This is a genomic window from Microcoleus pseudofavosus SVA1_A4, assembly GCF_036700565.1.
Lineage (GTDB): Bacteria > Cyanobacteriota > Cyanobacteriia > Cyanobacteriales > Microcoleaceae > Microcoleus.
Map to the genome: position 1 here is coordinate 1 of NZ_JAUBPE010000056.1, position 53,120 is coordinate 53,120.

General features: G+C 46.5%; 33 protein-coding genes and 1 pseudogene. 24 read left to right on the forward strand and 10 right to left on the reverse strand.

The features are described 5' to 3' along the window. Nucleotides 1-44 precede the first annotated feature (44 nt). Nucleotides 45-431, forward strand: a complete 387-nt coding sequence (locus tag QUA02_RS21960; protein WP_510182597.1) for a DUF8810 domain-containing protein — start codon at nt 45-47, stop codon at nt 429-431. Nucleotides 432-467: 36 nt separating this feature from the next. On the opposite strand, the gene QUA02_RS21965 is transcribed toward QUA02_RS21960, so the two are convergent. The 3 genes from QUA02_RS21965 to QUA02_RS21975 all read right to left on the reverse strand — a co-directional run bounded on the left by QUA02_RS21965 (nt 468) and on the right by QUA02_RS21975 (nt 6,023). Continuing rightward, entirely contained in the window at nt 468-746 is a 279-nt protein-coding gene (locus QUA02_RS21965; RefSeq protein WP_333030635.1) for a type II toxin-antitoxin system RelE family toxin, read from the reverse strand. Beyond that, nucleotides 733-1,002, reverse strand: a complete 270-nt coding sequence (locus QUA02_RS21970) for a type II toxin-antitoxin system Phd/YefM family antitoxin (protein ID WP_006631613.1) — start codon at nt 1,000-1,002, stop codon at nt 733-735. The genes QUA02_RS21965 and QUA02_RS21970 overlap by 14 nt, the downstream gene beginning before the upstream one ends. Nucleotides 1,003-1,244: 242 nt before the next feature. Further along, complete coding sequence (locus QUA02_RS21975; protein ID WP_333030637.1) at nt 1,245-6,023, reverse strand: glutamate synthase-related protein; 4,779 nt, start codon at nt 6,021-6,023, stop codon at nt 1,245-1,247. A 1,116-nt stretch (nt 6,024-7,139) separates the two neighbouring features. Between QUA02_RS21975 and QUA02_RS21980 the strand changes: the two genes are divergently transcribed. The 7 genes and pseudogenes from QUA02_RS21980 to QUA02_RS22010 all read left to right on the forward strand — a co-directional run bounded on the left by QUA02_RS21980 (nt 7,140) and on the right by QUA02_RS22010 (nt 22,599). Next, entirely contained in the window at nt 7,140-7,544 is a 405-nt protein-coding gene (locus QUA02_RS21980) for a serine/threonine-protein kinase (RefSeq protein WP_333030638.1), read from the forward strand. Continuing rightward, nucleotides 7,531-7,919: pseudogene (locus tag QUA02_RS21985) on the forward strand (sensor histidine kinase); the annotation flags it as partial. The gene QUA02_RS21980 and the pseudogene QUA02_RS21985, both read left to right, overlap by 14 nt. A gap of 87 nt (nt 7,920-8,006) precedes the next feature. Next, entirely contained in the window at nt 8,007-13,445 is a 5,439-nt protein-coding gene (locus QUA02_RS21990) for a trifunctional serine/threonine-protein kinase/ATP-binding protein/sensor histidine kinase (RefSeq protein WP_333030640.1), read from the forward strand. 326 nt (nt 13,446-13,771) lie between these two features. Next, nucleotides 13,772-19,252, forward strand: coding sequence for a trifunctional serine/threonine-protein kinase/ATP-binding protein/sensor histidine kinase (locus QUA02_RS21995; protein ID WP_333030641.1), 5,481 nt, complete (start codon nt 13,772-13,774; stop codon nt 19,250-19,252). Between the two features lie 147 nt (nt 19,253-19,399). Beyond that, on the forward strand, nt 19,400-21,655 hold the full coding sequence (locus QUA02_RS22000; protein ID WP_333030643.1) for a phosphodiester glycosidase family protein: 2,256 nt from the start codon (nt 19,400-19,402) through the stop codon (nt 21,653-21,655). A gap of 104 nt (nt 21,656-21,759) precedes the next feature. Further along, nucleotides 21,760-22,161 (forward strand): endonuclease domain-containing protein, encoded by a 402-nt coding sequence (locus tag QUA02_RS22005; RefSeq protein ID WP_333030644.1) that lies wholly within the window; start codon nt 21,760-21,762, stop codon nt 22,159-22,161. Nucleotides 22,162-22,389: 228 nt separating this feature from the next. Then, nucleotides 22,390-22,599, forward strand: a complete 210-nt coding sequence (locus tag QUA02_RS22010; protein ID WP_445305196.1) for a hypothetical protein — start codon at nt 22,390-22,392, stop codon at nt 22,597-22,599. Between the two features lie 69 nt (nt 22,600-22,668). Here the strand turns inward: QUA02_RS22010 and QUA02_RS22015 are convergent, their stop codons facing one another. After that, nucleotides 22,669-23,823, reverse strand: a complete 1,155-nt coding sequence (locus QUA02_RS22015; RefSeq protein ID WP_333030649.1) for a succinylglutamate desuccinylase/aspartoacylase family protein — start codon at nt 23,821-23,823, stop codon at nt 22,669-22,671. Here QUA02_RS22015 and QUA02_RS22020 point away from each other — a divergent pair. Further along, on the forward strand, nt 23,801-23,932 hold the full coding sequence (locus QUA02_RS22020) for a hypothetical protein (RefSeq protein ID WP_333030650.1): 132 nt from the start codon (nt 23,801-23,803) through the stop codon (nt 23,930-23,932). The genes QUA02_RS22015 and QUA02_RS22020 overlap by 23 nt on opposite strands. On the opposite strand, the gene QUA02_RS22025 is transcribed toward QUA02_RS22020, so the two are convergent. Next, complete coding sequence (locus QUA02_RS22025; protein WP_333030652.1) at nt 23,933-24,070, reverse strand: hypothetical protein; 138 nt, start codon at nt 24,068-24,070, stop codon at nt 23,933-23,935. A gap of 10 nt (nt 24,071-24,080) precedes the next feature. Here QUA02_RS22025 and QUA02_RS22030 point away from each other — a divergent pair, with 10 nt between their 5' ends. Next, complete coding sequence (locus tag QUA02_RS22030) at nt 24,081-26,819, forward strand: DEAD/DEAH box helicase (protein ID WP_333030654.1); 2,739 nt, start codon at nt 24,081-24,083, stop codon at nt 26,817-26,819. Here QUA02_RS22030 and QUA02_RS22035 read toward each other — a convergent pair. Then, nucleotides 26,816-26,971 (reverse strand): hypothetical protein, encoded by a 156-nt coding sequence (locus QUA02_RS22035; protein ID WP_333030657.1) that lies wholly within the window; start codon nt 26,969-26,971, stop codon nt 26,816-26,818. The genes QUA02_RS22030 and QUA02_RS22035 overlap by 4 nt on opposite strands. 254 nt (nt 26,972-27,225) lie before the next feature. On the opposite strand from QUA02_RS22035, the gene QUA02_RS22040 reads away from it, so the two are divergent. The 12 genes from QUA02_RS22040 to QUA02_RS22095 all read left to right on the forward strand — a co-directional run bounded on the left by QUA02_RS22040 (nt 27,226) and on the right by QUA02_RS22095 (nt 45,690). Further along, nucleotides 27,226-29,973: a glycoside hydrolase family 10-like protein gene (locus QUA02_RS22040; protein WP_333030659.1), complete on the forward strand. Its 2,748-nt coding sequence runs from the start codon at nt 27,226-27,228 to the stop codon at nt 29,971-29,973. A gap of 692 nt (nt 29,974-30,665) precedes the next feature. Next, nucleotides 30,666-34,610 carry a PAS domain S-box protein gene (locus QUA02_RS22045; RefSeq protein ID WP_333112157.1) on the forward strand — a complete coding sequence of 1,315 codons (3,945 nt, stop codon included), beginning with the start codon at nt 30,666-30,668 and terminating at the stop codon, nt 34,608-34,610. 7 nt (nt 34,611-34,617) lie between these two features. Continuing rightward, nucleotides 34,618-36,039, forward strand: coding sequence for a hybrid sensor histidine kinase/response regulator (locus tag QUA02_RS22050; protein WP_333030663.1), 1,422 nt, complete (start codon nt 34,618-34,620; stop codon nt 36,037-36,039). A 303-nt stretch (nt 36,040-36,342) separates the two neighbouring features. Next, the gene (locus QUA02_RS22055; RefSeq protein WP_333030665.1) at nt 36,343-36,735 is read left to right on the forward strand and encodes a response regulator; all 393 of its coding nucleotides are present in this window, start codon (nt 36,343-36,345) and stop codon (nt 36,733-36,735) included. Further along, complete coding sequence (locus QUA02_RS22060; RefSeq protein ID WP_333030666.1) at nt 36,732-39,302, forward strand: response regulator; 2,571 nt, start codon at nt 36,732-36,734, stop codon at nt 39,300-39,302. Before QUA02_RS22055 ends, QUA02_RS22060 begins: the two co-directional genes overlap by 4 nt. Continuing rightward, entirely contained in the window at nt 39,277-40,935 is a 1,659-nt protein-coding gene (locus QUA02_RS22065; protein WP_333030669.1) for an adenylate/guanylate cyclase domain-containing protein, read from the forward strand. Before QUA02_RS22060 ends, QUA02_RS22065 begins: the two co-directional genes overlap by 26 nt. A 68-nt stretch (nt 40,936-41,003) precedes the next feature. After that, nucleotides 41,004-41,525, forward strand: coding sequence for a DUF1499 domain-containing protein (locus tag QUA02_RS22070; RefSeq protein ID WP_333030671.1), 522 nt, complete (start codon nt 41,004-41,006; stop codon nt 41,523-41,525). Between the two features lie 454 nt (nt 41,526-41,979). Next, on the forward strand, nt 41,980-42,846 hold the full coding sequence (locus QUA02_RS22075; RefSeq protein WP_333030673.1) for a DUF2382 domain-containing protein: 867 nt from the start codon (nt 41,980-41,982) through the stop codon (nt 42,844-42,846). A gap of 202 nt (nt 42,847-43,048) precedes the next feature. After that, on the forward strand, nt 43,049-43,930 hold the full coding sequence (locus QUA02_RS22080) for a YsnF/AvaK domain-containing protein (protein WP_333030674.1): 882 nt from the start codon (nt 43,049-43,051) through the stop codon (nt 43,928-43,930). Beyond that, nucleotides 43,912-44,124, forward strand: a complete 213-nt coding sequence (locus QUA02_RS22085; protein WP_333030675.1) for a hypothetical protein — start codon at nt 43,912-43,914, stop codon at nt 44,122-44,124. The genes QUA02_RS22080 and QUA02_RS22085 overlap by 19 nt, the downstream gene beginning before the upstream one ends. Before the next feature lie 2 nt (nt 44,125-44,126). Next, on the forward strand, nt 44,127-44,612 hold the full coding sequence (locus QUA02_RS22090; RefSeq protein WP_333030676.1) for a glutathione peroxidase: 486 nt from the start codon (nt 44,127-44,129) through the stop codon (nt 44,610-44,612). A gap of 616 nt (nt 44,613-45,228) precedes the next feature. After that, the gene (locus QUA02_RS22095; protein ID WP_333030677.1) at nt 45,229-45,690 is read left to right on the forward strand and encodes a VOC family protein; all 462 of its coding nucleotides are present in this window, start codon (nt 45,229-45,231) and stop codon (nt 45,688-45,690) included. A gap of 53 nt (nt 45,691-45,743) precedes the next feature. On the opposite strand, the gene QUA02_RS22100 is transcribed toward QUA02_RS22095, so the two are convergent. Together QUA02_RS22100 and QUA02_RS22105 are read right to left on the reverse strand one after the other, a co-directional pair. Beyond that, complete coding sequence (locus QUA02_RS22100) at nt 45,744-48,329, reverse strand: PAS domain S-box protein (RefSeq protein WP_333030678.1); 2,586 nt, start codon at nt 48,327-48,329, stop codon at nt 45,744-45,746. 126 nt (nt 48,330-48,455) lie between these two features. After that, nucleotides 48,456-48,779 carry a hypothetical protein gene (locus QUA02_RS22105; RefSeq protein ID WP_333030679.1) on the reverse strand — a complete coding sequence of 108 codons (324 nt, stop codon included), beginning with the start codon at nt 48,777-48,779 and terminating at the stop codon, nt 48,456-48,458. Between the two features lie 212 nt (nt 48,780-48,991). Here QUA02_RS22105 and QUA02_RS22110 point away from each other — a divergent pair, with 212 nt between their 5' ends. After that, complete coding sequence (locus QUA02_RS22110) at nt 48,992-49,162, forward strand: hypothetical protein (protein WP_333030680.1); 171 nt, start codon at nt 48,992-48,994, stop codon at nt 49,160-49,162. Nucleotides 49,163-49,244: 82 nt separating this feature from the next. Here the strand turns inward: QUA02_RS22110 and QUA02_RS22115 are convergent, their stop codons facing one another. Both QUA02_RS22115 and QUA02_RS22120 read right to left on the reverse strand, forming a co-directional pair. Beyond that, nucleotides 49,245-51,383 (reverse strand): PAS domain-containing sensor histidine kinase, encoded by a 2,139-nt coding sequence (locus tag QUA02_RS22115; protein WP_333030682.1) that lies wholly within the window; start codon nt 51,381-51,383, stop codon nt 49,245-49,247. A gap of 150 nt (nt 51,384-51,533) precedes the next feature. After that, nucleotides 51,534-51,878, reverse strand: a complete 345-nt coding sequence (locus tag QUA02_RS22120) for a slr1659 superfamily regulator (protein ID WP_332985001.1) — start codon at nt 51,876-51,878, stop codon at nt 51,534-51,536. Nucleotides 51,879-52,540: 662 nt separating this feature from the next. Between QUA02_RS22120 and cynS the strand changes: the two genes are divergently transcribed. After that, on the forward strand, nt 52,541-52,984 hold the full coding sequence (cynS, locus tag QUA02_RS22125; RefSeq protein ID WP_333030684.1) for a cyanase: 444 nt from the start codon (nt 52,541-52,543) through the stop codon (nt 52,982-52,984). Nucleotides 52,985-53,120: the final 136 nt, after the last annotated feature.

Here is a 53,120-nt window from a genome sequence, read left to right on the forward strand (position 1 = left end):
GTTGAGCAACAGCTTGCCTGAGCTTCAAAGGTGGCTACTTTTAGCTGCGCTCATTTTTTAGTCTAAACTACAGTAATCAAGAAACTCACCGAGATGTCTTGCAATGGCTGGAAATAACTTATATAATTGATAAACTCGGACAAAAACTCGAAGATTTTTCTGCCCTTTCCTTTGCAGAGTTCGTAGCAGAAATCAGAAAGCGAATGCCAAAAACTAAATCCTCCGATCCTCTCGGCGTTGCTGGACTAAAAGCAGTCCGCGAAACTTATAATGAATATGCACCGGCCATTCAATCTCGCAAAGCTGAGGCGTTGAGACTCGAACACCGTTTATCCGATTTAGTTAATCAAGCTTACGGATTGACACCGGAAGAAATAGATTTGATGTGGAAAACAGCACCTCCGCGAATGCCGATCGCCCGACAGATTTGATAGAATGTTAGAGCAGTATCACTGAGAATGAGTTTCTTATAAAAGGCGCTCTAATTTTTTGTATACTTCATCATCGTTACGCTTGCCAACTAGAATAACTTCTACCAAATCTTCATCTGGATTAAAGTTGTAAACAATCCGATACTCGCCACTATCTACCCGATAATAACCCGGATATCCTATTAATTGCTTGCTATCATTAGGTAAAGGATCGACATTCAGCGCTAACACTTTTTTAGCAATTTGAGCCGCTATTTTAGGTTGCAAACCCTTGAGAAAGTCGAGAACTGTTTGTAAACCATCAAGTTTCGCCATTTGCCAGTTGTTTTAATGTTTCTACAAAGGTTTGGGTACCCACCATTTGAGACTGACTCAGGGCCGATTTTGCTGCTTTGCCTAAAAGCATATCTTCTAATTCCATCAGTCTCTCTATCAATCGCTGATAGGCATCAGCCGACATAATTACGTGACTGGGCTGTGATTTATCAGTGAGTAAAACTGGCTCAACAGCAGCTTGGTTAAAGACTGTCCCCTGTGGATTGCAGGCTTCTGCGAGGGTGTAACTTTGCATGACAGATGTTATGAGTGTGGGTTATGTCTATTTTAGGCAAAATCGGCAGGGATTGGGAGGTCGATCGATCGCCAATGTGACGTTTAGCCAACAGCAAATTCGGTGGAGATTAAAAAAAGGAGCAACTCGCGTTGCTCCTCATCTATTAGATATCTCCAAAAAACGTAGTCTTGAACAGGCAAGATGCCTGTTCCACAGTAATTATTGGAGATGTCTATTTAACCAACCAACCAACTGCAAAATTACGCTTCCACAGCAATCTTTTGTTCCGAAGCCTCCGGCGAATTCGCTTCACTTGGCGGCACAACTTGCCAGAACTTAGGCAAATATTCAGCCCAATTTGCTAAAATCTTCTCAGCTTTCTTGCTACCAGTTCGATCGCGCTGAGCCTCAATCAACTCCTTCAATTGCGCCTCACCAGCCGCCGTACAAACCCGCTGCATCTTCACAATCTCCCCGTTGACGTGAGCCGGGAAACTGCCATCTTCATCGAGGAAATAAGCCAAGCCGCCAGTCATTCCAGCGCCGACGTTGCGACCGACTTTTCCCAACACGACGATCGCGCCGCCAGTCATGTACTCGCAGCAGTGATCGCCCGCACCCTCGATCACAGCTTTCGCCATCGAGTTACGCACCGCAAACCGTTCGCCAGCTTTACCCGCAGCCAACAGAGTTCCCCCCGTCGCACCGTACAAACAAGTGTTACCGACGATCGCATTTTCGGAAGCATCGTAAGTCGCACCAGCCGGCGGTGCGATCGCGATTTCGCCGCCGTGCATTCCTTTACCAACGTAGTCATTGGCTTGGCCTGACAGTACCAGCGTCATCCCCGGCAGATTGAACGCGCCGAAGCTTTGGCCCGCGCTACCAGTGCAATTGAGGGTGATTTGACCGCTAAAGCCCGTGTTGCCGTGTTGCTGTGCGATCGCACCACTGATTCTTGCTCCCACAGTGCGATCGGTATTCACCAATTTTACACTCTTGCTAACAGTGCCGTGATTGGCGATCGCACTTTGAATCTCCGCATCCGCCAGCAAATCGTCATCCAAAACCGGGCCGTTGCTGTGGACGGGTTCGTGTACCAAGAAAGATCGATCGCTCTTAGTATCCGGTAACTTGGTCAAACAATCCAAATTAATCGCTTGAGTTTTAGTTAGTTTCACCCCATCGCGCATTTTCAACAAATCCGCGCGGCCGATGATATCTGCGATCGACTTATAACCCAATTTCGCCAGCAAACTCCGCACTTCTTGTGCTACGAAATAGAAGAAATTAACCACGTGTTCCGGCGTTCCGGGGAACCGTTTCCGCAAGTGTTCTTGCTGAGTTGTCACGCCCACCGGACAACTATTCATGTGGCAAACGCGAGCCATAATGCAGCCTTCTGCAATCATTGCCACCGTGCCGAAACCGTACTCTTCGCCGCCCATCAAAGCGCCTACAATCACGTCCCAGCCGCTTTTAAAGCCACCGTCAACGCGCAGTAAAACTCGATCGCGCAATTTATTTTCCATCAGCACCCGGTGAACTTCAGTCAATCCGAGTTCCCACGGAGAACCTGCGTGCTTGATCGAACTCAAAGGAGAAGCACCGGTGCCGCCATCGTGACCGGAAATTTGAATCACATCAGCATTTGCCTTGGCTACACCAGCGGCTACAGTCCCGATGCCGACTTCCGACACCAACTTCACCGAAACTCCTGCTTTCGGATTGATTTGGTGCAAGTCAAAAATCAACTGCGCCAAATCCTCGATCGAATAAATATCGTGGTGAGGAGGAGGCGAAATCAGCGTAACACCCGGTTTCGATCGGCGCAAATAAGCAATATACTCGCTCACTTTCGCCCCTGGCAATTGACCGCCTTCACCCGGTTTCGCACCTTGTGCGATTTTAATTTCGATTTGTTGGGCGTTCATCAGGTACTCAGGAGTCACGCCGAAACGTCCCGAAGCTACCTGTTTGATGGATGAAGAAGCTGTATCGCCGTTCTGCAAACCTTTCAAGTGAGGTAGCGTTTGTGAGAAACCGGCCGCGCTCACATCGTTTAGCACTTTGTAGCGCACCGGGTCTTCGCCGCCTTCGCCGGAGTTGGATTTGCCGCCGATGCGGTTCATCGCAATCGCGAGAGTTTCGTGGGCTTCTGGGGACAAAGCGCCGAGGGACATTCCACCTGTGGCGAAACGTTTGACAACATCTGCTACAGATTCAACTTCTTCGATGGGGATGGCAGGGCGATCGCTCACAAAATCCAGCAAATCCCGCAAAGCCGTTACCGGGCGATTTTCGAGCAGTTGCTTGTAAACCTCGTAGTGATCGTAAGCACTTTCAGAATTTTTGAGACCCATGGGTCTCATTTTTGGTTCGGCGGCACTTTCAGAATTTTTGAGACCCATGGGTCTCATTTTTGGTTCGGCCCCATTGCCATTACCGTTAGTTTGAGCCTTAAAAGTAGTCACAGCCTTGTGCAAAGCCTTCGCCATTTCCGGGCTGTTCATGTGATATTCACCGCCCCGGCGGTACTGCACAAAGCCGTAATTTTCCAGCTTTTTGAGGTGCAATTCTGGGAAAGCCTGACTGTGGAAAGACATTACCTCGTTAGCCAGTTCCGCCACACTCAAACCGCCGATGCGAGAAACAGTGCCTTTGAAGCCCAAATCGAGCAAATCGCCGCCAATGCCGATCGCCTCAAAGATTTGCCCTCCTTGATAGCTAGACAACAGCGAAATCCCCATTTTCGACATAATCTTCAGCAAGCCGTTTTCCACCGCTGTGCGGTATCTAGCTTGAGCTTGTGTGACGGTAATATTGGGCACTTTGCCGTGCTGCATCAAGTTTTGAGTTTTCGGATCGAACCACCACCCGCGCACGCTTTCCAAGGCTAGGTAAGGGCAAACAGATATCGCACCGTAACCGATCAAACAAGCAAAGTGGTGAGTGCTCCAACATTGGGCGGTATCGACAACTAGGGAAGTTTGCATCCGCAGCCCGACGCTAATTAAGTGGTGGTGAACCGCACCAACTGCCAGGAAGGGCGGAATGTAAGTACATTCTGCACTCAATCCAACAGCAGAAGATTGGCCTTCTTTCTTCAAAAGTCGATCGCTCAAAATCAGAATTCTCGAACCCTCGCGCACCGCTATCGCCGCCTCTTGACAAAGTTGCTCGACTGCGGTTTTCAAACCAGAAGGCCCGGCTGCAATTTTGTAAAGCGTTGACAATTCGGTAGCTGGGAAAGACTTTTGCTCTTTCAAGAAAGACAGTTCAGCGTCATTGAGTACGGGGGAATCAATTTTTAGCAGCTTGGCATTTTCCGGCACTGCTTGCAGTAAATTGCCCCGCAGCCCCATATTCATCGTCAGCGACATCACCATCCCCTCGCGCAGGGGGTCGATCGGCGGATTTGTCACTTGAGCGAACCGCTGTTTGAAATAGTTGTACAGCAACTGAGGCTTTTCTGACAACACAGCTAAGGGAACGTCATCGCCCATGCAGAAAGTCGGTTCTTTCCCAGAACTCGCCATCTCGACGATCACCATGTCCAAATCTTCTGCTGTGTAGCCGAAAGCAGTTTGGGTTGCCAACAGGGTTTGCGAGTCGAGGGTTGCTGTTTCGGCAAAAGGCTGCGGCTGCAAGATTTCGCGGTTTTGTTTCAGCCATTCGCCGTAGGGATGCCGCTTAGCAATTCGCTGTTTGAGTTGCCAATTTTTGAGAATTTCCTTGGTTTGCAGGTCAACTGCAATCATTTGTCCGGGCCCCAAACGGCCTTTTTCGACAATATCTGCTTCGGGAATATCGACAACTCCGGCTTCGGAAGCCACAATTACCAAACCGTCTTTAGTAATGCAGTAGCGGGCCGGGCGCAAACCGTTGCGATCGAGCGTAGCACCTACTTGTTTCCCGTCGCTGAACACCAGCAGTGCAGGACCGTCCCAAGGTTCTTGAATGCCGCTGTAATATTCGTAAAAATCGACAATTTCTGGATAGGGAGCTAAATCCGGCTGATTTTTGTAGGCTTCGGGCACCATAATTGTCAGGGATTCTAGGGGGGTGCGGCCCGAGTGCACCAACAACTCCATCACGTTGTCCAAGTTTGCCGAATCGCTGCTTTCGGATTTGACAATTGGGTTGAACGTGTCGATGTCCGCTTGACTCCAATTCGGGTGAGATAAATTGGCTTGCCGCGCCTTCATCCAGGTAATATTGCCCAACAGCGTGTTAATTTCGCCGTTGTGTCCCAGCAAGCGCATGGGCTGGGCTAAGTGCCAGCGGGGCATGGTGTTGGTGCTGAAGCGCCGGTGATAGACGGCAAAGGAGCTTTTATAAGCGGGATTTTTCAGGTCTTGGTAAAATTCTGCCAGTACGGCCGATCGCACCATGCCTTTATAGACGATCGTGCGGCAAGAGAAAGAGCAAGTATAAAATTCTCGGCGGGTGAAGTTGGGGCGATTTGACAGGGCGTGTCCGATCGTGCGGCGGGCCAGAAATAGCTGTCTTTCGAGTTCGTCTCCGGCTAATTGCGGTGAACTGACAATTACTTGTTCGATTTGAGGTTGATGTTCTAGCGCTTGCTCGCCCAAAACGGACGGTACAATGGGAACTTTGCGCCATCCCAAAAGTTTCAGCCCGCGATCGGCCAGAACTTGCTCAACCACCTGCCGCGCTATAGTCGCTTGAAATTTATCTTGAGACAGGAACAGCATTCCCACGCCGCAGTTTTCCCGCGCGGGAGGCACAATTCCCTGTTCGGCAAACCAAGCATCCAGCAATTCCCAAGGAATCGCGGTCATCAAACCCGCACCGTCGCCGGAATCTCGATCGGCGCTGCAACCGCCGCGATGTTCCAGACAAGTTAAAGCTGGCAGCGCTTTCTCAATAATCGAGTGCGTAGCTTCGCCGCTTTGGTTGGCAATAAACCCCACACCGCAGGCATCTCTTTCTTCCACTAACCAGCTTTGGCCGGCATAGGGAGTTCCTCGCTCAGTCTGATGCACGTTTCTGTTTGGATCGATCGTGTTACCCATGTTGATTGAATGTTATTTCCGTGATTGTGTGGTTGATGCGTTTTTATAGCTCGGAGAGAGAAAACTGCCGAGCGGTGGGAGCCTAGTAAACTTTAAAACAGCACATTGGAAGCTGATTTGATAAAAATTTACGTCGATGCTGCCTGTACTTAGCACTGAAACCCTGTTTGCAGATTTTAAATTATCTCGCTCGCATCGCTTCGGAGATGTCTCCTAGAATACCCTGCTGTTAAAAAGCAGTGATTCTTTGGGAAATCGCCGCCCTGCAAATGGATACTTTGCTGGCGATTCCCTACGGGATAGCTGCGCCGCGCGGGCTTTTTGTGTGTGTTTTTCCTGAGTCCGCAAGGGTAGCCTTGCAGCGAACACAGGTAGATAGTAAATCTAGCTTTATTTTGTTGGCTGCGCTGTTGAGTTGGTTTCGTCAGCGCCCGCAGACACAAAGCCCACCTGCCCGCTCAGTCGGTAGGTGCAATGTAGCAGCGCGGTTCACAACTCGTGAAACCTGTCTTATTGTGCAGTCAACTCTCGGGCCGCGAACATTAAGTGTATCAAGAAATTGATAAAATTTGACCGATTACAGTCAGAGTTTGCGCGCAAGTCTTGTAAGCGATCGTCCAGAACCCAGGCTAAGATGGCTTGCCGCAACAGGTTGACAGTTGTCCACAACCCTAATTTGTGTTTTTTGACCCACAAACGTTTGTAACTCATCAATGAAGGCTATTTCAAGGATTTACGACACATTGTGGAGTATCTGGTAGAGCCAGCGCAGCCTTTTTGAATCAATAATCTCAGTCCATTTAGGGCCGAGAGTGTCAAAAATCACCCCATAATTAGGCCACGCCTATTAATTAGGTTCTTAAGTTCCTCTTCCCTGAACTGCTGTCGTTCAATCGGCTAAAGCTGAGTCATTTTCTACTCAGTCTCAACTGCCGTATCAACAGCTCTTACATAAAATATTAAGTCTTGTTTTTCAAATAGCTCTTTCATAGTTTGACCTCCCAAATATGTTAAGAAAAATGTAATTCACTGAAGAACACGGCAGATAGAGCGACAATATTAGATACTAACTCTAAGAAGCTTCGGGCTTGACAAAAGTAGTAGGAATACGTAGGTATGACTGACATCACAAATCTTTTTCTAGGATATCACATTAACGAGCAAGTATACGCAGGCAATCGAACTCTAGTAGATCGCGGACTTCGGTGTTCAAATGGGCAGCCCGTCGCGATCGAACTGCTGCGAAATGACTTTCCCCGCTTCAACGAACTCGTTCACTTCCGCAACCAGTACATCATTGCTAAAAACTTAGAGATCCCTGGCAGTGTTAAGGCATACAGCCTGGAGACGTACCACAACCACTATGCTCTGGTGATGGAAGACTTTGGGGGAATTTCCTTAAGTAGCTACCTCGCTCGTTTAGCATCCGCTAGCAAGGAACCCCTAGAAGGCTTGCCCGTTAACGAGTTTCTGCCCGTGGCGATTCAAATTGCCAACGCCCTTGACCTTGCCAGCAGTTGAGTGCTTCCCCGGGCAGCTCAATCAAGTGTTCGTGAATATCTTGGCAAACGCGATCGATGCGTTAGAATCATCGAACCAGGGACGCAGTTTTGCTGAGATTAAAGCCAATCCGAATCGCATCACAATTAGCACACAAAAAAAGAATCAGGAGTGGGTGACAATTGGCGTTGCTGACAATGGCCTCGGTATGACTCAAGAGGTAAAACAGCGCATCTTTAACCACTTATTTACCACCAAGATAGTCGGTAAAGGAACGGGATTGGGATTGGCGATCGCCCGCCAGATTGTAGTAGAAAAATATACGGGGAGAGCGAGGTCAACTCTGTACTCCATCAAGGAACTGAATTTGTAATCTTGTTGCCGGTGAAAGGGTGAGGTCGAAGTGCTATCACCGTTCAACCTCGCAAATCCAAGTCCAGATTAACTGTTAAAAATCAATATTGAAGATTAGGATAGTCCATAATGAATGCCACCGTAGGTTTAATCAATACCATTCCCGGCTACCGTCTGACGGAGCAACTCTACAGCGGTTCCAGAACCCTAGTTTATCGAGCCATCCGAGAAATAGACCAGTATCCAGTTGTCATCAAACTGCTCAAGCGAGACTATCCCAACTTCAGCGAACTGCTGCAATTTTGCAACCAATATGCCATTGCCAAAAATCTATGTTTGTCAGGAGTTGTTGAAGCCTACACTCTAGAATCCTACCGCAACAGCTATGCCCTAGTGATGGAGGATTTTGGTGGCATTTCTCTGCGACAGTACGCCCAAGAGCGATCGCTTTCGCTAGTAGAAATATTGGCGATGGCCATTCAAATAACTGACATTCTCAACGGACTCTACCGAAACCGAGTCATTCACAAAGACCTCAAACCTGCCAATATCCTGATTAATTCCAAAACCAAAAAAGTCAAGCTGATTGATTTCAGCATTTCGTCTTTGCTTCCTCGCGAAACCCATACCACTCAAAACCCAAACGGACTAGAAGGCACCCTAGCTTATCTCTCCCCAGAACAAACCGGGCGCATGAACCGGGGAATTGACTATCGCAGCGATTTCTATTCGCTCGGTGTCACCTTCTTTGAATTGCTCACCGGCCAACTACCCTTTCCATCCCACGATCTAATGGAATTGGTGCACTGTCATGTTGCCAAGCAACCGCCTACCGCCCACAGCGTGAATCCAAAGATCCCTTTGGTACTCTCAAATATCGTCAGCAAGTTAATGGCAAAGAATGCGGAAGACCGCTATCAAAATGTTCTTGGAATCAAACACGATCTAGAGCGATGTTGGCAACAATTACAAGACGGACAAATCGAACTATTTGAGTTGGGAATGCGGGATGTTTGCGATCGCTTTCTCATCTCAGAAAAGCTCTACGGCCGGCAAACGGAAGTAGAAATCCTGCTCAATGCTTTCAATCGCGTCAGTGAAGGAAGCAGCGAAATAATGCTCGTTGCCGGGTTTTCCGGGATTGGAAAAACGGCTGTAGTCAACGAAGTGCACAAACCTATTGTCCGGCAGCGCGGCTATTTCATCAAAGGAAAATTTGACCAGTTCAACCGCAACATTCCCTTCGCTGCCTTTGTCCAAGCATTTCGCGACTTAATGGGACAACTGTTGAGCGAGACAGACGAACACTTGGAGCGATGGAAAGCCCAAATTCTCTCAGCACTGGGAGGAAACGGACAAGTCATTATTCAAGTCATCCCCGAACTCGAACGGATTATCGGTCAACAGCCACCTGTTTCGGAACAGGTTGGGAATGCCAGTCAAAATCGCTTCAACTTGTGGTTCCCGAAGTTTATTCAGGTATTTACCACCCAAGACCATCCGCTAGTAATTTTTCTCGATGACTTGCAGTGGGCAGATTCGGCATCGCTCAAGTTGATGCACCTGTTAATGAGCGACACTCACGCTGGCTACCTCCTGTTAATTGGCGCTTACCGGGATAACGAGGTTTCTCCTGCTCATCCACTAATGCTGACGCTAGATGAAGTTCGCAGCAGCGGTGCCCTAGTCAACACCATTACTCTAAAACCCCTGCTCCAAAATGACCTCAACCACCTGGTTGCAGACACCCTGAGTTGTTCGCAAGAGATTGCTGCACCTCTGACAGAATTGGTGTACCAAAAAACTCAAGGTAATCCCTTCTTTGCCACCCAATTTCTCAAAGCGCTACATGAAGAGGGAGGGATTACATTCAACACTGAGATTGGTTACTGGCAGTGTGACATTGCTCAAATTCGCTCGCTGGCGTTAACGGATGATGTGGTTGAGTTTATGGCACTTCAGTTGCAGAAGTTGCCTGCACCGGCTCGCGAGGTACTGAAACTTGCCGCCTGCATTGGCAACGAGTTTGACTTAGCAACCCTGGCGATCGTTCGCGAAAAATCTCAGGTCGAGACTGCTTCAGAGCTATGGAAAGCATTACAAGAGGGATTGGTTTTACCCACAAGTGAGGTTTATAAGTTTTTTCAGGAAGAGTCTCAATTGAGGGAAGAAAATCCCTCTAGCTCGGAACTTCTGGAGTCTGACTCGTGTTCTTACAAATTCTTGCACGATCGCGTCCAACAAGCTGCTTATTCCCTGATTCCAGACGAGCAAAAACAAATCGCTCACTTAAAAATTGGGCAACTGTTACTAACTCATACATCGGTTGCCGAAAAAGAAGAAAAACTGTTTGAGATAGTTAACCAACTAAATATCGGCAAATCCCTGATCGTCCATCCATCGGAGCAAATAGAACTCGCCCAACTCAATCTAAAAGCCGGACAAAAAGCTAGAGCCGCAACTGCCTATACAGCCGCATTTGAGTATTGCACGACAGGCATCGCCTTGTTAGCTGAAGATAGCTGGCAAACCCAGTACGAAATAACCCTAGCCCTCTACGAAGCTGCCACTGAAGCGGCTTACCTGAGCGGCAACTTCGAGCAGATGAAACAATTGGCGGCAATCATTGCAGAACACTCTAGAACTCTGTTGGATACGATTAAGGTCTATGAAATTCAAATTCAAGCTGCTCAAGCCCAACATCAATTTATAGAGGCAGTGCAGATTGCCGTGAAGATTGTGGAGCGTCTAGGAACCAGTCTTCCAGAGCAACCCAGTCAATTAGATATTGTAAAGGCATTCGAGGCGACTAAATCCATCTTGGCTGGAAGAAAACCTCTGGACTTAATGACTCTGCCACAGATGAGAGATCCTAACAAGTTAGCAGTTGTACGGATTCTTGCCGCTGTTTCTGCTGCTGCCTTTGTTGCCACTCCAGCGCTGTTACCGTTTATTGTGCTCGAACAGGTCAATTTATCTGTTCAATATGGCAATACTTCATTTTCTGCAATTGGTTATGCCTACTATGGACTGATACTTTGTGGCATGACAGGAGAGATTGATTTTGGCTATCAGTGTGCAAAACTAGCACTGAAGTTGCTCGAACATTTCAATGCCAAAGAACTGAAATCCCGAGTCTATGTCGGAATTTACTGTAGCGTGTGGCATTGGAAAGAGCCGCTCAAGAACAGCTTAGCGTTTCTCCGGGAAGGCTATGAAGTTGGATTGGAAACTGGAGATTTAGAATCGGCTGCCATTTGCGGATTTATTTACATCTCATACTGTTGGTTTATCGGTCGAGAACTAAGCGATCTCAGCCAAGAGAGCGCTGCTTTCCGAGAGCAACTCAGACTCCTCAACCAAGAAGGGCTTACCAGTCATTTGACGGTTTTTCAGCAAGCAATTTTGAATCTGGTAGGCGGTTCTGCCGAACCTTGGCAACTGACTGGAGATGCCTTCGATCGCGAGGAAATCGTGCCAGCCTTGAAGCGATCGGGCGATCTAACTGCGCTGTACTATTTCTATGCCAGCCAACTGAATCTGTGTTACCTGTTTGGCAAGTTTGAGTTGGCGGTGGAAGCAGCAATTGCCGCCGAAAATTATATAGGTGGGGCTACAGGCTTATTCATCGTTCCGCTCTGCTACACTTATGATTCTCTAGCCCATCTAGCAATTTATGTTCGGGTTTCCAAGACACAACAGCAATGCATTCTCGATCGGGTGGCTAAAAACCAAGAAAAAATCAAAAATTGGGCTGACCACGATCCAGCCAATTACCTGCACAAATTTTATTTAGTTGAAGCCGAACGATACCGAGTTTTAGGTCACAAATCAGAGGCGATAGAATTTTACGATCGCGCGATCGCGGGAGCGACAGAAAACGAATATCTCCAAGAAGTTGCCCTAGCAAATGAATTAGCAGCCAAATTCTGTTTAGAGTGGGGAAAACCCCGCATTGCTAGAGACTACATGCACGATGCTTACTATAGCTACGCCCACTGGGGAGCCGCAGCTAAGGTGAGGGAGCTAGAGCAATCCTATCCTGAACTCTTAGCATTAATTTTGCAATCGGATGAATTACAGCTCGCATCAGAAATAATGCTCCATGAAAGGAATACCTTTACATCTCATACGATTAACAGATCGTCCACTTCTAGCAGCCGTAACATATCTGCTGTATTAGATATAGAAACTGTTCTCAAAGCTTCCCAAACCCTCTCTAGCGAAATTCATCTAGAGCGATTACTCTCGACGCTGCTGCAAGTGGTAATTGAAAATGCCGGCGCTGACAAATCTGCCTTGTTATTGCTCAAAGGGAACAGATTAATCGTTGAAGCAACTAGCACAGTCGTTTGCTGCTCAACTGTGCTGCTATCAATTCCGCTTGAGGAAAGTCAGGAGCTTCCCATTACGCTAATCCAGAGGGTTAAACGCACCTTACAACCGTTAGTGATTAGTCATGCAATAACTCATTCTTCGCTGATGGCAGATCCTTACATCATCCGCCAGCACCCCAAAAGCCTGCTGTGTGCGCCGATTCTCCATCAGGGAAAACTGCTAGGCGTACTGTATCTGGAGAACAACCTTGCTATCGGCGCTTTTACAAGCGATCGCGTTGAAATCCTCAATCTCCTCTGTACCCAAGCAGCAATTTCCTTACAGAACGCCCGACTGTATCAACAATCCCAGGAATATGCCCAAAAACTAGAGCTTTATCTTCACGATCTCAAACAGATGCAGTTGCAATTGGTGCAGGGTGAGAAGATGTCTGCTCTCGGCAATCTGGTGGCAGGGGTAGCCCATGAAATTAACAATCCCGTAGGCTTTATCGCCGGCAATTTGCAGCCGGCTCAAGACTACGTGGGGGATTTATTCCACTTGATTGACCTGTATCAAGAAAAATTTCCCGATCCGGGAGTAGAAATAGAAGCAGAAATTGAGGATATAGACTTGGAGTATTTGCGAGAAGATTTACCGAAATTGATTGGCTCAATGAACGAGGGAGTCGATCGCATCCGCAATATCAGTACGAGTTTGAGAACGTTTTCCAGGGCAGATAGCGATCGACCAGTTTCTTTTAATATTCACGACGGACTCGAAAGCACTCTGCTGATTCTCAAGCACCGTTTAAAAGCCAGCGAGTTTCGCCCTGCCATTGAAGTTGTGAAAGAGTATGGTAACTTGCCCCTAGTAAAATGCTTTCCCGGACAGTTGAACCAAGTATTTATGAACGTACTGGCCAATGCCATTGACGCTTTGGAGGAGTCAAATCAGGGGCGCAGTTTTAGTGAAATTAAAGCCTTACCCAACCAAATCACGGTTCAAACTGCTCTGAGCGAATCCAACAATCAGGTTGTGATTCGCATAAAGGATAATGGAGTGGGGATGTCGAACGAAGTCAAGGAAAACATCTTTAACCACTTATTCACAACTAAGTCTGTGGGTCAAGGAACCGGATTGGGATTGTCTATAGCCCGCCAAATTGTGGTGGAAAAACATGGAGGTACGTTACTCGTGAATTCCTGCCTGGGGCAGGGTTCGGAGTTTGTGATTTCTATTCCGGGGTGAGCAGTTGGTAGTATATCTTTAGGGCAATTAGCGCAATTAGCGCCACCTCGCAACTACAAGATTAGCTGACAGCAGTTCCTCTGCCATGAACTGCTGTCGTTCAATCAGGGTTCCCGGAGTCATTTTCTACTTAGTTTCAACTGAAGTATCAACATCTCTTACCTAAAATATTAAGTCGGGTTTTTAAGATCGCTCTTTCATAGTTTGAGATTCAAAATATGTTAAGAAAAATGTAATTAATTAATAGCACGGCAGATAGAGCGACAATATTAGATATTAACTCTCAGAAGCTTTAGGCTTGACAGAAGCAGTAGGAATACGTAGATATGATTAAGATCGCAAATTTTTTCCTAGGATATCACATTAACGAGCAAATATACGCAGGCAATCGAACTCTAGTTTATCGCGGCATTCGCACGGAAAATGGGCAGCCCGTCGCGATCAAACTGCTGCGAAATGACTTTCCCAGCTTCAACGAACTCGTTCATTTCCGCAACCAGTACGTTATTGCTAAAAACTTAGATATCCCCGGCAATGTTAAGGCCTACAGCCTGGAGAGGTACCAGAACCGCTATGCTCTGGTGATGGAAGACTTTGGCGGAATTTCCTTAAGTAGCTACCTCTCAAGTATTGCATCCGCTAGCAACGAACCCCTAGAAGGCTTGCCCGTTAACGAATTTCTGCCCGTGGCGATTCAAATTGCCAACGCCCTTGACGGACTTCATCGCCACCGAGTCATCCATAAAGACCTCAAGCCCGCCAACATTCTGATTAACCCGGTCAGCAAAGAAGTCAAGCTGATTGATTTGAGCATCGCTTCCATGCTGCCTCGCGAAACCCAAGAAATTCAAAATCCCAACGTCCTCGAAGGCACTTTACCCTACATATCTCCAGAACAAACTGGGCGAATGAACCGAGGCATTGATTACCGCACAGATTTCTACTCGCTAGGAGTAACATTCTACGAATTACTAACAGGAAAGTTACCGTTTCAAACAGACGATCCAATGGATTTGGTACACTGCCACCTTGCCAAACAGCCACTGGCAGCCTCAATTGTCAACCACAGCGTTCCATTGGTGCTGTCTCTTATTGTCAGCAAACTGATGGCGAAGAATGCTGAAGACCGCTATCAAAGTGCCCTAGGACTCAAGTTTGATTTGGAAACTTGTTTGCACCAGTGGCAAGAGACAGGGGCGCTGACTAACTTTACAATAGGGGAGCGAGATTTGTGCGATCGCTTCATCATCCCCGAAAAATTATACGGTAGAGAAAGCGAAGTATTCTCTCTGCTATCCGCCTTCGAGCGCGTTAGTGCAGGAAGCGCCGAAATGATTCTGGTGGCTGGTTTCTCCGGCATTGGCAAAACCGCTGTCGTCAACGAAGTTCACAAACCAATTGTCAGACAGCGAGGCTACTTTATTAAAGGCAAATTCGACCAATTCCAGCGCAACCTACCCTTTAGTGCATTTGTCCAAGCTTTTCGCGATTTAATGGGACAATTGCTATCGGAAACCGATGCCAAAGTTGAACAATGCAGGTTAGAAATTTTGGCAGCTTTGGGCGATAGCGCTGGGGTAATCGTTGAAGTCATTCCCGAACTGGAACGTATTATCGGACAGCAACCGCCAGTTCCAGAACTTTCGGGCAGTGCCGCTCAAAATCGATTTAATTTGTTGTTGGAAAAATTCATTCAAGTCTTCACAACAAAAGAACATCCTTTAGTGATTTTCTTGGACGACTTGCAATGGGCAGACTCAGCATCATTGAAGTTGATGCAACTGCTGATGAGTGCTACCGATAACTGCTATCTCTTATTAATAGGAGCTTATCGGGATAACGAAGTATTTCCAGCGCATCCATTGATGCTGACCTTAGCAGAGATTCAAAAAACCGCAGCCAAGGTGAATACTATTACCTTAGCTCCCCTCGATCGAGCCGACGTAAATAGTTTAGTGGCCGATACTCTAGCTTGTTCTACAGCGTTGGCTCTGCCTTTGACAGAACTCGTTTATCAGAAAACGCAAGGCAATCCATTTTTTAGCACACAATTCCTCAAATCTTTGCATGAAGATGGGCTAATTGAATTTAATTTTGTAGCTCGGTATTGGCAGTGCGATATTTCTAGAGTGCGAAGCTTGGCACTAACGGATGATGTAGTAGAATTCATGGCACTTCAGTTGCGAAAGTTGCCAACCAGGACACAGGAAATTTTAAAGTTAGCTGCTTGTATTGGCAATCAGTTCGATTTGGGGACGTTAGCAATTGTTGATGAAAATTCGCCAGTAGAAACCGCAACAGCTCTATGGAAGGCACTACAAGAAGGGCTAATTTTACCCATTAGTGAAATTTACAAGTTTTATCAAGCAGAAGGGAATAGCGAATTAGTAATTGGGAACGGTCAGGAATTTGACCAATTATCAATTACCCACGACCAATTACCCAAATACAAGTTTTTACACGATCGCGTCCAACAAGCTGCCTATTCCCTGATTCCTGATGACCAAAAACAGGCGACTCATTACCAAATCGGACAACTGCTGCTGCAACAGATTTCCACACAAGCAAGAGAAGACCGTATTTTTGAAATCGTCAATCAATTAAATCACGGAACTGTTTTAATTACCCAACCAACAGAACGAGAAGAATTAGCTCAACTCAATTTAATTGCCTGTCGCAAAGCTAAAACTTCAACCGCCTATCAAGCAGCGCGTGAATATGCGACAGTGGGATTGTCATTTTTGGAAGAAAATACTTGGCAGCAGCAGTATGAAATGACCCTCGCCTTATATGAATTAGCTGCGGAAGTGGCACTGCTAAACGGTAACTTTGAGGCGATGGAACAGTTCATTGATATTGTCATTCAACAGGCACACTCCTTACCTGAAAAAGTCAATGTTTACTGCATCAGAATTCAATCTCATATTTCCCAAAGTAAACTGACATCAGCGATCGCGATCGGCCAACAAGTCTTACAACAGCTTGGTATAACCTTTCCTGAAACACCGACACCATCAGATATTCAACAGGAAATCCAACAGATTGAGGAACTCATTGGAGATCGGGAAATCGCTGATTTGGTTAACTTGCCTGAGATGAGGGATGTGAAAAAACTCAGTGCTATTAAGATTGCCAATATCATCAGCCCAGCAGCTTACCTCACTGGCTCTGCGCTGTTCCCATTGCTGAATACTTTGTCGGTTAAACTTTCCATTCAGTACGGTAACACATCGATTTCTGCTTTCGGCTATGCGAACTATGGCAATATTCTCTGCAATTTCTTCCAAGTCGTGGATACAGGAACACAGTTTGGTTCCCTGGCACTCCAGATTATTTCAAAACTCGATGCCAAAGCAAGTAAAACAGATGTTTTGATGCTCTTGGGGTTATTTGTTGTACACCGCAACTCTCACATTCAAGAAACACTGCCCCTCTTGCAAGAAGGTTACACCAGTGCCATAGAATTTGGGAACTTGGTACTTGCTGGGTACAATGGCCACAGTTTTTGTCTCAATTCTTTTTGGAGCAGTCAACCCCTAGCTACCTTGGAGCAGGATATTTGCGCTTACTGCCATAGTTTGACCCAATTAAATCAATTAACAACCGCAAATTATTGCCGGATCTATTGGCAACCTGTTTTAAATCTGCTAGGTGTTGCAGAACATACTACCCTTTTGTCTGGGAAAGCGCTTGAAGAAACAGAATTTCTCCAGCAGCTACAGTCTGCCAAAGATGGATATGGATTGTATATTTTTCATTTGTATAAACTAATGCTTTGTTTCTTGTTTGGAGAAATTGAGCCAGCGAAAAATCATGCTATTGAAGTCAGGCGCTATTTTATGGCTGGTGCGGGATTAGTCACCGAACCAGTATTTTATCTTTATGATTCTCTGCTAACTTTGGCACAATTAAATCCACAGTTAGATGAAACATCAGAAGCATTGCAGGGTGTAACAGAAAACAAAACCAAGTTACACCAATGGGCGGATCATGCACCAATGAATTATCAACATAAGGTTGATTTGGTAGCGGCAGAAAAATGTCGAGTGTTAGGACAAAAAGTAGAAGCCAGTGAGTTTTATGACAAGGCTATTTCTCTTGCCAAAGCCAACGAATATATCCAAGAAGAAGCCTTAGCCAACGAACTCGCAGCTAAATTCTACCTCGACTGGGGCAGACAGCGCATTGCTGGGGATTACATGATTGAAGCTTACTATGGCTATGCTCGTTGGGGTGCAAAAGCCAAAGTCGCTGACTTAGAAGCTCGCTATCCTCAACTACTTACACCTATATTAGACCAAACCCGTTCTCCTTTTTCCACTCACGAAACTCTGTTCACATTGGGTAGTGTCACCTCCACCAGTTCGGCCATATCCAGTAGTAATGTTTCTGTGGCTTTAGATTTAGCTACTATTCTCAAAGCTTCTCATACTATTTCCGCTGAAATCGAACTGGAAAATCTACTTTCATCGTTGATGAAGATCGTCATCGAAAATGCGGGGGCTGATAAATGCGTGTTAATGCTCTTGCGAGACTCGCGCCTGTTAATCAAAGGGTCAATTACCACAGGTTCAAAGCCAGTTGTCTTGCAGCGTATTCCCATTGAAGATAGCCAGGACATTCCCCACAGACTGATTTACAAAGTCAAGCATGACAAGCAAACTGCTGTAATAGTTGATGCAAGTGCCGATGCGAGCTTAGCCAATGACCCCTATATCATCCGTCAGCAGCCCAAAAGTATCTTGTGTAGCCCGATTTTGCATCAAGGGAAGTTGATGGGCATTTTATATCTAGAAAATAATCTAGCAACGGGAGTATTTACGAGCGATCGCGTCGCCCTCCTCAACATCCTCTGCTCCCAAGCTGCCATCTCGCTGGAAAACGCCCGCTTGTATCAGCAATCTCAACAGCTTTATCAACAATCTCAGGATTATGCCCAAAAACTAGAGTCCTCTATCCACAATCTCCAACAGATGCAACTGCAATTGGTGCAGGGTGAGAAGATGTCTGCTCTGGGAAATTTAGTCGCAGGGGTAGCCCATGAAATTAACAATCCCGTAGGCTTTATCGCCGGCAATTTGCAGCCGGCTCAAGACTACGTGGGGGATTTATTCCACTTGATTGACCTGTATCAAGAAAAATTTCCCGATCCGGGAGTAGAAATAGAAGCAGAAATTGAGGATATAGACTTGGAGTATTTGCGAGAAGATTTACCGAAATTGATTGGCTCAATGAACGAGGGAGTCGATCGCATCCGCAATATCAGTACGAGTTTGAGAACGTTTTCCAGGGCAGATAGCGATCGACCAGTTTCTTTTAATATTCACGACGGACTCGAAAGCACTCTGCTGATTCTCAAGCACCGTTTAAAAGCCAGCGAGTTTCGCCCTGCCATTGAAGTTGTGAAAGAGTATGGTAACTTGCCCCTAGTAAAATGCTTTCCCGGACAGTTGAACCAAGTATTTATGAACGTACTGGCCAATGCCATTGACGCTTTGGAGGAGTCAAATCAGGGGCGCAGTTTTAGTGAAATTAAAGCCTTACCCAACCAAATCACGGTTCAAACTGCTATGAGCGAATCCAACAATCAGGTTTTGATTCGCATTAAGGATAATGGAGTGGGGATGTCGAACGAAGTCAAGGAAAACATCTTTAACCACTTATTCACAACCAAGCCTGTGGGTCAAGGAACCGGATTAGGATTGTCAATTGCTAACCAAATTGTGGTGGAAAAACATGGAGGTACGTTACTCGTGAATTCCTGCCTGGGGCAGGGTTCGGAATTTGTGATTTCTATTCCGGGGTGAGCAGTTCGTGCTAGGCTTTAGCGCAATTAGCGCCGTTTAGTAAGTAGGAACATACGGATATTCCGGGTTTCTAGATACCCATGCGTTTAGGAATGAAATTGTGAGTTGTAAGCTGTGAAATGTAATTTGTCCTGTTGGCGTTCAATATTGTCAGTCTCGATTTCGCCCGTACTGGCGATCGCCCTTTCCTCAGTCTGGAATTCAGCCGTTGGAGCCCAATCGGGGGAGAGGGCTGGGCTGATTCATGCTTCCACAGCCCGCCAGGGAATGAATTCCCTGGCTGATAGCGAAAGTCGGTTAAAACTCACATCTTGCACCATTCTCAAGAACGGGCAAGATGCCCGTTCCACAAAGAGTAGATTTTCTTGTGGAACAGGCATCTTGCCTGTTCCTAAAAGGCTAATTGAGAATGGTGCAAGATATAAGTTAAAACCGACTCCAATGCCAACCCACAGTCCTCTTCAGAGGACTTCGGCTATGAGACAGGGGTTTCAACCCCTGTCGGACTATAGGTTTTTGGCTCAATCTGTACCGCCATCTTCGAGAATTAGACAAGGCCGCCAAGTGTCTCTAAACGGCCGCATTCTCCCCCTAGCTTGGACTCAGCAGCCGGCAAGCAGCACTTCTGCGAACATCCGAACCTGGATTGCCGACGTTGGCTTAATGCAATCTGCCGGAGTGGATTTGCTCAACACTGCCGACAGTACCAAACAGCCCGTACAGTGGTTTGACCTATCTCTAACCGAGACTCAAAGTATAGCAGCGCGATCGACAGGCCTGTATCGTTACTTAGATGTCACAGATTTTGCCAGACTTGCGGGTTGGCAGATATCTACCGAGGGAAATACTTTGAGAATCACATCTCCCGCGGCAAGTGTTACCGGAATTCGGCAAGCCGAGAGAGAATGGGGCGATCGCATCGTCGTGGATCTCGATCGCAGCGCCCCGTGGCAAGTTAACTTTGTCGATACACCGAGCCCGTCTCCCACACCCGCACCGAGAGACACCCCCGACGACCCCACAAAGCCCGCTATTCCCCAAGCTACAACTCCCACGCCCGGAAACGAAAAAACACCAGACGACCCCACCAAACCCAGCCTACCGCTACCGTTAGCGCCCTCCGCAGCAATAAGCGGTCAAGAATGGTCGATCGTCCTCGATGCCAAAGTGGCTCCCGCCTTACTTCAGCGCACTTTTGCAACCAGCAAACAATTGCTATCACTAAAAGTCGAACCTGCTGGCGCTCAAACCAAAGTCAAAGTGACGATTCCTTTAGGTTGGCGGCCGCAAGTTTTCAGCCTCGGCAATCCCAATCGATTAGTAATCGACATTCGACCCGATTCCTTAGTAGAAAAAAACATTATTTGGGCACAGGGAGTAAGGTGGCGACAACAGTATCAAAATTTAGGAACTGCGCGTTTTCCAGTAGTTTGGTTAGAAGTTAATCCTCGTCAATCCGGTGTGAAAATTCGACCAATTCTCAGCAATCCGCCGACAGAGAAAGGCACTGCACCTCTATTGCAAACAGCGGAACTTTCGGGAGCGGCTGCGGCGATTAATGCGGGTTTTTTCAATCGAATTAATCGGTTAGCTTTAGGGGCGATTCGGCGGGACAATAAATGGCTTTCAGGGCCGATATTGAACCGGGGCGCGATCGGCTGGAACGATCGGGGCGAATTTGCGATCGCCCGTTTGACTTTGCAAGAAACTGTGATTACTCCGACGGGGAAACGTTTGCCTATTTCCCATCTCAATAGTGCCTACGTGCAATCGGGAATCGGCCGTTACAATTCCGATTGGGGAACAACTTATGTTCCGTTGTCTGACAATGAAATAGTTGTGACAGTTGCGGGCGATTCCCTACGGGATAGCTTCGCTTCACGAGTTGTCAGCCAATCCCCCGGAGGTGCGGCGGAAAAAACAGCTTTTCCCATTCCAGCTAACGGTTATATTTTGGCTTTGCGTTCCGATTTGTCGATCGCCCCTCAACTGAGATCGGGAACTTTATTGCGCGTAGAAACTAACACTATTCCTGCGGATTTCAACCGTTTTCCATACATTTTAGGCGGCGGGCCGGTGTTAGTTCAAAACAGTCGAGTTGTGCTGGATGCGAAGGCGGAAGGGTTTAGCGATGCTTACGTTAGACAGACAGCAATTAGAAGTGCGATCGGGCGAAATGCTGCGGGGAATTTGCTGATTGTAGCGGTGCACAATCGCGCGGGAGGGGCGGGGCCAAATTTCGCAGAACTGGCGCAGATATTGCAGCAAATGGGTGCTGTGGAGGCTTTAAATTTGGACGGGGGAAGTTCGACGAGTTTGTATTTGGGAGGTAGTTTGCTCGATCGACCTCCGTCAACTGCTGCGAGAGTTCATAATGCGATCGGTATTTTCATTCAACCATAAACTGTACCACCGAACAAACTCAAAAAACTCTTAGCCCCCCCTTAGCAAGGGGGGGTTGGGGGGGTTAAATAACCAAACCACCACCAAAAAAATCCTATATAACAATGACAAAGCTCTACAACAGAACCTCACAAAAATTCAAGCGACAGAAGCTTCGCACAGAAATGACAGAAGCTGAAAAGCGACTATGGCAACACATTAGAAACAGACAGCTTGAGAATTGTAAATTTCGCAGACAATATAGTGTAGCAGCATTTGTGCTAGATTTCTACTCGCCCGAAATCAAGTTAGCACTAGAAGTGGATGGTGACAGCCATTTTTTGGAGGGCGCTGTAGAATATGATGCAGAAAGGCAGGTCTTTATTGAGTCAGCAAGGATTAATTTTTTGAGGTTTACTAATGAGGATGTTTATCATAATTTGGATGGGGTTTTAGAGGTTATTGTAGAGGGGATTAAATCGTTGAGAACATCGGGTATTTTACCCCCCCCCAGCCCCCCTTGCTAAGGGGGGGAGTAAGAGTTAGAAAGGTAGATTAGATTCAATCGTTGAGAACATCGGGTATTTTACCCCCCCCCAGCCCCCCCTTGCTAAGGGGGGGAGTAAGAGTTAGCCCCTTGCTAAGGGGGGGAGTAAGAGTTAGCCCCTTGCTAAGGGGGGGAGTAAGAGTTAGCCCCTTGCTAAGGGGGAGTAAGAGTTTCTATAATCACAAATAGAGCGGCTTGTTTGTATGTGATGATAACGGGATATTCGCCGCGCAATTTGCAGGGTCAAGACCCGTTTTTGGCGGTGTTGCAAAATGATGCTGTGCCTGTGGGCGATCGCACTTCTGCGATTCCTCAACCGCTAGCCACAGTTATCGATCGCGCTTTAATTGACAATCCTGAAATTTATTATAAAAGTGCAGCGGAATTTAAACAAGCCCTATTAAATAGCATATCGTAAATTATGCTTCGACTACCAATAGGTTTTCAGAAACCTGGTTTCTTCAATAAACCGGGTTTCTTGGTATTCTCAATCTGCCATCACAGACAACACATACTCTCCTTGATTTACTGACTGATTTGTCGAAACATCAAAAATGAAACCATCCGACTCAGCACAAACATCAACCAAACTGGGGAATTCCCCGTTTTTATTAAAGCTGAGAATTTGATAAAGCCGTAGCTTGCGGGGCGGGACGCCATCGCCCTTTTTGACATAACTCCCCAATTGCACTCGATTTTGAATCATCCCGCCCGCCGGTGCGTAGTATTTTATCACCGAATTCTTGGGGGTGAAAATAACTTGATGGTTCGCAGTTTCCGGGAGAGGAAATCCATCTAGTTTCAATAAACCCTTACTTGCTAAGTAATTTTTGATGCCCCGCAAGCCATTCGCCACCGACTCGGGATTCATTTCCATCCCCGAACCTAATTCTAAAGTCCAAGCTTCCACGTCAAATTTGAGCGCACTTCCCAACTCTGCTAAAACCTTCTCCAAAGCCAGCCAAGGCTTGATAAACGCCTCGTCAAAAGCATCGCCGTCGTACTCGTTAAACAAGATTACGCGATCGAGCAAAAAAGCTTTTGCACTCTCCTCGCGGGAATTAAAACAGTAAAGGTAATCTAAACTTTGATTCGTAGAACTGTGCAAATCCAGCACGTAGTCAGCATCCAAACACAAAGATTGTAGCTGATATCGGTAAAGTTCGCTGTAGGGGCGGCAGCTAGGAGCGTTAATTTTTGCCAACTCTTTGGCAAAACTCAAAGCAATCGCTTTTCTGTAATTAACTTTGACAGTATCGGCATCGAGATGGAGCTGAGACTTAGCAAAACCCAGAATATCTTCACCTTGCTTTTCAAAATCCCAGAAAATTCGGTTCCAATTTACCCCATCATAAAGATTGTACCGACCAGGGGAAAAATGGTGCGATCGCTGACTGACACCCACAGGATTGCAAACAGGAACTAGCCAAATTTCGCCGCTTAACTGGCTGCTGTCCAAAGACCTTAAAAACTCAATTAATTGGTAAATCACCGCATTACCGCTAATCTCAGCACCGTGGAGGTTAGATTGGAGATAAGCTTTTTTGCCGGGAATCGCACCTTGGAACTGATAGACTTGCAGTGAAAGCCGATCGCCCGAAGCAAGCTGCACAACAGGAATGGTCGAAATAACAGGAATCATAGAGAAGGAAGAAGGAAGAAGGAAGAAGGAAGAAGGAAGAGGGAAGAGGGAAGAGGGAAAAAGGAAGAGAGAAGAAGGAAGAGGGAAGAAGGCAAAAATTTTTTCTTGATTATGCCAACTGCCAACTGCCAACTGCCAACAGACTTATTCCTTCATAGCCGATTTGGTAACGAAGGTCTAAAATCAGTACAGTCCTCTGCTGACTTGCTTTCAGCAATATTTCAGCATAATTACCCTGAAACCTCATAATAATCCTTGTGTCAGACACTGCCCAGAACCGCCCAGAGCTGGATCTGAAGACTATATTTCCATTCGAGCTAGATAACTTTCAGAGAGAGGCGATCGCCGCCCTCGATGCAGGCAAATCCGTTGTGGTGTGCGCTCCCACAGGCTCCGGGAAAACGTTAATCGGCGAATACGCCATCCATCAAGCACTCTCCAGGGGGCGGCGCGTCTTCTACACCACTCCCCTCAAAGCTCTCTCCAACCAAAAGCTGCGCGACTTCCGCAGTCAATTTGGAGACGACAACGTAGGTTTGCTGACGGGTGACATCTCCTTCAATCGAGATGCCCCGATTTTGGTGATGACTACCGAAATATTTCGGAATATGCTCTACGGTACGCCGATCGGAGCAGTCGGTACTTCCCTCACCGGAGTCGAAACCGTGGTTCTCGACGAGTGTCACTACATGAACGATCGCCAGCGCGGTACCGTCTGGGAAGAATCGATCATCTACTGTTCCGGGGAAATTCAACTGCTCGCCCTCTCAGCAACCGTTGCCAATAGCGGGCAACTCACAGACTGGATTAACAAAGTCCACGGGCCCACAGAGCTCGTCTACTCAGACTTTCGGCCAGTGCCGCTGCAATTTCACTTCGCCAATCAAAAAGGGATATTTCCCCTGCTAGACGAGACTGGCAAAAGAGCTAATTTGCGGTTAATCCCCAAAAAGAAGGGGCAAAAAGTAGAAAGAGGCAGCATCCCCACTCCGAGTTTGACCGAAGTTTTGTCCCGGTTGGACGATCGAGATATGCTACCAGCAATTTACTTCATCTTCAGCCGCCGCGGGTGCGACCAAGCAGTCGCAGAAGTCGGCAATTTCTCCCTGGTTAACCAAGCCGAAACAGCCGAACTCAAACGCATCATTGACGATTTTTTACAGCGAAACCCCGAAGCAGAACGCTTCGGTCAAAAAGAAGCACTTTTAAAAGGCATCGCAGCCCACCACGCAGGCATTTTGCCCGCTTGGAAAGGTTTGGTAGAAGAACTCTTCGGCAGAGGTTTGATAAAAGTCGTATTTGCCACCGAAACCCTAGCAGCCGGGATTAATATGCCCGCCCGCACCACAGTCATTTCTACCTTGTCCAAGCGCACCGACAAGGGACACCGACTGCTAAACGCTTCAGAATTCCTGCAAATGGCCGGTCGGGCTGGTCGGCGGGGCATGGACGAGCTGGGGCACGTGGTCGCAGTTCAGACGCGCTTTGAAGGCGCAAAAGAAGCCTCCTATTTGGCAACAGCCAAAGCCGACCCCCTCGCCAGTCAGTTTACGCCCAGCTACGGCATGGTGCTGAATTTGCTGCAAACTCACACTCTCGACGAAGCTCAAGAGTTGGTAGAGCGCAGTTTCGGTCAATACCTGTCTACCTTGTACTTGCAGCCGCAGCAATCAGAATTAGACCGATTGCAAACAGAATTAGCGGTGCTGGAAGAGTCCCTGGCGGCCGGAGGTAATGTCTCTACCCTGGAAAAAGAGCTCGCCCATTACGAAAAATTGCAGGGAAGACTCAAAGAAGACAAACGTTTGCTGAAAACTCTATTGCAGCAAGCTGAAGAAGCGCGATTTAAGGAAATGTCCGTAGCTGTGGCTTTTGCAGTGCTCGGCACGGTTCTGAGTCTCAAAGGCAAGCACGTTCCGACAGCTAAACGATCGCACACAACTCCTGTACCCGCCGTACTGGTTGCCAAAATCGCAGGTTCCGGCCAAGCTCCAAATTTGGTGTGCTTGGGCAAAGATAACCGCTGGTATGTCGTCGCCATTAGCGATGTCGCTACCCTGCACGCCGAATTACCCCGCTTGAGCGTTGCAGATACCTTGAACCCGCCGTCGGAAATGTCCCTGAGACTCGGCCAGTGCCGCTTGGCAAATGAAGAAACTGCTTCAATTGCTGCATCGATCCCAGAATTGCCCGCACCGGAACCGAGCTCAGAGGCGATCGAGCAACAGCAGAAAATCGCCGCCCTAGAAGCTAAACTAGAAATTCACCCGGTTCTAGAATGGGGCAACCCCGCTACCTTGCTCAAACGCCAGCGCCGCCGGGAAGAATTGAAAAAAGAAATCCGCAAAAGCGAACAAGACTTAGAAAAGCAGCGAGCTCGCTACTGGGAGCAATTTCTCAATTTAATTGACATCTTGCTGAATTTCGGCTGTTTGGAAAGAGTAGTTTCGGCAGATGGAAATCGAGATGACTCCTCCGACAGGTTGGTGCCGACAATCTTGGGCCAAGCTTGCGCCGCCATTCGCGGCGATAACGAACTGTGGTTGGGTTTGTCCCTGATGTCTGCCGAGTTTGACGAACTCGACCCCCACCACCTCGCTGCTGCTTGCGCGGCCTTAGTGACAGAAGTTTCCAGGCCTGACAGTTGGACTCACTACTCGCTGTCGCCGGAAGTTTTGGCACCTTTGGACAATCTGCAAAAAGGCCTCCGCCGCCGGTTGTTTCAAGTTCAGTACCGTCACGAAGCTGCGATCCCGATTTGGCTGGAACGGGATTTAGTGACTTTGGTGGAACAGTGGGCTCTGGGTATTGAATGGCTGGAACTGATTAGCCATACGAGTTTGGATGAAGGGGATGTGGTGCGGATTTTGCGCCGGACTTTGGATTTCTTGTCTCAGATTCCTCATGTTCCTCACGTCTCGGATTCTTTGCGGAGGAATGCTTTTCGGGCGATGCAGTTAATCGATAGATTTCCGGTGAATGAAGCTGCAAGTTAGAAAATTGTTGACAGTTGGCTGTTGGCTGTTGGCTGTTGGCTGTTGACAGTTGACAGTTGACAGTTGACAGTTGACAGTTGACAGTTGACAGTTGGCTGTTGGCTGTTGGCTGTAAGCTGTGCGGCATCTAAATTGTATTTGGGGTTTTTCAACCCAAATGCACCCAGGTTTTAATCTAAAATCGTTTCCGGTTGCATCGGTATTGTTCAAATTTCCAAACAGTCACCTGTCAACTGTCATGAGGAATAGACCCAGATTTAAATCCCAAATCCCAAATCCCAAATCCCAAATCTAAAATCTAAAATCTAAAATCGCTCGATCGCTCTTAATTGTTATTGAATTTTTCTTTTCTTCGGTGTGGTGGGTAATTCTCATATTTATGCAACAAATCAAAAAGTCTCATCAAATGCCTGATACCTGCTCTCAGGGTCAAAAAATTCGCTTTTTCACTTTCTTGCAAAGAGTCTTTATTGGAACTCTAGCGAGTACATTACTCAATCTCTTCATCATATTTCCCTCTCCGAGTTTCGCAGAAGTAGTTCTGGGCGTTGTTCGCAGTTCCGAGAATTCTCCCGATTGGGTGAAGATTACCACGCGCCTCTGGGAAAGCGGCATTGCTTACAAACCAATCAATCTCGAAGAAATCAAAAATTTGGGGGATTTAGCAGGCGTTAACGTGCTGTTTTTGCCCAACATTGAAACTTTGACTCCGGCGCAAATTAAAGTTTTACAAGCTTGGGCATCCCAGGGCGGGCGCTTGATTGCTTCGGGCCCCGTCGGCCGCAGTTCCCCGGCCTTGGTGCGCCAATCTTTACGATCGCTCCTCGGGGCCTATTGGGCTTTTCCGTTAACCCAGCGGGCGGCGCTGCAACCCCGCACGCGCTGCCGGGATCTCGCCTGTACCGCTTCTAGCAATTGGGTGCCACCAGAACAAAAAAATGGCTCAGTTCAAGGCGGTGTCTTGATTCCCGCCGACGCGAACAGTCAAACTGTCGCTACTTGGAAAGATAGTTCCGGTTCCTCCGCAGCCATCGCCACCGATCGCGCTACCTATCTCGGCTGGCGCTGGGGTAGCGACGGTTCGGCAAATGTAGACAAGGCTTGGCTGCAAGCCTCGATCGCCCGCTGGGGAGGCACAATCGCTGCGCAGCCTGTAGCGCCGCCCACTGCTGTCGCGCCCCCACTGCCAAATCCCCCCTCAAGAGTCACTAGAAACACCCCTACTTCGCCGCGTACTACCCCGCTGAGCCGACTTTCTCCCTCTCCTTCTCCCGCGCTTCCCGATCCAGTACCTGCAACTTTTACAGACCCTTCGGATCAGTCTGCGCCGGCGGGTTTGGACGTGCAGGCAAATTCCAATAAGCCGATCGTCAGCATTGAAGCGTACTTGATGCGCCAAGAACTCACCAACCTCCTCGGCAGGTTTGAAAGCGCCCTGACAGCAGCTAATTCAGGTAATACCGCCGTCAATCTCAATGCTGCTACCCCCCCTCAACTGGTGGCGGCAAGCAACAGTGCCGGCGGCCCGACGGCCAGCCGCCCGCCTGTTCTGCAAGGGGCAACGGCGCGGGCGATCGCGAGCGCGCGGCAGGTTTTGCAAACTTTTGACCAACTCCTGCAAGAGCAAAACTACGCGGAGGCTCGATCGCAGTGGGTGGCAGCGCGGCAGTTGCTGTGGCAAAATTACCCGAAGGAAGGGCAGCGCGTTGGGGCGGAAATTCGCGCGGTTTGGCTCGATCGGGGTACGATCGTCGCAGCGCGATCGGAACAGGGTTTAGCGGCAGTGTTCGATCGGCTCGCCGCCGCCGGTATCAACACCGTTTTCTTTGAAACTTTGAATGCCGGATATACGATTTATCCCAGTCAAGTTGCACCGCAACAAAACCCCCTCACAGTTGGCTGGGACCCGCTGGAATCTGCGGTTAAATTGGCTCACGAGCGAGGCATGGAACTGCACGCTTGGGTTTGGATTTTTGCCACAGGAAATAAGCGCCACAATACTTTAATTGGCAAGCCGACTTCTTATCCTGGACCGGTGCTTTCCGCTCATCCTGATTGGGCAAATATTGACAATAAAGGACGCACGCAACATCCTAACGATGGTAAATTTTATCTCGATCCGGCGAACCCGGAAGCGCGCAGTTATTTGCTGCGAATTGTCAGCGAAATTGCCAACAACTACAAAGTAGATGGGGTGCAATTAGACTATATCCGCTATCCTTTTCAAGATGACAATGCGGGTTTTACCTACGGTTACGGTATTGCGGCGAGGCAGCAATTTAAGCAGTTGACTGGTGCAGATCCGGTGAATATTTCGCCTAGTTCCGGCAATTTGTGGCGGCAGTGGGTTGAGTTTAAAACTAATCAAATTAATACTTTTGTAGCTGAAGTTTCTCAGCTTTTGAGGCAGAATTCTCCGCGCACTATTCTGTCGGTGGCGGTGTTTCCGCACCCGGAAAGTCAGCGGATTTACAAAATTCAGCAAAATTGGGAAGTTTGGGCTCGTCAGGGAATTGTAGATTTGATTGTGCCGATGACTTATGCTTTGGATACGAACCGACTTCAGCGCATCACCGAACCGCTGGTAAAGGAACAAATTCTGGGTTCGGCTTTGATTTCTCCGTCGGTTAAATTGTTGACTCTCCCGGAAGTTGTGGCGATCGACCAAATTCAAGCTTTGCGCGATTTGCCGACAGGGGGCTATGCTATTTTTGCGGTGGAAAGTATCAGCAGCGGGATGCAAGGCTTTTTTAACCGCACTCAAGGCCGGCCAGTGCGTTCCACTTCTGCTGCGGAGCCGATTCCTTACCGGCAGCCGTTTGCGGCGGCGGCTTCGCGGTATACTGCTCTCAAGCAGGAATGGAGTTTTTTGTTGGCTAACAATCAGTTGCGGGTGTCGGAATCTGAACTGAAAGTGCTGCAAAGTCGATCGGACGAATTGGCGCAAGCTTTGAGCAAATTGGCGGCAAATCCTTCTAGGGAAAGTTTAGCAACTGCTAAAAGATTGTTGGCGAGTTTTCAATCTCAATTTCAATCTTCGATGCGCTTGCATTCTGGGGAGAATAGCTATCAGGTGCAAACTTGGCAAAATCGTTTGGAGAGTTTGGATATGCTGTTGCGTTACGGCGAAAGGGTGGAGTTGAATCGCAGGTAATTGCAGGTTTTTGGTTTTTGGGGTGCGCGGCTGTGGATAGGGCGATCGTACCGCATCACCTGCATCGGTAGTGGCCCAAAAACTCTCCGCGAAAATACGCTATAGTTATTTAAAATTCATACCCTGTCTGTTAAAAGTAAGGTGCGATACCCGCCCTTGACTCATAGTAATCTCTATTGCCTCCAATAAGTAGGCGGTGGACATCTACAGCACTTTTCGGGTAATTGCTGTATCATATCAATTCCGGTAACATCGGAATTAATATTACCCGAAATCAGGACACGGCAGTGGCGTGTCCCTACAATTAATCTGGCGTAGGGACACGGCACTGCCGTGTCCTCTATATCATTCCGGCGCAGCCGGAATTGATATCATGTCCCCTCGAACAACCACCATAAAATTGGTTTGTAGTGAGGACTTTAGTCCTTAGATTTTATGAGGACTAAAGTCCTCACTACAAACATATCTTCTTAGGTAATTAACCGGATTTTATCCGATCTCGTTTTTAGTTGCATCGGTATTATTCAAGTGTTCCAATGTCCAAACAGTCAACAGTCAACAGTCAACAGTCAACAGTCAACAATCATCTCTCCTGAGTGCAACCGGACATCATATCACTCGCTCGTGTATCGATCCAAGATTTTAACATCTACTAATTTCCCTTGCCAATTTCAATTACTTTTAGGATGAATATGTTTCCTAAACCCCTCAATCGCTTTGCTACCAAAATTATCGGCAAAGCTCCATTACAAATTGTGCTCGTAGTTCCTTTTTTAGTGCAAATTGTCGGCATCGTAGGAGTTGTAGGTTGGCTGTCGTTCCAAAACGGTCAGCGGGCAGTCAACGATGTTGCCGCTCAGTTGCGGGGAGAAATTAGCGATCGCATCAAAGACCGCATGGAAAATTATATGTCAATTCCCCACATTGTCAATCACCTGAACGTTCAAGGTATAAAATTGGGGCAGTTGAACCTAGAAGAAAAACCAAAACTAGAACTTCATTTCCTCGAACAAATTCAATATTTTGATTCGATCAGCATCATTTACACAGCCACAATAAATGGAGACCACTCGGGAGCAATCCGCACTAAAGACCGGACTTTGATATCTGCTGCCGACAGCTCGACTGGCAATAAATTAGCTCGATATACTGCTGACTCTCAGGGAAATCGCGTTCAATTAGTGGAAATTTCACCCAATATTTACGACCCGCGAATTCGCCCTTGGTACATAGCAGCAGCGGCGGCAAAAAAACCGATTTGGACTCCAATTTATACCGATTTTTTGACTAGGGAACTGGCAATTACTGCTGCTTTGCCTATCTACGACGACGCTGGCAAGCTGTTAGGAGTAGCTGGCAGCGATTTGCTGTTTTCCAGAATCAAAGAATTTCTCGTCAGCCTCAAAATTGGCAAGTCGGGACAAACTTTTGTGATGGAGCGATCGGGGATGTTAATTGCCACTTCAACGGCGAGTCCAGAATTCGTGGTGGAAGGTAAAGAAACAAGACGCATCAAAGCTTCAGAAAGCGAGAATCCGGTAATTCGCCAAACCGCACAGCATTTAGAGAAATCCTACGACAGTTTAGCTAAAATCAATCATTCTCAACAGCTTACTTTTGATGTTGAGGGCAAGCGAAATTTTATGGAGGTAACTCCTTTTAAAGACGATCGGGGGTTGGATTGGCTGATTGTCGTAGTTGTGCCAGAGTCCGACTTTATGGAGCAAATTAACCTCAACACGCGCACGACTTTTTTGCTGTCGGTTGCAGCTTTGATCGGGGCGACAATTCTGGGGATTCTTACTGCTAAATGGGTGGTGCGGCCGATTTTAAAATTGAATGCGGCGGCGAAAGCTTTGGCGCGAAATGAATGGGATACAAAGCTGACTCTGAATCGCGAAGATGAACTCGGAGAACTTGCCGCTTCTTTTAACAGCATGGCAGAGCAATTGCAGCATTCATTTACTTCGCTCTCGGAAAGCGAAAGCCGAGTTAAACAATTTCTCGATGCAGTACCGCTAGGCATTTTTATTGCCGATGGAAACGGTCAACCTTATTACATTAATCCTACAGGAGAGCAGCTTTTAGGTCAAGGACTTGTGGCAACAGATTCAGAAAACTTGCGCGAATCCTACCGAGTTTATTTAGCTGGAACTCAGGAAATTTATCCAGCGGAACGCGACCCAATGTTAAATGCTTTGCAGGGCAAAAGTGTAACTGTTGATGACATTGAAATCTCCTCGAATGACAAAACTACTCCCATGCAAGTTTCGGGAACTCCTATTTACGACGCCCAAGGAAATATTATCTACGCGATGTGCGCTTTTCAAGATATTACGGAACGCAAACTAGCTGAGAAACTGTTAACGGAATACAACCAAAATTTAGCAGTGCAAGTTGCAGAACGCACCGCCGATCTTGCTAAGGCAAAAGAAAAGTTTTCTAAAGCTTTTCGTTTGAGTCCGAATGCGATTACGATCACGAGAATCTGTGACGGAACTCACATAGAAGTCAATGACAGTTTCTGCCGGATGATCGGCTACAGTCACGAAGAAATTATTGGTAAAACAGCGGTGCAGCTCAATTTTTGGGCGAGTTTGGGAGAGCGCGACCGGATGATTCAAATGTTAAAAAACAAGACGGCACTTCACAATTACGAACTCAGGTTTCGCAATAAAAATGGTGCAGAAAGAACGGCGCTGCTGTCGATCGAAACCATCGATATTGACGGAGAAGCTTGTTTTTTGTCGATTTCTAGCGATATTACCGATCGCCAAAAAGCAGAAACCGCCCTCCGGGAAGCAGAAGAAAAGTACCGCAACATTTATGAAAATGCTTTGAATGGAATTTTTCAAACTGCTGGTGATGGGAAATACATCAGCGCTAACCCCGCTTTAGCTCACCTTTACGGTTACGAATCGGCCGCCGAATTAATAGCAGCACAGCCCAATTTCAAGAACCAGCTTTACGTGAAACCCAACCGCCGCAGCGAATTTGCAGCGCTGATAAAGGAGTACGGGATACTGTCAAACTTTGAATCGGAAATTTACCGCAAAGATGGCAGCATAATCTGGATTTCCGAAAATTGTCGCGCTGTCTGCGATGAAGCAGGAAACATACTTTACTACGAAGGTTTTATTGAAGACATTACTGCTAGCAAACAAGCGGGAATCAAAATGCAGCAGGCGAAAGAAGCGGCCGAAGCAGCCAACAAAGCTAAGAGTACCTTTCTCGCCAATATGAGCCACGAATTGCGATCGCCCCTGAACGCAGTCATCGGCTTTGCTCAAGTCATGATCCGCAGTAAAACTCTGTCTCAGGAAAATCAAGAGGATGTCGGAATTATCCTGCGCAGCGGCGAACATTTGCTGGCTTTAATCAACCAAGTTTTAGACTTGTCAAAAATCGAAGCAGGACGCACTACCATCAATGAAAAAAGCTTCGATTTGTACCGCTTGCTCGACGATTTAGAAGATATGTTTGCTCTCAAAGCTGAGCAAAAAGGCTTGCAATTAATCTTCGACCGGGACGCGGAAGTCCCCCATTACATTTCCACCGATGAAGTGAAATTGCGCCAAGTCTTAATTAATTTGCTCAACAATGCCATTAAATTTACTTCAGAAGGGGGAGTGTCGGTGCAAGTTAAAGGAGGCAGGGGAAAGGTACACAAAAACAGCGCCGACCAATTGCCCGATCGCTACTCGCTGCATTTTGAAGTTCAAGATACGGGTGGAGGCATTGCTGCTGAGGAAATCGATCAGTTGTTTGAAGCATTCGTGCAGACAAAAACAGGCAAAGATTCTCAAGAAGGAACGGGTTTAGGTTTAGCGATCAGCCGCCAGTTCGTGCAATTAATGGGAGGTGAAATTACTGTTAGCAGCGAGGTCGGAAAGGGTGCAGTGTTTCAGTTTGACATCCAAGTTCATCTGGTTGAATCTGCTGATATTGAAAGCAAGAAAACTCAACGCCGAGTTGTTGCCCTGGAACCGAATCAGCCGAGTTACCGCTTGCTAATTGTGGACGACAAACCCCTGAACCGCCAACTGTTGGTAAAACTTCTGAGTCCGCTCGGATTTGAGTTGAGAGAAGCGAGTAACGGTAAAGAAGCGGTGGATATTTTTATGGAGTGGGAACCGCATCTGATTTGGATGGACATGAGAATGCCAGTAATGGACGGGTACGAGGCAACGAAACAGATTAAAACTACAACTGGCGGGCAAGCAACGGCAATTGTGGCCCTGACTGCTAGCGTTTTGGAGGAAGAACGGGCGGTGATTCTTTCGGCTGGTTGCGATGATTTTATGCGGAAACCGTTCCGAGAGGAGGATATCTTTGCGGCAATGGGCAAACATTTAGGAGTACGCTATATTTATGAAGATCCAACAGCAGTCAGTGCGGCAGGTGTAGGAGAGTCAAGTCAGCAGGTGCTGACACCGGAGGATTTCGCCTCTCTTTCTCCAGACTGGATGGCCCAATTCAAGCAAAATATTTTGAGTGTGGACATGGAGGCGATCGCCAGTTCGATCGCACAAATGGGCACTGTCAACCCCTCTCTGGCTGACACGCTTCAAGATTGCATTAATAATTTTGAATACGACAGAATTTTGAACATAATCGATCTCAGCGAAAACCAATAAATACCCGATGACTTCAACTTTACCGAAAACCAATCGAGCTAATATTTTAGTAGTGGACGACACGCCAGAAAACCTGCGGCTGCTGGCAGGAATTTTGAGCGAAAAAGGCTATCAAGTTCGCCCGGTTCCCAACGGCAAGCTAGCACTGTCTGCGGCTCAAAAAATTCCCCCAGATCTAGTGCTGCTGGATATTATGATGCCGGAGATGGACGGCTACGAAGTTTGTCAGCGGCTCAAAGAGTCTGAAGTAACAAAAGACATTCCGGTGATTTTCATCAGTGCGATTAACGACGTGATGGATAAAGTTAAAGCTTTCGCTGTTGGGGGAGTGGACTTTATTACTAAACCGTTTCAGGTTGAAGAAGTTTTAGCCCGGATAGAAACACATTTAAAAATTTGTTCGCTGCAACAAACTTTGCAAGAAAAAAATCAAGATTTAGCAACTGCGATCCACCAACTGCAAGCCACCCAAGAGCATTTGATTCAATCGGAAAAAATGGCGGCACTGGGACAACTGATTGCCGGCATTGCCCACGAAATCAATACCCCCCTGGGCATTATAGGTTCATCTATTAATAATATAGCTAATTTTTGGGACGATAATTTAGAAAAATTGCCTCAATTTTTTCAACATCTTTCTGAAGAAAGCCAAGCTTATTTTTTAACTTTACTGTACAGAGCTACCCATCAACAAACTTTATTTACCAGCAGAGAGAAGCGGAAATTTAAACAGAAGTTGACGGGGGATTTGACGGCCGCCTCAGTTGAAAAGCCCGATGAAATTGCGGATACTTTAGTTGACATGGAAATCTACGAAAACATAGAACAGTTGTTGCCGCTTTTTAAATTGCCGGATTGGGAAGTAGTTTTAAATACTGCTTACCAGTTTGCGAGCTTTAAAAAAAGTATTAGCCTGATCCAAAGAGCGACAGCGAAGTCGGGAAAAGTAGTATTTGCCTTAAAAACCTACGCTCATTTCGATAGCAAACAAGAAAAAGTCCAGGCGAACTTGAATGACGGCATTGAAACGGTGTTGACCCTTTATCAAAATCAACTGAAACACGGTATAGAAGTAGTTAAAGATTATGGAGATTTACCCAAAATTATGTGCTATCCCGATGACTTAAATCAAGTTTGGACGAATCTCGTTCACAATGCCCTGCAAGCAATGGATTATAAAGGTATTTTGACTATTGAAACTCAGCAGCAAGAGGCAAATATTGTGCTTAAATTTACTGATAACGGCAAAGGCATTCCCCCAGAAGTTATTCCCAAAATTTTTCAGCCATTTTTTACGACGAAATCTGCGGGCGAAGGTAGCGGTTTGGGATTGGATATTGTGAGGACAATTGTTGAAAAACACGAAGGCAGAATTGGTGTAGAGTCTGTACCGGGGCAGACAACCTTTACAGTCTCGCTGCCAATTTAGCGAACAAAACTTGCCCGCAGGGGGCTGATTCCCGGTAGCGCGGCACTTTTGCTGACAAAGACAAGATTTATTGCGAGAAACCGGATTTCAGTTCGCAAGTCCTCTTAAAATAATACCATTTTTAATTTTAGATTTTCGATGGAATGACTGATGATATAAAGGTTTGGATATGGCATACATTTGCATTCTTTCTTGAAAATGGTATAAGATAGGGGACAGATATCCTGCATCCTCGCCCGAAATCAATAACGTAGAAGCAAGTGAAGTTGGTAAACCCACTAAAATTAAAGCAGAGAGGAAAAGATGAATAAGCCTGTAATTCTTTGCGTTGACGATGAACCCGATATATTGAATACTCTCAAGATGCAGCTAAAGAATGAATTTAAAAATGATTACTTTTATGAATTAGCTGAAAGTGGTAATGAAGCTTTAGATTTACTTAAGGATTTTCAAGAAGAATTTCAGGTAATAGTGGTTATTTCTGATTGGCTGATGCCGGGAATTAAAGGTGACGAACTTTTAATTAAAGTCCACCAAAAATATCCTAAAATTATTAAGGTTATGTTGACGGGACAAGCGGATGCAGCGGCACTTCAGCGGGCAGTAAAAGAAGCCGATTTATACTGTTGTTTGTACAAACCCTGGAAAAGCAAAGACTTAATAGAGACGATAAAATCTGGGCTAGCTGAGTTATGAAAAAACCTGTGATTGTTTGTATTGATGACGAACCGGATGTTTTGAACAGTTTAAAGATTGAACTGAAAAAGGCGATCGGCGATCGGTGTATTATTGAAACGGCGGAAGGGGGGGCTGATGCTTTAGAGTTGCTGGCAGATTTGCAGGCTGATGAATACGAGATTGCTTTGGTGCTTTCCGATTATATCATGCCGGATATTAAAGGGGACGAACTGCTCAGAAGAATTCACGAGAGCTCGCCGGATACGCTGACCATTATGCTGACGGGGCAAGCAGATTTGGAAGCCCTTAGCAATGCTATCAAATATGCTAAATTGTACCGTTATATCCCTAAACCTTGGCAAAATGAAGACTTAAAATTAACGGTAGTAGAAGCAATTCACAGTTACTTGCAAGACCAAAAGTTAACAGATGAAATCCTGAAGCGGCAAGAAGTAAACGAGGAGTTAAAGCTAGTAAATGAGGCGCTGTCTGCGAGTGAAAGCCGCCTGAATCAATTTTTAGAAGCTTTGCCAGTGGGGGTATCTGTTTACAATCCCGATGGCTCGATCGCCTATTTCAACCAGACAGCGGGGGAATTGCTGGGTGCAGACACTATCGCGGAAAGCACTGCGAAACAATTAGCTGCAACTTATCAACTTTATGTTGCCAATACTGATGAGCTTTACCCGCCGGAGAATCTGCCAATTTTGCGCGCGCTGAAAGGAGAATTTGTCAGGGTTGACGATGTAGAAATCCGTCAAGATGGCAAAATAATTGCGATCGAGATCAATACGACGCCGATTTTTGACGCTAGCGGAAATATTGCTTATGCGATCGCAGCTTTTCAAGATATTAGCGATCGCAAACAAGCCGAAAAAATACTAGCAGATTACCAGCATACCTTAGAAGCCCAAATTGACGAACGCACAGAACAACTGCAACAAGCAAAACAAGCTGCTGAAGCCGCAAATAAAGCTAAAAGCACGTTTCTTGCCAATATGAGCCACGAGTTGCGCACCCCTCTCAATTCCATACTCGGGTTTGCGCAAATCATGGAACCCAGCCCCAATCTTACTGTCGAAAATCGAGAAAATCTGAGAATTATTCACCGCAGCGGCGAACACTTGCTGACGCTGATCAATCAAGCCTTAGACTTGTCAAAAATCGAAGCGGGGCGGATGATGACCGACCCAAAAAACTTCGACCTCTACCGCTTGCTTGACGACTTACAAGATATGTTTCAACTGCGGGCACAAAGCCAAGAATTGCAGTTGCTTTTCCAGCGCGAGGCTGACGTTCCCCAGTACGTGCGAACCGATGATGTTAAACTGCGGCAAGTGCTGATCAATCTACTCTGCAATGCCATTAAATTTACGCAAGCAGGCGAGATTATATTAAGAGTTAGAAAGTTAGAAAGTTCGGGAGTAGTTGATTTATTGGACAGTCCAACAGTTGTCTTTGATACCACAACGAGTATTCGGGAATTTGCGATAATTAGCAGGAATTTTGAGGTAGAGTCGAGGGAAGAGGCTGATAATTTAAGGAGCGAGCAGGTGGTTTTCCTTCAGTTTGAAATAGAAGATACAGGAGTTGGTATTGCTCCCGAAGAATTGGGCAATGTTTTTAATGCTTTTGTGCAAACAGCTTCCGGTCAAAAAACTCAGAAAGGCACGGGTTTAGGATTGACGATCAGCCGTCAATTTGTCCGCCTGATGGGAGGAGAAATCGTGGTAGAAAGTCAACTGGAACTCGGCACTACTTTTAAATTTGAGATTCCAGTCGGTGCGGTTTATGCTGCTGATGTTCCGGCCGGGCTAATTAACCGCGAAGTTATTGGGTTGGAACCAAATCAACCCTGCTACCGGATTTTAATTGTGGACGATCGCGAAGACAACCGCCAACTTTTAGTCAAAATGCTTTCTCCCTTGGGTTTCGGGCTGCAACAAGCCACCAACGGCTGCGAAGCAATAGAAAGGTGGGAAAATTGGCAGCCCCACTTAATTTTGATGGATGTGCGAATGCCAGTGATGGACGGCTACGAAGCTACTCAACAAATTAAGACCAGAATACAGGAGAGAGAGCAAGAGCAGCAAGGAAACGGGGAAATGAATATTTCCCCTCCCGAATCCCCGATTCCGAAGATTGTTGCTTTGACAGCTAGTACAATTGAAGGGAGGCAAGCGTTTGCTTTATTGGTTGGCTGCGACGATTTTATTAGCAAACCTTTCCGCAAAACAGATATATTTGATACCCTCAAAAAGCATTTGGGGGTGAAGTATGTCTACTCTAACTCAACGGATTTTATCTCAACAGGCGATCGAAATAATCTATCGGTCTCCCCCTCTACTGCCGCGCTTGCTTATTTGCCCGAACTTCCCGCAGAATGGATAGACAACATGAAGCAGGTAATCCGCAGTGCTGATTTTGACTTAATTGCCAGGACAATCGAGAAAATAAGGGATGCTCATCCTGAATTTGCCGAAATCCTCCAGGGTCATCTCGATAATTTTGATTACCAGAAAATTCTCAATTTAATTGCCGAGGCGGAGGAATCAGATAATGCAGATGAAGGCGGAACAAACTGAAAACGATCAAGCAGATATTTTAGTAGTTGACGATACGCCCGATAATCTGCGTTTGTTGATTAGAATTTTGCAAAAAAAAGGCTATAAAGTTAGACCGGTTACTAATGGTTTTTCAGCCCTAGATGCGATTAAATCTAGCGCACCAGATTTGATTTTGCTGGATATTATGATGCCGGATATTGACGGCTACGAACTTTGTGAAAAATTGAAAGCCCAACCGCAATTTAGGGAAATTCCCATCATTTTTCTCAGCGCGCTAGAAGAAGGAATAAATAAGGCAAAAGCTTTTGAAGTGGGCGGAGCAGATTATATCACCAAACCTTTTCAGGTGAAAGAAGTATTGGCGCGAGTGAGCAATCAACTTACTGTGCGTTCCTTGCAAATGCAATTGCAAGAAAAAAATCAAAAGTTGACCGCTCAAAACGTCCAGTTGCACCAGGAAATAGCCGAACGCCGCCAGGTAGAAATGGAAACGAGGTTGCTGCTGAAGGCAACTCAAGCTATTAGCAAATCTGAGAATTTTGAGTCGGCTATAGATGTAATTTTAGGTTTAATTTGTCAAACTATTGAGTGGAATCTGGGCGAAGCTTGGATTCCTTGCAGTGAAGGCGTTTTAAAATGCGCTACAGGCAGGTACCTCAGCGACTTGAGTTTTGCCCAATTCCAAGAGACAAGTTGGCAGTTAACTTTTGCTCCCGGTGTCGGGCTGCCGGGGAGGATTTTGCAGTCGCAGCAGTCTGAATGGATCGAGGATGTTTCGACTGCACCGGAACAAGTTTTTTTGCGATCGCAAATTGCGGCGAATGTGGGATTGAAAGCAGCTTTTGGTTTGCCAATTTTGGCGGACAACCAAGTGTTAGCTATTTTGATTTTTTATCGCGAAAAAGTTCTGGAATGTCAGCCGCGCTTGTTGGAATTAGTGAGTGCGGTTGCTACGCAGCTCGGTTCGCTGATTCAGCGGAAACAAGCTGAAGCCGCGCTGAAATTGCAGCAAGAGCAAACAGAGAAATTGCTGCTGAATATTTTACCGAAACCTATTGCCGAGCGCTTGCAACAAGAGCGAAAGTTGATAGCCGATCATTTTGATGAGGTGAGCGTATTGTTTGCTGATTTGGTGGGTTTTACAGAGTTTTCAGCTCACAAAAGTCCGACGCAGTTGGTAGAAATTTTGAACGGGATTTTCTCGGAATTCGATAGGTTGTCTGAGTTGCGCGGGTTGGAAAAGATTAAGACGATTGGGGATGCTTACATGGTGGTTGGGGGTTTGCCGACGGCGCGGCAGGATCATGGGTCGGCGATCGCACTTTTAGCTTTGGATATGCAGGCAGCTTTGAGGAGGTTTAATGTCAAAATAGGAGAAAATTTTCAATTGCGGATCGGAATTCACAGCGGTTCGGTGGTGGCGGGAATTATTGGGATTAGCAAATTTAGCTATGATTTGTGGGGGGATACTGTTAATGTTGCTTCGCGGATGGAGTCGAACGGATTGCCGGGTAAAATTCAAGTGACGGCGCAGACTTACGAGCGTTTGAAAGAGCAGTTTGTTTTTGAAGAACGGGGTCATATCCCGGTTAAAGGTAAAGGAAGAATCCTGACTTACTGGTTGATAGAAGAACAAGGGAAATCTTTTTAATTTTTCCATGTCAATTTCAATTAATATTAAAATTAGATTTAATTTGCACTTTCAGGAGGGCTAATCCTTTGCAAACAGTTGAAACAAAATCGCCGACAGCATTGAAAAGAGTCCTAGTTATTTTAATATCACTGCTAGCAGTAGCGGTACTGTCGATCGCAACTTTTATCGCAATTCCCGGAGAAAAAACAGTGTTTGCTGGAAAAAGACCTGCCAATATCGGCATTCAGTCAGGAAAACTCGCAGCGTGCCCTAATTCCCCCAACTGCGTCAGCAGCTTCAGTCAAGATGCCGAACACAAAATTGAGCCTTTGGCATACGTTTCGTCGCCGACAGAAGCGATGGCAAAGCTCAAAGGGGCGATCGAGTCCTATGGAAAAACTAAGATTATCACCGCAACTGATAATTACCTCTATGCGGAATTCTCCACTGCTTTGATGGGGTTTGTTGATGACGTTGAATTTTTGGTAGATGATGGAGCAAAAGTCATCCACGTGCGATCGGCTTCGCGTCTGGGAGAGTCAGATTTAGGAGTTAACCGCAAAAGAATAGAAGCTATCAGGGATCAATTCAATCTACTCGGAAATTAAAATTTCTAGCTTTCCCTAAGCCCCTCTTCTGCAAGATGAGGGGCTTAGATTTTTGTGTATTACTATGTAATGTTTATTTCTAACTAGCTAGTTAACAATTATTAACAGTAGGGATACGGCAATGCCGTGTCCGGCGCGGGGAGTAGGGATACGGCAATGCCATGTCCGGCGCGGGGAGTAGGGATACGGCAATGCCGTGTCCGGCGCGGGGAGCAGGACACGGCAATGCCGTGTCCCTACGGTTCGCTTTGACTTTTAATAATGGCTATAAGATTGAGGATTGTAAAGTTTTACAACCTTTAAAATAGCTGAGCGCGCTAGCTCAGAAGAAGAGATAGGGCAGTATTCCTATAGTATTAAACGCCCTAAATTTTACACTTCAGACTTTAGGGAGAGGTAAGTCAACTAATTAATTTCTACTATTAGTTTAAGTAGAGCAAAGAGGAAAAAAAACATGGCACTTCAAAGAATAGAAGAATTTTATCCGAATTATCAGGAAGAAATTTTTGCTGGAGATGACATCAAGGGATTTGATGTTTATGCCGGCGACTCTGATGAAAAAGTAGGCACCGTTTATGACGCTTTGGTTGATGAAACCGGTCGTTTTCGCTATCTGGTAATTGATACCGGTATTTGGATTTTTGGCAAAAAAGTATTGCTGCCGATCGGCTCGGCCCGCTTCGACTACGGAGCCCGTCGCGTCCACGCAACAGGTCTTCGCAGCAAAGCTCAAGCAGAACAATTGCCTGCTTACAATGAGTTAGAACCAGTAGATTACGATCGCGAAGAACAGGTAAGAGGCGTTTACCGCGATCAAGGCACTGCGGCAAGCACTGCGGCGGCAAGCACTGCAACTCCTGCTAGTTACGATCGCAGCAACTACAGCTACGATATCGATCGCCCCCTCTACGAAACCAACGAACAGAACCACCAAAATCTCAAGCTTTATGAAGAACGCTTGATTGCCAACAAAAACCGCGCAAAAACAGGCGAAGTAGCAGTTGGCAAGCGCGTGGAAACTGAAACAGCGCGAGCTTCAGTACCCATTGAAAAAGAACGAGTCGTAATCGAGCGAGTAACGCCGGTAGAAGCCGGTCGAGTAGTTTCAGTCGGTGAGGCTGACTTCCAATCAGGGGAAGTTGCACGCATGGAAGTCTACGAAGAAACGGCCGACATTCGCAAGGAAGCTTTCGTGCGGGAAGAAGTCAACGTCAGAAAAGAAGTTGTTCGCAGCACGGTTGACGGCGAAGAAACCTTGCGTCGTGAAGAATTAGACGTTAAGACCGATGGAACTCCGGTTGTAGATAATAAAGCTATCTAAACCAACCGCAGCAGGTGTTGAATAGGAATTGCAGATTAGTAACATAATTCTGTCACCGCGCAGGTTTGATTGGTGGCATCGCGCAATTCCTATATAACGGGGCGGGTGGAGTACAAAACTTGTCTGCGTATGCCAAAGTTTATGCACTTTCCCCGCCCTTACCAATTCATAATAAAAATCCCTAAGCAGGAAAGTTTAAAAAATGGACAGTCAAGCATCAGCAGAAAAGATAGCAACTGCCAAATCAATTACCCGTCTCAACCGGGTGCCAGAAAAAGTTAGAACTAAGCTAAAAAGTTTTACAGTCAAAGACACTCAAGGTCATTTGGTAGGCAAAATTAAAGATGTATATTTTCATGATAACGGTCAGCTCAACTTTGTTGTAGCTGGGCTAGGTCGCGAAAATACCCGCGTTTTTTTAGTAAGTATTAAGCTACTAAAAAAAGTGGATTATCACCAAAAATCGCTGTTTTTAAGTATTAATTCGGAGCAAGTAGAACGGCTGCCGGTAATTCCGGCAAATGATGGGTCTCAATCTTTAGAAATTTCCTCAGAACCGATCCGTGAATTTAGCAACAGCAAGTCAACAAATCCCTCAACAGTTATGTCAAATCAAATAGATACCGATCGCACAAATGAGAATGGGGAGACAGGTGATGATGGGGAAGACTTTGATATTGTCGATCGAGAAGTAATTCGCCTGCTAGAAGAACGATTGGTGATCAATCGCAGCAAGCGCAAAGTCGGCGAAGTTATCGTGCGCAAAGAAATTGAAACTCGGATGGTACAAGTACCTATCCAGTGGGAAAAGCTGATTGTGGAACAAGTCGGCGACGATCCGAAGGTGTTGGCAGAAATAGATTTGGGCGAGGGAAGCATCACCGGTATAGATTTGACGGAGATTAAGAGCGATCGCCAGGAACCGACAGTTAAGGCGGAATTTACCTCTGTGCAGAAAGCTAGCAAAATCTTAAATTCGATCGCCTCTCAACCCCGCCACGGTTGCGTAAAAGTCCGCATAGAACTGGTTCTGGAAGACAAGCAACTTGAGGATACTTACCAAAAATGGATGATGGAAAACTAATCAGAGAGTTAAACTATTCGTCCTCCTCGCTGTGGAATCTAGCTATAGCAGAAGGAAGAAGGAAGAAGGAAGAGGTAATAATAGGAAGGGGTAAGGTGCGCCCACAAGCACCCTACGGATCGGCGATCGGCATGACCGACAAAATTGTACCGAATTGCGGTAAAATTGTGCTGGTCAAGTTTAGAAGTATTTGAAAATGCCCAGCACTATCTCAGACATTAAAGTAAAAACGATCGCAGGCGCAGACAAGCAGCTAGGAGATTACGCTGGCAAGGTACTCTTGATAGTTAACGTAGCTTCCCAATGCGGCTATACACCTCAATACAAAGGACTCGAAGAATTGAACCAGAAGTACGGCCCTGCTGGACTCTGCGTTTTAGGATTTCCCTGCAACGACTTCGGAGCTCAAGAACCCGGAAGTAACTCAGAAATCGTCAATTTCTGTACTACAAAATACGGCGTCAGCTTTGAATTATTTGACAAAGTACGCGCGATCGGCAGTCAACAGCACCCGCTGTACGCTAAGCTTACGAGTGCAGTCGAGCCCAAGGGTGAGGTTTCGTGGAATTTTGAGAAATTCTTAGTTAGCAAACAGGGGGAAGTGGTTGCCAGATTCCGCAGCAGCGTGGGCCCAGATTCGCCCGAACTGATCGCTGCGATTGATAAAGAATTGGCAAAATAAGAAGTTCGGCAACGGATTTAATGGATTTAACGGATGGATGGTTAGGGAAGAGAGAAGAAGTTAATATTTTTGGTAACTTGAGAGCTTCTTTTTTTCTTCTCTTCCCCATTGTTTGCCAGCACTCAGCAATTAACAAATACCGATGATGGGATTTAATTGGAGAACGGTTTAATTTAATGGAAAATACATCGGGATTAGATTTAGCTGTAGGTTTACTAGCGTTCGCGATTCTTGGAGGCGGGCTAGCAATGCTATTTGTAGGCATGGCATCGTTCCCTAAAGAAAAATAATATCAATTCCGGTGACACCGGAATGATAGCAACGGAGTGTCCTGACGGTGGGTAATATTAATTCCGGCTGCGCTGGAATGATATAGAGGACACGGCAGTGCCGTTTCCCTACCGCGATTAATTGTAGGGACACGGCACTGCCGTATCCTGATTTCGGGTAATATTAATTCCGATGCAACCGGAATTGATATAACATTAATTCCGATGCTACCATTCGATCTAACAATAATTGATATTATGTCCTCACTACGACCCTAATAAAATTGCTTCGTAAAACTTTGGATTAATCTAACAGCATTCACTTTTAACATTCGCAATTTACAATCATGCAAACTACCCAAAACAGCGTCAAAATTGTCCTCGCGCCGGGGAACTTGCGCCGCGTTCACCATATCGCTTTAAACGTGCGCGACATGAAAGCTTCCCGCCACTTCTACGGTACAATTCTCGGCTTGCACGAACTAACAGGTGCAGAAATCCCCGCAACTTTAACAGAAATGGTAGCCGCTGGTAAAGTCGCTAATTTCGTCACTCCAGACGGCACTGTGATTGACCTATTTTGGCAGCCCGACTTGGAACCGCCAAACCCAGACCCGGAGAAGGCTTTTACTCGCGCCAACCACTTAGCCTTCGATATCGAGCCGGATTTGTTCGATCGCGCTCTCGAAGTGCTAAAGTCAAATCAAATTGCGATCGACAGCGGCCCCGTCACTCGCGCTACAGGACGCGGCATTTACTTTTACGATCCCGACGGATTTATCATCGAAATCCGCTGCGATGCAGTTTAAACAGTCGCTATCGGGCTTTCGGTGCGCCCGCGCACCCTACATTTAGAATTGTTTTACTTTCCCTCTTGGCTAAGAGGTTGCTTCGGCCAAGTAAACCCAAAAGTTGCTCCCTCACCTTCGGCAGATTCCAGCGAAATACTGCCGCCTTGAGCTTCGACAATTTTCTTCACCAACGACAAACCAATTCCAGTATTTTCAACTTTATCGCGAGCTTCCAATGTCTGAAAAATCACAAAAACTTTATCATGATATTGAGGAGCAATCCCCGGCCCGTCATCCGCCACAGAAAATTCGTAAAAATCATCTAACTCTTTAACCGATATTTTTACGTGACCGGATTCACCTCGGTTGTGCTTGATTGCGTTGCTAATTAAATTAGCAAAAACCTGCTGCAACGACAATCTTTCGGTCACAAAAGTTGGCATTCCCGGTTCAACTTTCACCTCAAATCCAGACGGCGGCGCCAACGAATCAATAATTTCTGCTAATAACTTCTCAACTTTTACCGTTTCTGAACCAACTTGAATGCGTCCGACGCGGGAATATTGCAGCAGTCCCTCAATCAAAGCTTCCATGCGGTGAACTCTGCCGCGCAGCAGGTTCATTTGGTGCAGAGTATCCTCTGTCATCAAGTCGCTGAGGTCTTCTTCTATCCAACTGCTGAGATTTGCGATCGCCCTCAGCGGCGCTTTCAAATCGTGAGAAACTACATAAGCAAACTGGTCTAATTCTAGATTCCGCTTTCTCAAAATACTCGTCGTTTGAGCCAGCGTCTGCGCCGTCCAACTCAATTCTTGAGCGCGCAACTGCAGCGATTCCTCAGCTTTTTTGCGCTCCCTAATATCTTCTACCACACCCATCAGAAATTGACTGCCATTTTGTTCTCGCAGCAGCGAAACCGTTAAGTTGGCCCACACCAACTCTCCGTCTTTGCGGAGGTAGCGCTTTTCTAGAGAGAAGTTTTCAATTTCTCCTGCTAACAATTGGCGCAAAAGTTCCTGTTCGCTTGCCAAATCTCCGGGCCAAGTAATCTCCTGAAATCTTTTCTCCACCAATTCTTGGCGGCTGTAGCCCAAAATTTCGCAAAGTTTTTGATTGACTAACAGAAATTTGCCTTCCACAGTCTTTTGGGCCATGCCGACTGCGGCTTGTTCAAAAGTATCGCGAAACCGCTGTGCGCTTTGGGCTAAAGCAATTTCTGAGCGCTTGCGATCGCTAATATCGTTGCTGATTTCCAAAATAGCCAGGGGTTTATCTTGCTCGTCATGCTGCAAAGTCCACCGGCTAGCCACCGTTATTTTTGTGCCGTCTGCCTTGGTGCGTACCAGTTCCCCTTGCCAAGATCCCTGCTCGAAAAACACTTTTTGAATTGCCTCAAAAGGTTGTTTCCATTCTGTTTGCAAAAGCTCGTGAATATTTTTTCCTATTGCTTCCGACTTCCGCCAGCCGTAGAGCCACTTCGCCCCCAAATTCCAATAAGAAATCGCCCCGTTCAAGTCTAGTACCGCGATCGTATCGTTCGCCAAATCCAGCATTTGCGCTTGCTTGCGCAGAGTTTCCTCAGCTTGTTTCCGTCCTCTGGCATCGCGGCAAATCGCAATAAACAAGCGTTGATTTACCAGACGCATTTCGCTCAGGGCCAACTCCATCGGAAACTTGGTTCCGTCGCTGCGAACTCCAACTGTTTCTTGCTGGTAAGTCTTCAGCTTAGCATCGGGATTTAACACAAAATATTCGATCGAATAATCCCCCGCGCTGCTGTACGGCTGCGGTTGAGCTATCAGCCGCCGCAGGTTGGAGCCAATTATGCGATCGGCCTTTTCACCAAAAATTTTTTCTGCGGCCGCATTAAAAGACTCAATATTTCCCCCTTCGTCCAAAGTAATAATCCCGTCAGCCGCATTATCTACGACAGCTTGAATGCGACTTTTACTTTCTTCCAAGCCAGCTTCCCGCTTCCTCAATTCTTTCTCTAAACTATCAAATAAATACCAAGAAGCCCCTGCACCCAAACAGCCGACAAGCAAACCCGCAACTTGCACAAAATTAGTGAAATCTATCAAATCCCGTCTTTGCCGATCTAGAGCTTTCTGGTAGGCTTCACCCGCATCAGCAAACGCATTAATTTTTTCGCGCAGTCGATCCATCTTCAATTTACCTTGAGCAAACACCTGAATTGTTTCCGGCGACTGCACGCTTGTTGCCGAACTTTCGAGCTTATTCAAAGTGTTTTGCAAAAAATTTATTTGCTGTTCGGTACTTTTTTTAATTTCTTCAAGTCGCTGAACTTGCAGTTGATTTTCTCGAACCATAACCTCGAGTTTAGCCAGCAGCGGAGGCAAACTATTCTTGGCTTTTGAGTAGGGTGATATAAATTCGCGGCGCTTCGTCAACCCGTAACCCCGAATGCCCGTTTCCGCATCCACCACGAGGGTTAACAAGCGGTTAGTTTCCTGAAGTATTGCTCTATTAGTATCCGATCGCTCTCTTGTCTCTAGGGTAATCTTCCTGAGCCCTGCAATTGCTATCAGCGAAGCAAACAGACAAATCACGGGGATAGCAACGATGACTGTTCCCCGCTGGCGAATTGGTCGGTCTGTCCATAGAAATTGGACGAGGCGATCGAGCAAATACTTCACGGATGTTGAAGGAGAAAGTTTGCAGGCAGTATATCAATTTTTGGGAATTTATGCTAGGGATAAGTTCGTTTTTTTTTGCGATCGCCGGGGACTAACCGTGGAAACTAGATTAGGCTCCTGCGATCGCTACCTGCTAACAGCGACAGCAGATTTTTTAGCAAGCTTTTTAAGGGGAGGCAAGGAGAAGGAAAGGCGTTTTTTCGGCAGCGAGACAGCAGGCGAAGCAGAAAGACTCGTTTCTACTTTACCTTCATTTTCGCCTTCGGCTTTTGCTTTCAAACTAGAGTCTGTTTCGCAAGCGCTCTGAACTGTTGGAACTACTGTCCACCTGCCTGTAGCGGGATCGCGATAACAAGTGAAAGGATTTATTTTTAGCGGTTGACTGCAAGGTTTAACCATGTAGATGCACTCCTTTAATTCTGAGAACTTGCCCGCTGATGAAGGCGGCATTGCTATCTCGGCAGTAGAGGCAGCAGTTTGAAAGCAGAAAGGATTCGGCAAAAGGCATCCATTATGTTTCTGCGTCCTTATGCCTGGGATAATTCCTGATTTCCTGTTAACTTTTGCCTTTTACTCGTTAGCGACCATAGCATTACTTTTACCAAATTGCCTTTCTACAAGCAACCCCCCACCCCCCCCTCAATCAGGTTGAGGTGCGACTTGTGAATGCAGCGAGGCGCCAGATACTGCCTGCGGGACAATTTTGGGATAATACAGGTATTCTAGGCTGGGAAAAAATGCTACTGTGTGATCGGCAACAGAGGTCGATCGCGATCGGTGTCACAATTATAAAGGTAATTGGTAATTGGGAATTGGTAATTGGGAATTGGTAATTGGTAATCGATGATTCTTCTATCTTCCACCCATCCGTTACATCCGTTACATCCCGTACATTGCTCGTTGCCGAACTTCCTTCTAACTAATATCAACTTTGGCCTTTAATTGAACAGTAAAAGTAGAGCCAACACCCAACTGACTCTCAAGAGTGATATCGCCGCCCATCATCTGACAAAACAAGCGGCTAATCGCCAATCCCAAACCGGTGCCGCCGTATTTGCGAGTAGTCGAAGCATCTCCTTGCATAAAAGGTTGAAACAAACCCTCCTGCTGTTCTGCCGACATTCCAATCCCCGTATCAGATACCTGCAAATAAACCCAATCGCTGCCACCTGCTGGTTGGCGAGTCGCGCCCAGCAGCACCGTTCCACCTTCGGTAAACTTCAGGGCATTCGAGAGCAAATTGAACAGAATTTGCCGGACTTTAGTCAAATCTGCATACATCACTCCCAAATTCACAGAGCAAGAAACTTGTAATTGATTGTGATTTTTTTCGACCAAAGGGTGCAAAGTTGCAACGACTTCTTCTATTAAATTTGCGAGGTCGAATTTTTCTAAGTAAAGCTCCATCCGACCGGCTTCTATCTTAGAAAGGTCGAGAATATCGTTAATTAAAGTCAGCAAGTGTTGGCCGGCGTTATGAATTTTTTGGGTATCGGGGATGATGTATTTGAGTCCCGATTCCAATGCTTCTTCTTCTAGCATTTCGCTGTAACCGATAATTGCGTTGAGCGGCGTCCGCAGCTCGTGGCTCATATTGGCTAAAAAAGTGCTTTTAGCTCGGGAAGCTGCTTCAGCTTTGTGTAAGGCTTCTTGCAAAGCTATTTCGGCTCTTTTGCGCTCGGCAATTTCGATGCGGAGCAGTTTATTGGCGGCGGTGAGTTGAGCGGTGCGCTGATCGACGGTCATTTCTAGCTGCGCTTTGGCTTTGGAGAGTGCTTCCTGAGCCCGCTGGCGTTCAAATCCTTCGATCGCCAGCGCTACCAAATTTGCCAAAGAATCGGCGAAGGTGCGCTCCTCCAGAGCCCACTGGCGGGGCGCGCCGATATGTTCGAGAGAGAGGATGCCCACGATCTGACCGCCGAGCCTAATTGCTACATTTAAGATGGATGAATTTGGCTTGCTGGCATTGGGCAGCACAGCGGAATGTTCCGCTACCGATGATAAGTCGGACAAATTTGTTGTTAGAGAGTTTTGAGCCTTTGGCGCCGGTTCTAAAGCATTGTCCGATCGCAAGTTTTCGCCCGGTGCGTCGCCTTCGACATCAATTGAAAATTTTAAATCGCTTGCCGATATGGACTCGCGGCTCAAATGATTTTCGCCCGTGCGATCGTACAAGTCGAGACAAACTAATTTGAAGTTGGGGATTTTAAACTTAGAACGATCGACCCGACGATCGTGTTGCTCTCGGGCCGCCGCCTCTGTATCGATTGCCTCTGTTTGGTTGTGGGCGAGCGCTCTCTCGGTAAAATTTAGCTGGGGATCGATCGGGTAGCGAGTTCCAAATCTGAAATGGTTGTAAAGCCAGACGCTGACTTTTTCCACATCCAAAGTGCGGGCGGCAGCCTCGGTAATTTCGCGAATTCCCACATTCAGCGCACCGCTATTGATAGTCCTCTGCCGGCCTAGCTGCAACAAAGCCAGACTCTGGCGGCGGAGCCGCTTTTCGCTCTCTTGGAGGGTTTGTTCTGCTTCCTTGCGCTGGGTGAGGTCGTACAAGGCGCACAATGCTGTCTCTTGGCCGTTAAACAGCAGGGACTGAACGGAGATCATCGCCCAGAAGGGAGTACCGTCTGACTTTTTGCAGTGGAGTTCGTAGTTTTTGACATAACCGTCTTTGGCGAGGGCGTCCAATACCTTTGGGCGATCGCTTGGATTGAAGTAAAAGTCTGGGGTGCTGCTGCCGATCAATTCTTCTAGGGGTATGTTCAGGAGAGAAGCCAATTGAGCGTTTGCATAAAGAATTAAGCCGTCACAGAGGCGAGAAACCAATACCGGAACGGGAGTTGCCGAGGCGATCGCCCGAAACTGCTCTTCACTTGAACGCACTGCCAACTCAGCTTGGCCGAGCAAGAGAGCTTCCATCGTATCCCAATGTTCGGTGGTAGTCTCCAGCAAAATTTCTAGGTCAGCCTTTTCGCGCTTCAAGTTTTCAAGTTCCGCACTCAGCCGCTGAACGTGCAAAAGTAGCTGTTCTCTCGACGGTTCTTCCTGCATAGCAATTGACAATTGGTAATTTTTAGTCGGTTCTGAAGTTTTTTACTGTTTGCGGCTAACTTAACTATGACTTATTCGCATTAACTTCAGCCGCCCTCATCCCGCTTCCCTGACGCGGGCTTGGGACTCACTTTTACCTTTTTCGATTTACTATTCCAATTCTAAGTGCAGGGAAGGCATCAACCGCTGCAAGTTTTTCAGCGATTTTCCCTGCCAGGGGATCTCTTTAGAGCCTTTCACGGCGATTTGAATATTCTTTCTCTGGCGCACTTTGATCACAAATTTTGAGACAATATTAATTCCCGAACTATTTAATAATTCTAGCTTTCGCAAGTCTAGAGTAATCGTGTTTGGTGAGGAGTCAACCACTTCGTTGAGCAGATCGACGATCGGCGCGTATTCTTCCATCTGGCTGAGCCGGAACGAGCCGCAGCAGGTGACTGTTTGGGTAGCGCGATCGTACTCGATGGTGTAATCTTTGGTCTTAATCTCCATACTTTTGTCAGTTGCCGGTTGTGAGCGGTAAAGGGGCTTTGGCTGCGGGATCGAGGATTGAGCGTCAGGCTGGCACGAGCTAAATTCGGCTGTTTGCCTGTGTTTGTGCAACTTGCACTACATATACAGCCAACTGTATCATTGCCCCAGGGAAGTTATGAGTTATTTGGGGATTTATCTGTTGCAAGTTGTGGGGGTTTAAAACAGTAGCCTAAAAATCAAGACAAGTCTTGATTTTTCAGATTTTGACGAAAGCAAGCAATAATCGTTATAAACTGGAGAAACGCTTGAGTAGTGCGGGAAGAATAAAGCTGACTGGGCGTGAAAACCACATAAAACCACAGAAACACACACTCTTGCTCAAATTAATCATCAAAAAACCAAATATTTCAAGTCCTCTGTTAATTTTAGCAGTCTCTAACTGGGAATATCGGGCCAACCTGAGCAATCAGGAAGCTTAGAGAATCGGAGCTAGGCTAAACATAAACCGCTAAGTTTGACTTGCAGATTTCTTTTTGTTTTTAGAAGCGGTGGAAGAGACCAGCTTTTGCTGAAGTTCCTCCTTTATCAATTCGTTTTTTTTCTCAACTTGCTATTGACAAAATCCCCAAGATGTGAGATATATCTCATATCTTGCACCGCAGTGAGTTGGAGAATATTTAATGGCAATTTCAGAAATTACAGAAAAGCTTTTGGCTGCTAAAAAAGCTCAGGGAATTAGTTTTGCAGATTTAGAAAAACTTTTGGGTCGCGACGAAGTTTGGATTGCTGCGGTTATTTACCGCCAAGCTACCGCATCTGAAGATGAAGCCGAGAAAATTGGATTGGCTTTGGGATTGGATAGCGAGACGGTTGCGGTTCTCTGTGAACCTCCGTTAAAAGGTTCTTTAGATCCTTCCGTTCCAGTTGACCCTCTGATTTATCGGTTCTATGAAATTATGCAGGTTTACGGGATGCCGCTCAAAGCAGTGATACACGAAAAATTTGGTGACGGGATTATGAGCGCGGTAGACTTTACTTTGGATGTCGAGAAAGAAGCAGACCCAAAAGGCGATCGAGTGAAATTAATTATGTCTGGGAAATTTTTAGCCTACAAAAAATGGTAAGCCAGTGCCGATTTACTTTCAAGTGAAAATTAAAAAGAAAAAATTTGGTCGAATGACTAAGGGAGCGTGTCACTTTTGCGATGAGTATAAATACTCAGAAATACTAGGGCAGAGGTTTTGAGCTATTGTTGGGCAA

Bases quoted from the DNA above. Each gene is read 5' to 3' on its own strand.
- QUA02_RS21980 (WP_333030638.1), top strand. From the start codon at position 7,140: ATGACTGACATCACAAATCTTTTTCTAGGATATCACATTAACGAGCAA.
- QUA02_RS22065 (WP_333030669.1), top strand. From the start codon at position 39,277: ATGCAGATGAAGGCGGAACAAACTGAAAACGATCAAGCAGATATTTTA.
- QUA02_RS22060 (WP_333030666.1), top strand. From the start codon at position 36,732: ATGAAAAAACCTGTGATTGTTTGTATTGATGACGAACCGGATGTTTTG.
- QUA02_RS22075 (WP_333030673.1), top strand. From the start codon at position 41,980: ATGGCACTTCAAAGAATAGAAGAATTTTATCCGAATTATCAGGAAGAA.
- QUA02_RS22040 (WP_333030659.1), top strand. From the start codon at position 27,226: ATGCCTGATACCTGCTCTCAGGGTCAAAAAATTCGCTTTTTCACTTTC.
- QUA02_RS22050 (WP_333030663.1), top strand. From the start codon at position 34,618: ATGACTTCAACTTTACCGAAAACCAATCGAGCTAATATTTTAGTAGTG.
- QUA02_RS22015 (WP_333030649.1), bottom strand. From the start codon at position 23,823: ATGATTCCTGTTATTTCGACCATTCCTGTTGTGCAGCTTGCTTCGGGC.
- QUA02_RS22045 (WP_333112157.1), top strand. From the start codon at position 30,666: ATGTTTCCTAAACCCCTCAATCGCTTTGCTACCAAAATTATCGGCAAA.
- cynS (WP_333030684.1), top strand. From the start codon at position 52,541: ATGGCAATTTCAGAAATTACAGAAAAGCTTTTGGCTGCTAAAAAAGCT.
- QUA02_RS22005 (WP_333030644.1), top strand. From the start codon at position 21,760: ATGACAAAGCTCTACAACAGAACCTCACAAAAATTCAAGCGACAGAAG.
- QUA02_RS22025 (WP_333030652.1), bottom strand. From the start codon at position 24,070: ATGAGGTTTCAGGGTAATTATGCTGAAATATTGCTGAAAGCAAGTCAG.
- QUA02_RS22085 (WP_333030675.1), top strand. From the start codon at position 43,912: ATGGATGATGGAAAACTAATCAGAGAGTTAAACTATTCGTCCTCCTCG.
- QUA02_RS22010 (WP_445305196.1), top strand. From the start codon at position 22,390: ATGATAACGGGATATTCGCCGCGCAATTTGCAGGGTCAAGACCCGTTT.
- QUA02_RS22080 (WP_333030674.1), top strand. From the start codon at position 43,049: ATGGACAGTCAAGCATCAGCAGAAAAGATAGCAACTGCCAAATCAATT.
- QUA02_RS22095 (WP_333030677.1), top strand. From the start codon at position 45,229: ATGCAAACTACCCAAAACAGCGTCAAAATTGTCCTCGCGCCGGGGAAC.
- QUA02_RS21965 (WP_333030635.1), bottom strand. From the start codon at position 746: ATGGCGAAACTTGATGGTTTACAAACAGTTCTCGACTTTCTCAAGGGT.
- QUA02_RS22055 (WP_333030665.1), top strand. From the start codon at position 36,343: ATGAATAAGCCTGTAATTCTTTGCGTTGACGATGAACCCGATATATTG.
- QUA02_RS21970 (WP_006631613.1), bottom strand. From the start codon at position 1,002: ATGCAAAGTTACACCCTCGCAGAAGCCTGCAATCCACAGGGGACAGTC.
- QUA02_RS22120 (WP_332985001.1), bottom strand. From the start codon at position 51,878: ATGGAGATTAAGACCAAAGATTACACCATCGAGTACGATCGCGCTACC.
- QUA02_RS22115 (WP_333030682.1), bottom strand. From the start codon at position 51,383: ATGCAGGAAGAACCGTCGAGAGAACAGCTACTTTTGCACGTTCAGCGG.
- QUA02_RS21975 (WP_333030637.1), bottom strand. From the start codon at position 6,023: ATGGGTAACACGATCGATCCAAACAGAAACGTGCATCAGACTGAGCGA.
- QUA02_RS22090 (WP_333030676.1), top strand. From the start codon at position 44,127: ATGCCCAGCACTATCTCAGACATTAAAGTAAAAACGATCGCAGGCGCA.
- QUA02_RS21995 (WP_333030641.1), top strand. From the start codon at position 13,772: ATGATTAAGATCGCAAATTTTTTCCTAGGATATCACATTAACGAGCAA.
- QUA02_RS22105 (WP_333030679.1), bottom strand. From the start codon at position 48,779: ATGCCGCCTTCATCAGCGGGCAAGTTCTCAGAATTAAAGGAGTGCATC.
- QUA02_RS22020 (WP_333030650.1), top strand. From the start codon at position 23,801: ATGGTCGAAATAACAGGAATCATAGAGAAGGAAGAAGGAAGAAGGAAG.
- QUA02_RS21990 (WP_333030640.1), top strand. From the start codon at position 8,007: ATGAATGCCACCGTAGGTTTAATCAATACCATTCCCGGCTACCGTCTG.